The sequence below is a fragment of the Sphingomonas sp. BK036 genome, assembly GCF_004216825.1.
Lineage (GTDB): Bacteria > Pseudomonadota > Alphaproteobacteria > Sphingomonadales > Sphingomonadaceae > Sphingomonas.
Genome location: NZ_SGXR01000006.1, coordinates 55,226 through 112,896 on the forward strand (window position 1 = coordinate 55,226; position 57,671 = coordinate 112,896).

General features: G+C 67.2%; 45 protein-coding genes (1 of these 45 cut by a window edge). 17 read left to right on the top strand and 28 right to left on the bottom strand.

Annotated elements, in window-relative coordinates; genetic code table 11:
* Positions 1-350 precede the first annotated feature (350 nt).
* From phbB to EV283_RS13580, 4 genes are all read right to left on the bottom strand, one after another.
* On the bottom strand, positions 351-1,073 hold the full coding sequence (gene phbB / locus EV283_RS13565; RefSeq protein WP_056066403.1) for an acetoacetyl-CoA reductase: 723 nt from the start codon (positions 1,071-1,073) through the stop codon (positions 351-353).
* Between the two features lie 34 nt (positions 1,074-1,107).
* Positions 1,108-2,115 (bottom strand): ferrochelatase, encoded by a 1,008-nt coding sequence (gene hemH, locus EV283_RS13570; RefSeq protein ID WP_130326269.1) that lies wholly within the window; start codon positions 2,113-2,115, stop codon positions 1,108-1,110.
* On the bottom strand, positions 2,112-4,298 hold the full coding sequence (locus EV283_RS13575; protein WP_130326271.1) for a molybdopterin cofactor-binding domain-containing protein: 2,187 nt from the start codon (positions 4,296-4,298) through the stop codon (positions 2,112-2,114). The genes hemH and EV283_RS13575 overlap by 4 nt, the downstream gene beginning before the upstream one ends.
* 176 nt (positions 4,299-4,474) lie before the next feature.
* Positions 4,475-6,163, bottom strand: coding sequence for a class I adenylate-forming enzyme family protein (locus EV283_RS13580; protein ID WP_207223144.1), 1,689 nt, complete (start codon positions 6,161-6,163; stop codon positions 4,475-4,477).
* A gap of 37 nt (positions 6,164-6,200) precedes the next feature.
* Here EV283_RS13580 and lgt point away from each other — a divergent pair, with 37 nt between their 5' ends.
* The 6 genes from lgt (at position 6,201) to EV283_RS13610 (ending at position 11,767) form a co-directional block, all read left to right on the top strand.
* A complete protein-coding gene (lgt, locus tag EV283_RS13585) occupies positions 6,201-7,115 on the top strand; it encodes a prolipoprotein diacylglyceryl transferase (protein ID WP_130326273.1) in 915 nt (304 codons plus the stop codon).
* Between the two features lie 51 nt (positions 7,116-7,166).
* Positions 7,167-8,267 (top strand): SAM-dependent methyltransferase, encoded by a 1,101-nt coding sequence (locus EV283_RS13590; RefSeq protein WP_130326929.1) that lies wholly within the window; start codon positions 7,167-7,169, stop codon positions 8,265-8,267.
* A complete protein-coding gene (locus EV283_RS13595; protein ID WP_130326275.1) occupies positions 8,264-8,773 on the top strand; it encodes a GNAT family N-acetyltransferase in 510 nt (169 codons plus the stop codon). Before EV283_RS13590 ends, EV283_RS13595 begins: the two co-directional genes overlap by 4 nt.
* A 151-nt stretch (positions 8,774-8,924) precedes the next feature.
* On the top strand, positions 8,925-9,683 hold the full coding sequence (gene pgeF, locus EV283_RS13600; RefSeq protein ID WP_130326277.1) for a peptidoglycan editing factor PgeF: 759 nt from the start codon (positions 8,925-8,927) through the stop codon (positions 9,681-9,683).
* Between the two features lie 78 nt (positions 9,684-9,761).
* Complete coding sequence (locus tag EV283_RS13605) at positions 9,762-11,108, top strand: cystathionine gamma-synthase family protein (protein ID WP_130326279.1); 1,347 nt, start codon at positions 9,762-9,764, stop codon at positions 11,106-11,108.
* A gap of 140 nt (positions 11,109-11,248) precedes the next feature.
* Complete coding sequence (locus EV283_RS13610; protein ID WP_130326281.1) at positions 11,249-11,767, top strand: phosphoribosyltransferase family protein; 519 nt, start codon at positions 11,249-11,251, stop codon at positions 11,765-11,767.
* A gap of 336 nt (positions 11,768-12,103) precedes the next feature.
* Here EV283_RS13610 and EV283_RS13615 read toward each other — a convergent pair whose 3' ends face one another.
* Positions 12,104-12,505 carry a glycine zipper 2TM domain-containing protein gene (locus EV283_RS13615; RefSeq protein ID WP_130326931.1) on the bottom strand — a complete coding sequence of 134 codons (402 nt, stop codon included), beginning with the start codon at positions 12,503-12,505 and terminating at the stop codon, positions 12,104-12,106.
* A 155-nt stretch (positions 12,506-12,660) separates the two neighbouring features.
* Here EV283_RS13615 and EV283_RS13620 point away from each other — a divergent pair, with 155 nt between their 5' ends.
* Positions 12,661-13,686: an esterase-like activity of phytase family protein gene (locus EV283_RS13620; RefSeq protein WP_242615974.1), complete on the top strand. Its 1,026-nt coding sequence runs from the start codon at positions 12,661-12,663 to the stop codon at positions 13,684-13,686.
* A 70-nt stretch (positions 13,687-13,756) separates the two neighbouring features.
* Here the strand turns inward: EV283_RS13620 and rpmB are convergent, their stop codons facing one another.
* On the bottom strand, positions 13,757-14,056 hold the full coding sequence (gene rpmB, locus EV283_RS13625) for a 50S ribosomal protein L28 (protein WP_055874131.1): 300 nt from the start codon (positions 14,054-14,056) through the stop codon (positions 13,757-13,759).
* A 182-nt stretch (positions 14,057-14,238) separates the two neighbouring features.
* Between rpmB and EV283_RS13630 the strand changes: the two genes are divergently transcribed.
* Together EV283_RS13630 and EV283_RS13635 are read left to right on the top strand one after the other, a co-directional pair.
* On the top strand, positions 14,239-14,457 hold the full coding sequence (locus EV283_RS13630; RefSeq protein ID WP_056416086.1) for a hypothetical protein: 219 nt from the start codon (positions 14,239-14,241) through the stop codon (positions 14,455-14,457).
* Between the two features lie 39 nt (positions 14,458-14,496).
* On the top strand, positions 14,497-14,946 hold the full coding sequence (locus EV283_RS13635) for a nucleoside deaminase (protein ID WP_242615975.1): 450 nt from the start codon (positions 14,497-14,499) through the stop codon (positions 14,944-14,946).
* A gap of 228 nt (positions 14,947-15,174) precedes the next feature.
* Here EV283_RS13635 and pepN read toward each other — a convergent pair whose 3' ends face one another.
* Positions 15,175-17,781 carry an aminopeptidase N gene (gene pepN / locus EV283_RS13640; protein WP_130326283.1) on the bottom strand — a complete coding sequence of 869 codons (2,607 nt, stop codon included), beginning with the start codon at positions 17,779-17,781 and terminating at the stop codon, positions 15,175-15,177.
* A gap of 279 nt (positions 17,782-18,060) precedes the next feature.
* On the opposite strand from pepN, the gene EV283_RS13645 reads away from it, so the two are divergent.
* Positions 18,061-19,764, top strand: a complete 1,704-nt coding sequence (locus EV283_RS13645; protein WP_130326285.1) for a M28 family metallopeptidase — start codon at positions 18,061-18,063, stop codon at positions 19,762-19,764.
* A complete protein-coding gene (locus EV283_RS13650; RefSeq protein WP_130326287.1) occupies positions 19,761-20,597 on the top strand; it encodes an NAD(P)-dependent oxidoreductase in 837 nt (278 codons plus the stop codon). The genes EV283_RS13645 and EV283_RS13650 overlap by 4 nt, the downstream gene beginning before the upstream one ends.
* Here EV283_RS13650 and EV283_RS13655 read toward each other — a convergent pair.
* From EV283_RS13655 to EV283_RS13665, 3 genes are all read right to left on the bottom strand, one after another.
* Positions 20,510-21,445, bottom strand: a complete 936-nt coding sequence (locus tag EV283_RS13655) for an EamA family transporter (protein ID WP_130326289.1) — start codon at positions 21,443-21,445, stop codon at positions 20,510-20,512. The two genes, EV283_RS13650 and EV283_RS13655, sit on opposite strands and share 88 nt — an antisense overlap.
* A complete protein-coding gene (locus EV283_RS13660) occupies positions 21,442-22,443 on the bottom strand; it encodes a beta-eliminating lyase-related protein (protein WP_130326291.1) in 1,002 nt (333 codons plus the stop codon). The genes EV283_RS13655 and EV283_RS13660 overlap by 4 nt, the downstream gene beginning before the upstream one ends.
* A 351-nt stretch (positions 22,444-22,794) precedes the next feature.
* The gene (locus tag EV283_RS13665) at positions 22,795-24,963 is read right to left on the bottom strand and encodes a transglycosylase domain-containing protein (protein ID WP_165391804.1); all 2,169 of its coding nucleotides are present in this window, start codon (positions 24,961-24,963) and stop codon (positions 22,795-22,797) included.
* 232 nt (positions 24,964-25,195) lie between these two features.
* On the opposite strand from EV283_RS13665, the gene EV283_RS13670 reads away from it, so the two are divergent.
* The gene (locus EV283_RS13670) at positions 25,196-25,780 is read left to right on the top strand and encodes an NADPH-dependent FMN reductase (RefSeq protein WP_242615976.1); all 585 of its coding nucleotides are present in this window, start codon (positions 25,196-25,198) and stop codon (positions 25,778-25,780) included.
* A gap of 116 nt (positions 25,781-25,896) precedes the next feature.
* Here the strand turns inward: EV283_RS13670 and EV283_RS13675 are convergent, their stop codons facing one another.
* The 8 genes from EV283_RS13675 to EV283_RS13710 form a co-directional block, all read right to left on the bottom strand.
* Entirely contained in the window at positions 25,897-26,928 is a 1,032-nt protein-coding gene (locus EV283_RS13675) for a histidine kinase dimerization/phosphoacceptor domain -containing protein (protein ID WP_130326297.1), read from the bottom strand.
* Entirely contained in the window at positions 26,925-27,365 is a 441-nt protein-coding gene (locus tag EV283_RS13680) for a response regulator (protein WP_056416106.1), read from the bottom strand. Before EV283_RS13680 ends, EV283_RS13675 begins: the two co-directional genes overlap by 4 nt.
* Complete coding sequence (locus tag EV283_RS13685) at positions 27,362-28,870, bottom strand: sensor histidine kinase (protein WP_130326299.1); 1,509 nt, start codon at positions 28,868-28,870, stop codon at positions 27,362-27,364. The genes EV283_RS13680 and EV283_RS13685 overlap by 4 nt, the downstream gene beginning before the upstream one ends.
* A 108-nt stretch (positions 28,871-28,978) precedes the next feature.
* Positions 28,979-29,758: an exonuclease domain-containing protein gene (locus EV283_RS13690; RefSeq protein WP_130326301.1), complete on the bottom strand. Its 780-nt coding sequence runs from the start codon at positions 29,756-29,758 to the stop codon at positions 28,979-28,981.
* A 27-nt stretch (positions 29,759-29,785) separates the two neighbouring features.
* Positions 29,786-30,235: a PH domain-containing protein gene (locus EV283_RS13695; protein WP_056416112.1), complete on the bottom strand. Its 450-nt coding sequence runs from the start codon at positions 30,233-30,235 to the stop codon at positions 29,786-29,788.
* A gap of 262 nt (positions 30,236-30,497) precedes the next feature.
* A complete protein-coding gene (locus EV283_RS13700; protein WP_130326303.1) occupies positions 30,498-31,877 on the bottom strand; it encodes a phosphomannomutase/phosphoglucomutase in 1,380 nt (459 codons plus the stop codon).
* A gap of 91 nt (positions 31,878-31,968) precedes the next feature.
* Positions 31,969-32,235, bottom strand: a complete 267-nt coding sequence (locus tag EV283_RS13705; RefSeq protein ID WP_107957704.1) for a DnaJ domain-containing protein — start codon at positions 32,233-32,235, stop codon at positions 31,969-31,971.
* Entirely contained in the window at positions 32,232-33,056 is an 825-nt protein-coding gene (locus tag EV283_RS13710) for a division plane positioning ATPase MipZ (RefSeq protein ID WP_130326305.1), read from the bottom strand. The genes EV283_RS13705 and EV283_RS13710 overlap by 4 nt, the downstream gene beginning before the upstream one ends.
* Positions 33,057-33,131: 75 nt before the next feature.
* Here EV283_RS13710 and panC point away from each other — a divergent pair, with 75 nt between their 5' ends.
* Positions 33,132-33,968 carry a pantoate--beta-alanine ligase gene (panC, locus tag EV283_RS13715; RefSeq protein WP_130326307.1) on the top strand — a complete coding sequence of 279 codons (837 nt, stop codon included), beginning with the start codon at positions 33,132-33,134 and terminating at the stop codon, positions 33,966-33,968.
* A gap of 92 nt (positions 33,969-34,060) precedes the next feature.
* Complete coding sequence (locus EV283_RS13720; protein ID WP_056416128.1) at positions 34,061-34,357, top strand: sel1 repeat family protein; 297 nt, start codon at positions 34,061-34,063, stop codon at positions 34,355-34,357.
* Between the two features lie 162 nt (positions 34,358-34,519).
* On the opposite strand, the gene topA is transcribed toward EV283_RS13720, so the two are convergent.
* Both topA and EV283_RS13730 read right to left on the bottom strand, forming a co-directional pair.
* Entirely contained in the window at positions 34,520-37,138 is a 2,619-nt protein-coding gene (gene topA / locus EV283_RS13725; protein ID WP_130326309.1) for a type I DNA topoisomerase, read from the bottom strand.
* A 235-nt stretch (positions 37,139-37,373) separates the two neighbouring features.
* A complete protein-coding gene (locus EV283_RS13730; RefSeq protein WP_130326311.1) occupies positions 37,374-39,530 on the bottom strand; it encodes a TonB-dependent siderophore receptor in 2,157 nt (718 codons plus the stop codon).
* A gap of 180 nt (positions 39,531-39,710) precedes the next feature.
* On the opposite strand from EV283_RS13730, the gene EV283_RS13735 reads away from it, so the two are divergent.
* Positions 39,711-40,082 (top strand): hypothetical protein, encoded by a 372-nt coding sequence (locus EV283_RS13735; RefSeq protein WP_130326313.1) that lies wholly within the window; start codon positions 39,711-39,713, stop codon positions 40,080-40,082.
* A gap of 348 nt (positions 40,083-40,430) precedes the next feature.
* Here the strand turns inward: EV283_RS13735 and EV283_RS13740 are convergent, their stop codons facing one another.
* The 5 genes from EV283_RS13740 to bamA form a co-directional block, all read right to left on the bottom strand.
* The gene (locus EV283_RS13740) at positions 40,431-42,077 is read right to left on the bottom strand and encodes a Na+/H+ antiporter (protein ID WP_165391790.1); all 1,647 of its coding nucleotides are present in this window, start codon (positions 42,075-42,077) and stop codon (positions 40,431-40,433) included.
* Between the two features lie 199 nt (positions 42,078-42,276).
* Entirely contained in the window at positions 42,277-43,032 is a 756-nt protein-coding gene (locus tag EV283_RS13745; RefSeq protein ID WP_130326315.1) for a hypothetical protein, read from the bottom strand.
* A 163-nt stretch (positions 43,033-43,195) separates the two neighbouring features.
* Positions 43,196-44,092, bottom strand: a complete 897-nt coding sequence (locus EV283_RS13750) for a Gfo/Idh/MocA family oxidoreductase (protein WP_130326317.1) — start codon at positions 44,090-44,092, stop codon at positions 43,196-43,198.
* A gap of 13 nt (positions 44,093-44,105) precedes the next feature.
* Entirely contained in the window at positions 44,106-44,405 is a 300-nt protein-coding gene (locus EV283_RS13755) for a putative quinol monooxygenase (RefSeq protein WP_056416151.1), read from the bottom strand.
* Positions 44,406-44,469: 64 nt separating this feature from the next.
* Positions 44,470-47,058 carry an outer membrane protein assembly factor BamA gene (gene bamA / locus EV283_RS13760; RefSeq protein ID WP_242615977.1) on the bottom strand — a complete coding sequence of 863 codons (2,589 nt, stop codon included), beginning with the start codon at positions 47,056-47,058 and terminating at the stop codon, positions 44,470-44,472.
* A gap of 292 nt (positions 47,059-47,350) precedes the next feature.
* Here bamA and EV283_RS13765 point away from each other — a divergent pair, with 292 nt between their 5' ends.
* Positions 47,351-47,677 (top strand): hypothetical protein, encoded by a 327-nt coding sequence (locus tag EV283_RS13765; protein WP_056416154.1) that lies wholly within the window; start codon positions 47,351-47,353, stop codon positions 47,675-47,677.
* Between the two features lie 424 nt (positions 47,678-48,101).
* Positions 48,102-50,957: a TonB-dependent receptor gene (locus tag EV283_RS13770; protein ID WP_130326321.1), complete on the top strand. Its 2,856-nt coding sequence runs from the start codon at positions 48,102-48,104 to the stop codon at positions 50,955-50,957.
* A 146-nt stretch (positions 50,958-51,103) separates the two neighbouring features.
* On the opposite strand, the gene EV283_RS13775 is transcribed toward EV283_RS13770, so the two are convergent.
* From EV283_RS13775 to ptsP, 3 genes are all read right to left on the bottom strand, one after another.
* Positions 51,104-53,668, bottom strand: coding sequence for a TonB-dependent receptor (locus tag EV283_RS13775; protein WP_130326323.1), 2,565 nt, complete (start codon positions 53,666-53,668; stop codon positions 51,104-51,106).
* A gap of 223 nt (positions 53,669-53,891) precedes the next feature.
* On the bottom strand, positions 53,892-55,589 hold the full coding sequence (gene nagE / locus EV283_RS13780; protein ID WP_130326325.1) for an N-acetylglucosamine-specific PTS transporter subunit IIBC: 1,698 nt from the start codon (positions 55,587-55,589) through the stop codon (positions 53,892-53,894).
* On the bottom strand, positions 55,586-57,671 hold the 3' portion of the coding sequence (ptsP, locus tag EV283_RS13785; RefSeq protein ID WP_130326327.1) for a phosphoenolpyruvate--protein phosphotransferase. Its footprint extends 494 nt past the window's final position; the window shows 2,086 of its 2,580 coding nt (coding positions 495-2,580); its start codon lies beyond the right edge, outside the window — the gene reads right to left on this strand; it ends in the stop codon at positions 55,586-55,588. The genes nagE and ptsP overlap by 4 nt, the downstream gene beginning before the upstream one ends.

Below are 57,671 nucleotides of genomic sequence, written 5' to 3' on the forward strand. Positions count from 1 at the left end.
GGGAGAGGGTTGGGTGAGGGGCCTTTGGGAAGGGCAGCGCTTGCGGCGCCCCTCACCCCGACCCTCTCCCCGGAGGGGAGAGGGAGCAGGTTGCTTGGCGTTTTGCGGTGGCATTCTTGTGGTTCACGGACGCCGGGGGGCGGTCCAAGCAGCGCTGCCCGGCTAGTTCCCCCGCGAAGGCGGGGCCCAGGATTGGGCAAAGTGCCCTTGGTTAGTCCGGTAGACATCTACGCAGCGCCGCCGGCAAAGCCGCCGTCGGACGGGTTCGGTAAACCGACCCGCCGGCCGTGCCGGGCGCTGCCGCTCGCTTCGCTTGCTGGCATCGGCGCGGTTTCCCGCGCCTGCGCCCGTCAGTACATGTGCTGCCCGCCATTGATGCTCAGCGTCGACCCGGTCACGAACCCGCCCTCCTCCGAGCACAGGAACGCCACGCCGCGCGCGATCTCGGTCGCCTGACCGAGCCGCCCGACGGGGATCTTCGCGACGATCTTCTCCAGCACGTCGGCCGGTACCGCGGCCACCATGTCCGTGTCGATATAGCCCGGCGCGATCGCGTTGACCGTGACGCCGGCGCGCGCGCCCTCCTGCGCCAGCGCCTTGGTGAAGCCGTGGATCCCCGATTTCGCGGCGGCATAGTTGACCTGGCCATACTGCCCGGCCTGGCCGTTGATCGACCCGATGTTGACGATCCGCCCCCATTTGCGCGTCCGCATGCCCGGGAACACCGCCTTGGCCATGTTGAAGCAACCGCCGAGGTTGGTGTCCATCACCTCTTTCCAATCCTGATACGTCATCTTCAGGATGGTGCCGTCGCGGGTGATGCCGGCATTGTTCACGACGATATCGACGTCGCCCAGATCGGCGGCGACCTGCGCGCAGCCTGCCTGGCACGCATCGTAATCGGCGACGTCCCATTTATACGCCTTGATGCCGGTGCGCTCGGTGAACTCCCGCGCGCGGTCGTCGTTGCCGGCATAGGTCGCTGCAACGGTCAGCCCCATGTCCTGAAGCGCGAGACTGATCGCCTCGCCGATGCCGCGCGTACCACCGGTTACAATTGCAACGCGTGCCATCAGTCTCTCCTCAGGTTCGTCCTTTTGCGGGAGGCTAGCCAGCCCGCACCCATCCTTCAAGCTCACGTGCCAAAATGCTGCGCAGCATTTCTACGCCCACCGGACTGTCGTTGAGACACGGGAGGTAGGCGAAATGCGTGCCGCCGGCCTCCTCGAAGCTCTCGCGCCCGCGGATCGACAGCTCCTCGAGCGTCTCCAGACAATCGGCGGAGAAGCCCGGCGCGAAGATCGCGACCTTCGTCTTGCCGGCCTTGGCGAGCGCGACGAGCGTCTCGTCGGTCGCGGGACCGAGCCATTTCTGCGGCCCGAACCGCGACTGGAAGGCGATCGTCAGCTCGCGGCCCATCCGCTCACCGAGCAACCGCGCGGTCTTCTGGCAGTGGCAGTGATACGGATCGCCCTGTTGCAACGTCCGCTTCGGCATCCCGTGGAAGCTCGCGATGATCGCGTCCGGCGTGAAGTCGAGCGCGGCGAGGCCCGCCTCCAGCGAGTCCTTCAGTGCGTCGATATACAGCGCGTCGTCGTAATAGGGCGGCAGCGTGCGGATCGCCGGCTGCCAGCGCAGCCCGGCGAGATGCTTGAACGCCTTGTCGTTCGCGGTCGCAGTCGTTGCTGCGCAATATTGCGGATAGAGCGGCGCGAGCAAAATGCGCTCGCAGCCCGCCGCCTTCATCGCAACAAGCCGGTCCGAAATCGATGGATTGCCATAGCGCATCGCCCAATCGACCAGGACCGTGGGGCCGAACGCATCCTTCAGCGCCGCCGCCTGCAACCGTGTGATCGCGGCGAGCGGCGATCCGTCGTCGCGCCAGACCTGCGCATAGGCGTGCGCGGACTTTTTCGGGCGCGTGTTCAGGATGATCCCGCGCAGGATCGGCTGCCACGCGATCTGCGGGATCTCGACGACGCGCGAATCGGACAGGAATTCGCCGAGATAGCGCTTCACCGATTTCGCATCGGGGCCATCGGGCGTGCCGAGGTTCATCAGCAGCACGCCGATCTTGGGGGCAGGAATCGGCGGATGATCGGGGGGCAGGGTCATGCCGTCGGTCTTAAGGGCAAATTGCGGATGCGAAAGCCCGTTGACGCATGGAGCGCGTTGGCGATCGCGGGCGCGACAGCTGGAACGCCGAGTTCGCCGACGCCGCCGGGGGCCTCTTCGCTGCGGATCAGCTCGACGGTGATGTCGGGCGTGTCGGCCAGCCGGGGCAGCACGATCGTGTCGAACCCGCGCGCGTCGGCGAGCCCGCGGGTTATCCCGGTCGATGCGCCGAGCGCGCCGGCCAGTCCGAAGATCAGCCCGCCCTCGATCTGCTGGCGGACGATGTCGGGGTTGATCTGCGCGCCGCAATCGACCGCGGCGACGAGGCGGTCGACGACCGGGCGCTGGTCGGGCCCCAGATGCGCCTCCGCCATCACCGCGATGTAGCTCCCGCGGAAGGCGTGTGCCGCGATGCCCTGGCCGCTGCCTGCGACACCGCCGTTCCACCCGCCGAGCGCCGCCGCGGTCGATAGGCAGCGCGCGAGGCGCGGCGCGCTGCCGAGCATGCCGATCCGGAACGACATCGGCTCGGACTGCGCGACGTGTGCGAGTTCGTCGAGGAAGCATTCGGTGAAGAACGCGGTGTAGCCATGCGCGCCGCCGCGCAGATGGCCGGTCGGGATGCCGATCTCGGCCGCATGGTGGTCGATCGCATAGGCCGGGATGCGATAGGCGGGCGTTGCGCCGGCCACGGCGTAGCGGTCGCCGTGCACCCCGATCAGCGCGGCCTCGGTCGCCAGGCCCGGCATCATCCGGCGCGCCATCTCGGCCCCGGTCGACGGCGCCGCGATCTTCGCGCTCCAGCCCAGAATCGCGCCATTGGGGGCGAGCCGCGCCGCCATCTTCGCCACCGCCGGCGCGCGATAGGGATCGTGGAGCGACTCTTCGCCGCGCGACCAGACGAGGCTGACGGGGCGCCTGAGCTTTACCGCGAGGATCGCGGCCTGTTCGGCGATGTCGGGTTCGAGTGCGGCGCCGAATGACCCGCCGATCAGCATCGGGTGGACGACGACCGAGTCCTCGCCGAGACCCGCCGCGCGCGCCGCTGCGGTTCGCGCGAGGCCGGGCGCCTGGGTCGCGAGCCAGAGTTCGAGCCGGCCGTTCGAGAAGGACGCGGTGGCGCTGCGTGTCTCGATCCCTGCGTGCAGGCCCAGCCCCGCGCGGTAGGTCGCGGTGACGAGTTTGGCGCCCTGGAAGGTCGCCGCGACATCGCCGACCGACGCCATCTGTGTGCCGGGACGGGCGAGCGCGGCGTCCAGCGACGCATCGATCGAGCGCGTATCGGGGAGGGGGGCGGCATTTCCGAACCGTGGCGCGAGCGCGTCGAGCGCCTTGTGCGCCGCCCACCATGTCGTCGCCACCGCCGCGACCCAGTTCGGGTTTTCGACCACCGACAGCACGCCGCGGATGCGGTCGGCGGCGGCGCGATCGACCTTCGTCAGGCGTCCGCCGACGGGCCCTTGCCGGATCGCGGCATGCACCATGTCGGCGAGCCGGACGTCGCCCGCGAAATTCGCCGAGCCATCGACCTTCGCGGCGGTGTCGATCCGCGGCACCGACGTGCCGGCAAGCTTGCCCGCGCCCTGGATCCCGAGCGGCAGCGGATCGGGCAGCGTGAAGGTCGCCGCGGCTTCGGCGAGTTCGGCGAAGCGGATGCGCTTGCCTGCGTGGGTGCAGAAGCCCGCCTCGACGGCGACCTCGGTCCAGTCGGCATCCCAGCGTTTTGCCGCTGCCATGCACAGCAGCGCGCGCGCGCCCGCGCCTGCCGCGCGACAGGCTTGCTCGAACATCCGGATCGAACTCGATCCGCCGGTGAGCATCGGCGGTTGCGGGGTGCCTTCGGGGAGGCGGTCGAACAGCCCTTCGAACAGGTCGTGCAGGCCGACCGGGTTGGCGTAGAGCGGGTTAAGCGGGGCGGGTTCGACGCCGACGGTGCGCCAGTCCGCGCCGAGCTCGTCCGCGACGATCTGGGGGACGGTAGTGTAGACGCCCTGGCCGTGCTCGACCTGCGGCACCGCGACGGTGACATGGCCGTCGGTCCCGATCTTGAGCCAGGCGCCGAACGCGGTTTCGCCGGGGTTGGCGACGAGGGTGGGCGCGTAGCGGCGCGGCCAGAGGCCCCAGGCGACGACGAGGCCGATTCCTGCGCCGCCGCCGACGATTATGCTGCGCCTGCTGATCATGCCGTGGCCTTAATGCTTCTCCCCGACGGCGAGAAGGTGGCGCAGGCGTGATATCGCGGTCCCGTCATCCTGACGAAAGTCAGGATCCAGAGTAACGGAGCGTGACCCGCTTGGCTCTGGATCCTGACTTTCGTCAGGATGACGGACGTGGGGGCGGAATCGGTGTGGCTGCCCCGCTATGCCAGCGCGCGGTACGTTGCCTTGAGCGAGACCTTGTCGATCTTCTCCGTTCCTAGTCTGGGCAACGGCTGTTCGGAGATCCAGATCCGCTGCGGCACCTTGAACGCGGCGATGTGCTGGTAGAGGAACGCGCAGAGATCGTCGGGGGTCAGCGTCTCACCGTCGCGCAGAACGACAACCGCGCCGGGGACCTCGCCGAACCGCTCGTCCGCCAGCCCGAATACTGCCGCCTCTGCCACCGCGGGGTGCTCGTAGAGCGCGGCCTCGACCTCCTGGCACGAGATATTCTCGCCGCCGCGGATGATGATGTCCTTCTTGCGGTCGACGATGAACAGATAGTCGTCTTCGTCGAGATAGCCGATGTCGCCGGTGCGGAAATAGCCGTCCGCGGTGAACGCCGCGGCGGTCGCGTCCGGGCGGTTCCAATATTCCTTGAAGTTGCAGATCGTGCGGATGCACACTTCGCCGCGCTGACCCTGGTCGACCGGGTGGCCGGCATCGTCGAGGATCGCGAGATCGACCAGCGGCGCGCCCGCGCGGCCGGCGGAATTGGGCTTGGCGAGATAGTTGCTGCGCCAATTGCCCGTGCCGACCGCGTTGGTCTCGGTCAGGCCGTAGCCGATCAGCGGCGCGCCGCCCCCCATCTCCGCGTCGAGCCGGCGGACGTGATCGACCGGGCGCGGCGCACCGCCCGCGGCGAAATCGGTAACGGTTGACAGGTCGTAGTTGGCGCGATCGGGGTGGTTGAGGATCTCGAAGCTCATCAGCGGGACGCCGACGAAATAGGTGACGCCCTCCGCCTCGATCAGCCGCATCGCCTCGCCCGCATCCCATTTCGGCATCAGCACGAGTTTGCGCCCCATCGCGAAGCTCTGGAGGAAGACGGGCACCTCGCCGGTGATGTGGAACAGCGGGATCGTCAGCAGCGTGACCGGCTGGCCGACCGGCGGATTGCCCTGCGCGGTGGCGATGCCGACCATCATCATCGCCTGGGCGAGATAGTTGAAGACGCCCTGCACGATCGCGCGATGCTCGGACAGCGCGCCCTTCGACTGGCCGGTCGACCCGCTCGTGAACAGGATCGTCGCATGATCCTCGGGGCCGAGCGGCGGCAGGTCCGCGGTGTGATCGTCCTTGGCGAGCACGACAGCGAGCGCCTCCGCCAGCGGGCGCGAATCGTCGATCTCGATCGCCGGCGCGGTGAGGCCCGCGATCTGCGCGAGCCTCTTCACGCGCGGCGGGTCGGCGAAGACGAGCGCGCAATCGACGTCGCGGATCGCCGCTTCCAGTTCCTCGGCCTGCCACCAGCCGTTGAGCAACGTCGCGACGCCGCCGGCCATGACGATGCCCATGTAGAGCACGATCCACGACGGCGAATTGCGCATCGCGATGCCGACCCGGTCGCCCTTCGCCACGCCGTGCCCGCCGACCAGCGCGCGCGCGACACGCTCCGCCGCGGCATGGACCTCGCCGAACGTCAGCCGCTCGGGCCCCGAGACGAGGAAGACGGCGTCGCGATGCTCGTTGGCATAATGCGCGAAATAGTAACTGAGCGCGGGCGGCGCGGCGGCGATCGTCGGGAGCGTGACCCCGAACCGCTCGGCCGAACCGAGTGCCAGCATGCCGTCGGGCGCGGTCAGCGCGGCCATCGTGGAATCCATAGCCGCATCGAGCTCGGTCCGCATATCGCTCTCCTACTTGGTCTTATCGTTACTCGTCTTTATGCAGGGGCGAACGCGTGGGGAAAAGCCTTTGATCCTGTCGACCATTTCTGCTGCCGTCGGCAGTCACATCCGCTTCGAGGATCTGGGTTTGCACCCCGATGTCTTCTCGATCGGGTTCTTCACGCTGCGCTGGTACAGCCTGGCCTATATCGGCGGGATCCTGCTGGGCTGGTGGTATCTGCTGAGGCTGCTCGCACAGCCCGGCGCACCGATGGCGCGGCGGCATGCCGACGACCTGGTGTTCTACGCGACGCTCGGCATCATCCTGGGCGGGCGACTCGGCTATGTGATCTTCTATGCGCCCGAGATGTTCCTGCATCCGCTGCGGATCTTCCGGCTGTGGGATGGCGGGATGTCGTTCCACGGCGGGGTCATCGGCACCTCGATCGGGCTGATCCTGTTTGCGCGCAAGCACCAGCTCAACTGGTTGCGCGTGCACGATTATATCGCCTGCGCGGTGCCGTTCGGGCTGTTCTTCGGGCGGCTCGCGAACTTCGTCAACGGCGAGCTCTGGGGCAAGCCGACCGACGTCGCCTGGGGCATCATCTTCGAACGCACCGTGCCGTTCGGCATGATCGAGCCGGCGCGCCACCCGAGCCAGCTGTACGAGGCGGGGCTGGAGGGCATCCTGCTGTTCGCGCTGCTGTGGTTCGCGTTCTGGAAGACCAAGGCGCGCTACGATCCGGGCAAGCTCGTCGGGCTGTTCGTGCTGGGCTACGGGCTCGCGCGCTTCACCGTCGAGTTCTTCCGCGAACCCGATTCGCAGCTACGCGCCTTTGCCGAACATACCGGGCTGCACATGGGCCAGTGGCTGTGCGTGCCGATGATCGTCGGCGGCGCGTACCTGATCGCGACCTCGGCCAAGCGCCGCGTGCGGGTCGAGTCGATCGCGGGGACGCAGAGCGTCGCCTGACTCCCCTCCCGCTTGCGGGAGGGGGCGGGGGAGGGCATGGCCGCAAGCGTCATGGCCAACGATACTCCAGCCCCTCCCCTAACCCCTCCCGCAAGCGGAAGGGGAATAGAAGCAGCCCTTCCCGAGCGCCTCGCGCGCGCGATCGCACTCGCGGGGCCGATCCCCGTCGCGCAGTATATGGCGGCCGCCAACGCGCACTATTACGCGACGCGCGATCCGCTTGGCGCCGCGGGGGATTTCACCACCGCGCCCGAGATCAGCCAGATGTTCGGCGAACTCGTCGGCCTGTGGTGCGCGGACCTGTGGGACCGGGCGGGGCGGCCGGACGTGGCGTGGGTCGAGCTCGGCCCCGGTCGCGGGACGCTCGCCGTCGACGCCGCGCGCGCGATGGCGAAGGCAGGGCTCGAACCCCCGGTCCATTTCGTCGAGACCAGCCCGGCGCTCCGCACTGCGCAGGCCGAGCGAGTCCCCGGCGCGACGTGGCACGACACGATCGACACGCTGCCCACCGATCTGCCGCTGATCGTCGTCGCCAACGAGTTCTTCGACGCGCTGCCGATCCGCCAGCTCGTCAAGCGCGAGCAGTGGCACGAGCGCCTCGTCGCCGCGCAGGATCTGCTGTTCCTGCCGATCGCGGGCAAGCCGCTGCCCGACGCGGTCATTCCCGAGCCGTTCCGCGATGCGCCCGCGGGCTCGATCCTGGAGACCTCGCCCGCCGCGGTGGCGATCGTCCGCGGCCTCGCGCAGCGGATCGCGCGCCAGGGCGGCGCGCTGATCGCGATCGATTATGGCTATGAGGGGCCTGCGCTCGGCGACAGCTTGCAGGCGGTCCGCGGCCATGCGTTTGCCAACCCGTTCGAGGCGCCGGGCGAGCATGATCTGACCGCGCATGTCGACTTCACCACGCTCGCCGCTGCCGCGCAGGCCGAGGGCGCGGTCGCCTGGGGGCCGGTCAGCCAGCGCGACCTGCTCGGCGGCCTTGGCATCGATTCGCGGACCTCGGCGCTCGCCAAGGCGGCGCCCGCGCGCGCCGACTCGCTGGCGGCGGATCGGAGCCGGCTGATGGACGACATGGGGACTTTGTTCAAAGCGATCGCGATCACCGCGCCGTCCTGGCCGACCCCGGCGGTATTCGCGGGGATGGGCGCGTGATCGCCTATCGCGATGCGGTGCCCGCCGACGGCCCGGCACTCGCCGCGATGGCAAAGCAGTCGTTCACCGAGACGTTCGGCACGCTGTACCGCCCGCAGGACCTCGTCGCGTTTCTCGACGAGGCGTTCGGCGAGAACGGGTTGCCGGCGCAGATCGGCGATCCTCGCTACACGATCCGCCTTGCCACCGACGGCACGGCGATCGTCGGGTTCGCCAAGACCGGCCCCGTTGCCTTTCCCGGCGACTGGCCCGGGACGGCGGTCGAACTCTACCAGCTCTATGTTCGCGCCGACCAGCATGGCGCGGGCGTCGGCCCCGCGCTGATGGACTGGGCGATCGATGCCGCGCGGGCCGATGGCCGGACGGAACTGATCCTCAGCGTCTATGTCGACAATGCGCGCGCGATCCGATTCTATCAGCGTTATGGGTTCGTCGAGATCGGGCGCTATGTGTTCATGGTTGGCGAGCAGCCTGATGACGACCGCATCATGCGGTTGGTGCTGTGATGATCGAGATCGCCGCAGATGAGCACCACCCCGGCGGAGGCCGGGGCCCAATTGGAAAGGTCGTAGTAACGATGCGCAGTCCCCTGTCAGCAACGTCCCCCAATTGGGCCCCGGCCTTCGCCGGGGTGGTGCTATGGAAGGGGCGTTCGGCATGACGATCGACGTCATCCGCGCCAAGTCGCTTGGCGACGTCCGCCACGGCTTTCTCGGCCGCCGCGGGGGCGTGTCGACCGGCGCCTATGCGAGCCTCAACGTCGGTATCGGCTCCGACGACGCCCCCGCCGCGATCGCCGAGAACCGCCGTCGTGCCGCCGAGGCGGTGCTGCCGGGCGGCACGCTCGTCGGGCTGTACCAGATCCATTCCGCCGACGTGGTGACCGTGATCGCGTCGTTCGACGACTCGCTTCGCCCCCGCGGCGATGCGCTGGTCACCAACCGCCCCGGGCTGGCGCTCGGCATCCTCACCGCGGACTGCGCGCCGGTGCTGTTCGCCGATGCGGAAGCGGGCGTCGTCGCCGCCGCGCATGCCGGGTGGAAAGGGGCGCTCGGCGGCGTCACCGATGCGACGATCCTTGCGATGGAGGCGATCGGCGCGCGCCGCGACCGCATCGTCGCCGCGGTCGGTCCGTGCATCGCGCGCGCGAGCTACGAGGTCGACGACTCGTTCATCCGCCGGTTCTGCGAATCGGATCCGGAGAATGAGCGCTTCTTCGCCGATGGCCGCGCGGACCATTATCAGTTCGACCTGGAGGCCTATGTCGTCAGCCGTCTCGCGGTCGCCGGGATCGGCCGGATCGAGGCGCTCGGGCTCGACACCTATACCGACCCGGAGCGCTTCTTCAGCTACCGCCGCGCGACCCATCGTGACGAACCCTCTTATGGCCGCCAGATCAGCATCATCGGGCTGTAACGGGTCCCAAATCCTGCATCGCTCGTTTAGGGCTCTGCACATCGGTCCGCGCCAGACGGGCCACGCAGGAGCTTATGAATGTCCGATACCCCCGATAATGCAGGCGCCATCCCCGCCGAGACCGAAGCCGACCTGACCGGCGTCGCCGCGCGAGTCGCGCCCAAGCCAGAGGTCGAGAAGATCGGCGGACGCAAGCTGAAGCCGTCGACGCTGATGATGGGCCATGGCTATGATCCGTCGCTGTCGGAAGGCTCGCTGAAGCCGCCGATCTTCCTCACCTCGACCTTCGTCTTCCCCAACGCCGCGGCGGGCAAGCGGCATTTCGAGGGCGTCACCGGCAAGCGTCCGGGCGGTGCCGAGGGCCTCGTCTATTCGCGCTTCAACGGCCCGAACCAGGAGATTCTCGAGGATCGCCTCGGCGTGTGGGAAGAGGCGGAGGACGCGCTCGCCTTCTCGAGCGGCATGTCGGCGATCGCGACGCTGTTCCTCGCGATGGTCAAGCCGGGCGACACGATCGTCCATTCGGGGCCGCTTTATGCGGCGACCGAGACGCTGATCGGCCGCGTGCTCGGCAAGTTCGGGGTGAAGTGGCTCGACTTCCCCGCGGGTGCGACGCGCGAGGAGATCGACGCGGTGATGACCGAGGCCGCGACCGGCAATGTCGCGCTGATCTATCTCGAAAGCCCGGCGAACCCGACCAACGCGCTGGTCGACGTGGAGGCCGTCGCCGCCAGCCGCGATGTGATCTTCAAGGGTGAAAAGCCACCGATCGCGATCGACAACACGTTCCTTGGGCCGCTCTGGTTCCAGCCGCTCAAGCACGGCGCGGACATCGTCGTCTATTCGCTGACAAAGTATGTCGGCGGGCATTCGGATCTGGTCGCGGGCGGCGTCCTCGGATCGAAGGAGCACATCAACACGATCCGGACGATGCGCAACACGATCGGCACGATCACCGATCCGAACACTGCCTGGATGCTGTTGCGCAGCCTCGAGACGCTTGAGTTGCGGATGAGCCGTGCGGGCGAGAATGCCGCGAAGGTCTGCGGCTTCCTGCGGCATCACCCGAAGGTGGAGCGAGTCGCGTATCTCGGCTTCCTCGAGGACGAGCCCGGCATGGAGCGGCAGGCCGACATTTATCGCCGCCATTGCACCGGTGGTGGTTCGACCTTCTCGCTGTACCTCAAGGGCGGCGAGCGCGAGAGCTTCGCGTTCCTCGACGCGCTGAAGATCGCCAAGCTCGCAGTGTCGCTCGGCGGGACCGAGACGCTGGCGAGCCACCCGGCGGGCATGACGCATCTGTCGGTGCCCGATGCGCGCAAACAGGCGCTGGGGATCACCGACAACCTCGTCCGCATCTCGATCGGCGTGGAGGATCCGGACGACCTGATCGCTGATTTCGAGCAGGCGCTGGAGACGATCTGAGTCTGAAGGGGTATCTGCCGCCTCGTTGTTCTCCCGCGAAGGCGGGAGCCCAGTCTGGGTCCCCGCCTTCGCGGGGAAACACGATGGGATGGGGCAGGTTTTGGGGTGAAGTCGTCCGCCCGACCGGCTAGAATCGGTCGATGCCGATCTTCACCCCTATTCCGCAGGACGACTTCGTCGCTGCGATCCACGTCCTCGCCGCCAAGCTGGCCGAGGATACCGCATGGACCCCCGATTTCATCATCGGCATCGGCCGCGGCGGGCTGGTGCCCGCGGTGTTCCTCAGCCACGCGATCGGCCTGCCGACGCTGTCGGTCGATTATTCGAGCCAGGTGAAGGACTTCGCCGACGCGCCGCTGGTGAAGCTCGCCAAGCGGACTCGCGACGGCGAGCGGCTGCTGTTTCTCGACGACATCAACGATTCGGGGCGGACGATCACGCACCTGCGCGGCGCGCTCGCGGCGGCGGGTGCGGTGGACGGCGCGGTGCGGTTCGCGATGCTGATCGACAATGTCAGCTCGGCGGAGCGGATCGAATATAGCGCGCGGACGATCGACCGGACGGTAACCAAGGACTGGTTCGTGTTCCCGTGGGAGGCCGTCGCGCCGAGCGCGGCGATCGCCGAAGATGCGGCCGAAGTGCCGGATCGGATCGCCTGATCCATCTACCACCGTCATCCTGACGAACGTCGGGACTCAGGGTAACCGAGCACGTCGATCGTGGCTCTGGATCCTGACTTTCGTCAGGATGACGGTGGGATGTATCGTCGGTGCGGTATTGCTCGGCTTTGGACGAACAAAGGGCCGGCTTCCATACGGGAAACCGGCCCTCGCCCTCGATACGCTACGCGAGGGAACTGGGAAACTGGTTGGGCCTGCACGAGCGGGACGTCGGCAAAGCCGTCGTCGGTCGGGTCAGGCGCTGCCTGCCCGCCGTCCGTGCCGGCGGTTGCTCGGCCGCTTTCGCGGCGAGCACCTGCCCGGGCGTTGCCGGGCTTACCGCCGGCAATACCCCGGGTTATCCGACTTATCGATCGCGTTGCCGGCGAGGCCACCACCGGCTGCGCCGAGGACCGCGCCGAGCGTCCGGTCACCACGGCCGGCGATGGTGTGGCCGAGCAGGCCGCCGGCGAGGGCGCCGATGATCGTGCCGCCGGTGTTGTCGCAGCCGCGGCGGTTGCGCGCATTGTAGCGGCGATCGTTGCCGCGATACTCGCGATAGTCGCTCCGGTCGTAACCGCGATCGTATCCGCGATAGCCGCCCTGATAACCCCCCTGATAGCCATCGTAGCCACGCTCGTAGCGCGAGCCGTAGCGCTGCGCATCGGCGGCGGCGGGAACGAGGGCGGTTGCACCCAATGCGAGGGCACTGGCGGCGAGGGTAAAAGTCTTGAACATCGTGCGTCTCCCGTTGGGGATTTCGGCGGCGGCGGTGGCCGTGCTTCCATCCTCGATGAGAGGCTTATGGGTGATTCGCATTGAGCCGAGCCTGAATGCCTCCGTTATCCGCTGTTCATGCTTCCGTGGACCGCGCGGGGCCCTATGAGGGCGCGATGCGACGCCTGATCACCGCCCTGTTCGTCTGCGTCAGCGTCTGCGCGATCGTGCCGAACTGGACGGGCGAATCGCGGCTCGACCTGCTTGGCGAGCGCGCGCAGTTGACCGCAACCCGCGTGATGCTCGATCGCACCAACCCGCGGCACGTGCGCGTCGGCGGGCTCACCTATCTCGGCGGGGTCGCGCTCGACAGCCGCGATCCGGCGTTCGGCGGATTCTCGTCGCTCGACGTCAGCAGCGCCGCGGGCGGCCATCGCTTCACGTTGCTGAGCGACGGCGGCAACATCGTCCAGTTCGACATGGGGGGCGACTGGCGCCCGCATCGAATCGCGTTCAGCAACCTGCCCGCCGGCCCTGGCATCGGCTGGGAGAAGCGCGACCGCGACAGCGAATCGATGGCGATCGATCCGAAAACGGGCCAGATCTGGGTCGGGTTCGAGAACAGCAATTCGATCTGGCGCTATGCTCCGGGGTTCACGCGGTACGAGGCGCGGGTCGCTCCCGAGGCGATGCGCAGATGGCCTGCCAATGGCGGCCCCGAATCGATGGCGCGGCTGCCCGATGGTCGATTCGTCGTCATCAGCGAGGAGGCGCATGTGCGGCGCCCAGACTGGACCGGGTCGGAGACGGACCGGTTGCACACGCGGCAGGCGCTGATCTTCGCGCGCGATCCGACCGCGGGCGGGGCGCCGGCGCGATTCGCCTACACGCCCTATGGCCGGTACGATCCGTCGGACGTCACCGCCTTGCCGAACGGCGACCTGCTGGTGCTCGATCGTGGATTCCGGCTGCCGTTCCGATTCTCCGCGCGGATATCGCGAATCGACCGGCGCGATGTGGCGGCGGGGCGAATCGCCAGGGGACGCCTGATCGCGACGATCGACGCGCCGCTGATCCACGACAATTTCGAGGGGATCGACACTACGACCGAGAATGGCGCGACGATCGTCTGGATCGTGTCCGACGACAACCAGCTGATCCTTCAGCGCACGCTGCTGCTGAAGTTCCGGCTCGATCGCTAGACGCACAAACGCCGACGGCCCGCCCTGCGATGTGCAGGGCGGGCCGCGGTGATCGTCTCAACCGTCGCTGTTAGGCGGCGACTGCCGAAGCTGCGATCTTCTTGACGACTTCGCGCTTGAGGCGACGAACGCGGAGCGACAGCTTGTCGTCCGAGGTCTTCACCAGCCAGTTGTCGAGGCCGCCATTATGCTCGACGGTGCGCAGGCCGTGCGTCGAAACGCGCAGCTTGACGCCCTTCTCGAGCGAATCGGAAAGCAGCGTGACGTTCTGCAGGTTCGGCAGGAACGTGCGCTTGGTCTTGTTGTTGGCGTGGGAGACGTTGTTCCCGACCATCCGGCCCTTGCCGGTCAGTTCGCAAATGCGCGACATGTGATTACCTATTCAAGTGTCGGGAGGAACCCCGGAAAGGCGCGCGGATAGCTGGCACGCCGGCTTTCGTCAACCGATTCACGCAAAACGTGTCTTGCGATCCGCGCAGTACGGGTCTTGCAACCCGCTGCGTTCGCGGACGTTGTTACGCTATCGAACTGTTCAAGAAAAGGGGATGTCTTATGCGTACGCTCTTGTCGCTGCTCGCGATCGTCGTGCTGGTCGTGGTCGGCCTGATGTATTTCGGGATCATCAACATCGACCAGACCCGCCAGGGCGTCGTCCAGGCACCGAAGTTCCAGGCGGACGTGGCGAAGGTCACGCTCGGCACCGAGAACAAGACCGTCGCGGTCCCGACGATCAACGTCGAGAAGCCCGCCAACAGCCAGGCGCCGAACTGATCTTTACCTGACGGGGCGGGGCGGGCAGGGCTTTGTGCCATGTTCCCCGTCCCCGACCCCATGCGCCGCGCGCTCGACGCGGCGCGCGATGCTGCACTGGCCGGTGAAGTCCCGGTCGGCGCGGTCGTCGTGAAGGACGGCGTCATCATCGCCGTGGCGGCCAATGCGCCGCGAACCCTGTCCGATCCGACCGCGCATGCCGAGATCCAGGCGATCCGCGCCGCCGCGCTGGCCCTGGGCAGCGATCGGCTCGAAGGCTGCGACCTGTGGGTGACGCTCGAGCCCTGCGCGATGTGCGCCGGCGCCATCGCGCATGCCCGGATCGCGCGGCTCTATTATGGGGCGCCCGACGCGAAGGGCGGCGCGGTCGAGCACGGGCCGCGATTCTTCGGTCAGCCGACGTGTCACCACCGGCCCGAAATCTATGCCGGCATTGCCGAGACCGAAGCGGCCGGGATCCTGCGCGCGTTCTTCGGCGCGCGGCGGTAGGCCGTCCACCGCCGCCTTCCGTTCGCCCTGAGCGCAGTCGAAGGGCATGCCCCAAGCGAGGGTGCTTCGACTTCGCTCAGCACGAACGGGGGGGTGTGATCCTCCCCCGCCAGGGGGGGGTGGCGCCGGAGGCGACGGAGGGGGAGGACACGGAACAGCGGGAATCGCCTTCCTCCCCCTCCGTCTGGCGAGGGCCAGACACCTCCCCCTGGCGGGGGAGGATTTAGGTTAGCCCTCCAGGCTCTTCGATGCCTGCTCGAACAGATCCTTCGACAACCCCGGCGTGGCGACGATCCGCTCCAGTTCCGCGCGCATCAGCCCGGCGCGTGCCGAATCGAACCGCCGCCAGCGACCGAGCGGCGGCAGGAGCTTCGCCGCGGTCTGCGGGTTGAGCCGGTCGAGCGCGACCAGCTGGTCGGCTAGGAACCGATACCCGCTCCCATCCGCGGTATTAAAGGCGCGCTGGTTGGCGCCGAACGCCCCGATCAGCGACCGCGCGCGATTGGGGTTGCTCAGGCTGAAATCGGCATGCTCGGCAAGGCCTGCGACGATCGCGCCGGTATCGTCGCGCGACGACAGCGCCTGCGCCTGGAACCACTTGTCGAGCACCAGCGCGTTGTCGCAATATTGGCTGTAGAAGATGTCGAGCGCGGTGGTGCGGATCCCCGACTCGCTGCTCACCAGCGTGGTCAGCGCACCCATCCGGTCGGTCATATTGTCCGCCGATTCGAACTGCGCGAACGCCAGGTCGGCCGCATCCTCCGCGCCGCTCGCCGCAATATAGCCGAGCGCGACGGTGCGCAGGCGACGCAGGCCCTTGCCCTCGGGCGTATAGGCGTAGGGCTGGCCCTCGGCGCGCGCATAGGCGGTGCGCCACTGCGCCTCGAGCTGCGTACCGAGATCGCGGCGCAGCGATTCGCGCGCGCGGAAGATCGCCTCGGGATCGACGATGGGCATCTGGTCGCCGATGAAGCTTTCGGACGGCAGCAGCACCGCCTCTGCGACGAAGGCGAGATCGAGCTCGGCATCGTCGAGCGTGTTGGCGACCGCGGCGATCACGTCGGCATGATCGGGCCGCCCCTGCGCCGAGGCGACGAGCGTATCGAGCATCAGCTGCTGCATCGCCTCGTAGCGCGCGAACGGATCGTCGTCATGCGCGCTGAGGAAGGCGAGATCGGCGGCGCTGCGATTGCTCTCGACCACCACGGGGGCCGAGAAGCCGCGGTTGATCGACAGCACCGGGCGTTCGGTGATGCCGTCGAACACGACCGTCTCGAGCGTGTCGTCGAACAGGATGAGACGCTCTTCGGTCAGCGGAAGCCCCGAGTCCGCACCGAACAGCCTGACGCGGAGCGGCAGGACCATCGGCGACTTCACCGGCTGGCCGGGGGTGGAGGGGACCTGCTGAGCGAGGCGCAGCATCGCGCGATCGCCGTCCGGCGACACGCCCGTCTCGTACGTCAGATTGGCGGAGACGCGCGGGGTGCCCGCCTGCGAATACCAGAGGCGGAACTGGGTCAGGTCGACCTTGCCCCCTTCCTCCATCGACGTGACGAAATCCTCGCAGGTCGCCGCGGTGCCGTCATAGCGATCGAAATACAGGTCGGTGCCCGCGCGGAAGCCCTGCGGGCCGAGGATCGCGGCCATCATCCGGATCAGCTCGGCGCCCTTGTTGTAGATCGTGGCGGTGTAGAAGTTGGAGATCTCCTGATAGGATTCAGGCCGGACGGGATGCGCCAGCGGCCCGGAATCCTCGGGGAACTGCGACGCGCGCAGGCCGCGGACGTCCTCGATCCGCTTGACGGCGCGCGACCCCTGGTCGGCGGAGAAGCCCTGGTCGCGATAGACGGTGAAGCCTTCCTTCAGCGACAGCTGGAACCAGTCGCGACAGGTGATCCGGTTGCCCGACCAGTTGTGGAAATATTCGTGCGCGACGACTGCGGCGATCGCGTCATAGTCGTAATCGGTCGCGGTATCCGGGTCTGCCAGGATGTAGCGCGAGTTGAAGATGTTGAGGCCCTTGTTCTCCATCGCGCCGAAATTGAAGTCGTCGACCGCGACGATGTTGAACACGTCGAGATCATATTCGCGGCCATAGGTCGTCTCGTCCCACGCCATCGCGAGCTCGAGTGCCTTGAGCGCATGGTCGGTCTTGGGCAGGTCGGCCTCGCGCACCCAGATGCCGAGCGACACCTCGCGGCCCGACATCGTCGTGAAGCGGCCGCGGTTGACCGCGAGATCGCCCGCGACGAGCGCGAACAGGTAGGAGGGCTTGGGGAAGGGATCGTGCCACGTCGCCCAATGGCGGCCGTCGTCGAGCTGCCCTTGCGCGACCGGATCGCCGTTCGCGAGCAGCACGGGGAAGTGCGTCCTGTCCGCGGTCATCCTGACCGAATAGACGCTGAGCACGTCGGGGCGATCGGGGAAATAAGTGATGCGGCGAAAGCCCTCCGCCTCGCACTGCGTGCAGAGATTGCCGCCCGACGCATAGAGCCCCATCAGCTGCGTGTTGCGATCGGGCGCGATCTCGACCTGCGTCTCGATGACATGCGCCGCGCCGGTCAGCGGAATGACGAGCTGTTCGCCGTCGAGCCGCCAGTCGTTGACCGCGACGCCGTCGACCGTGACCGACAGCGGCTTCTGCCCCGCGCCGTCAAGCCGCAACGGGCTATCATGATCGCCGTTGCGAGTCACCGACAGCGTTGCCGTCACGCGCGTGGTCGACGGGTCGAGGACGAAATCCAGGCTCGTCTCGGGGACCAGCCACTTGGGCGGGGTGTAATCCTCGCGGCGAATGACGAGCGGGTGGGCGAGACTGTTCTGGATGTCGAGCATATCTTTGCGAATATAGGGCCGCGCCCGTCTATCGCCAGCCAAAGCTTGGCGCGCATTCATTCGAACATTGCACCTCCCCGGCGGAGGCCGGGGTCCAGTTGGAGAGGTTGCGGTGACGAAGCGCAGCCTGTGTTCAGCACTGTCTCCTAACTGGACCCCGGCCTCCGCCGGGGAGCTGTTTCTCGGTATGGAACGTCTTTGATCCCGCGACCCAAAGCTTGCGTGGGAGTCGGTGCATGCTACGCCGCTGCAACACGTTCCCTTTGCAAGGATTTCCGGATGTATCGTCCTTTTGGCGCGCTCGCGGTGCTCGCGCTTTCTACGTCGGCCCTTGCCCAGACGGCGCCTCAGACGCCGCCCCAGACTGCGCCGGTCGCGGCGCCGAACGCCGAGTTGAACGCAAAGCTCGCAGCCCCGCTGCCCGCGGACCAGGCGGCGATGAAGGCGCATGTGCTGTTCCTCGCCTCCGATGCGATGAAGGGGCGCGAGGCGGGCAGCCCCGAATTCGACATCGCCGCGCAATATGTCGCCGCGCAATTCTATGCCGCGGGGCTGCGTCCCGGTGGCGATGCGGGCGGCTATCTCCAGACGGTGCCGCTGGTCAGCTACAAGGCGGCGAGCAAGGGCGATTTCGTGTGGACCGGTCGCGGCGCCGCGCAGCCGCTCGTGTTCGGTGAGGACTACGTTCCCGCCGCGAACGGCGCGAAGGCGGAGACGAGCGTGTCGGCTCCGGTCGTGTTCGTCGGCTATGGCATCGACGCGCCGCAATATGGCCAGGACGATTACAAGGGCGTCGACGTGCGCGGCAAGATCGTCGCCTATTTCGGCGGATCGCCCGCGCGGTTCGGTGGCGAGGAGCGTGCGTTCTTCGGCTCGGGCGGCACCAAGGCGGCGATCGCGCAGGCCAAGGGCGCGGTCGGCGTGATCACGCTGGAGAGCCCGCGATCGGCCAAGGTGCGGACGTTCGCCAAGCTGGCGGAATCCTATGCGACGCCGCGGATGACCTGGGCGAACCCCGACGGCACCGGCAAGGTCGATGCGCCCGCCGCGCCGTCGCTCGGCACCGTCAGCATGGCCGGCGCGGCCAAGCTGTTCGCTGGTGCACGCACGCCTTGGAGCAAGGTCATGAAGCAGGCGGACAGCGACAACGCCAAGTTCAAGGCGATGCCGCTGCCCGGCACGCTGACCGTCGCGACCAAGACGAGCTTCGTACCCGCCGCCAGCAGCAACGTCGTCGGCATGATCCCCGGCAGCGATCCGGTGGTCGGCAAGGAAGTCGTCGTGCTCTCGGCGCATCTCGATCACATCGGCATCACGAAGCCTGTGAAGGGCGACGCGCTCAACAACGGCGCGCTCGACAATGCGATCGGCATCGCCAGCCTGATCGAGGAAGCCAAGCGTTTCACCGCCAGCGGTCAGTCGCCCAAGCGCACGATCATGTTCCTGGCCGTCACCGGCGAGGAGAAGGGGCTGGTCGGCAGCGACTATTTTACCAACCACCCGACCGTGCCGCTGAGCTCGATCGTCGCGGACGTCAATCTCGACATGCCGATCCTCACCTACAAGTTCGAAGACATGGTGGTGTTCGGTGCAGAGCGCTCGACGATCGGCCCGATCGTGCAAAAGGCGGTCGCCGCGATCGGCGTCGGCCTGTCGCCCGATCCGATGCCGGAAGAGGGCATCTTCGTCCGCTCCGACCATTTCCGCTTCGTCCAGAAGGGCATTCCGGCGGTGTTCCTGTGGCCGGGCCAGAAGGGGCCGGGCAAGGCCGCGGTCGCCTATTTCATGGCGAACAATTACCACAAGCCGTCGGACGACCTGTCGCAGCCGGTCCTGTGGGATCAGGGCGTGCGGTTCGTCGATGCTAACTACCGGATCGCGCGCGAGATCGCCGACGGCGCACAGCGGCCGGTGTGGAATGCGGGCGATTATTTCGGGACGTTGTATAAGGGGCCGATGGCACCGACTGGGACGACGAAATGAGCAGGCTGCTGATCTTCGGGCTGGGTTACACTGCCGGGCGGCTTGGCGATCGATTGGCGGCGGACGGCTGGCATGTCGTCGGCACCACGCGCGACGGTCGCGGCGAATCGATCCGGTTCGACGATAGCGACGCGGTGACCGCGGAGATCGCCGCGGCGACGCATATCCTGTCGTCGGTGCCGCCCGAGCATGAGGCGGACCCCGTGCTGGGGCGCTATGGCGCGCTCCTGCTGCGGACTCGGGCATGGGTCGGTTATCTGTCGTCGACGGGGGTATACGGCGATGCGCGCGGCGCGTGGGTGGACGAGACCGCGCCGATCGGCGGTGGCCGGCGCAGCGCCCGCGCGGCGGCGGATGCGGACTGGCTGGCGCTTGGCGCGCGCACGTTCCGGTTGCCCGGCATCTATGGGCCGGGTCGCTCGCCGCTCGACCGCGTGCGCGCGGGCAAGGCGCACCGGATCGAACAGCCGGGGCAGGTGTTCAGCCGCGCGCATGTCGACGATATCGTCTCGGGCGTGATCGCCGGGTTCGATGCGCCGGCGGGGGCGTATAATCTGGCGGACGACGTGCCCGCGTCGCAGAACGACGTCGTGGCGTTCGCGGCGATGCTGCTCGGCATGCCCGCGCCGCCGTTCGTGACGCTCGAGGAACTGACCGCGATGGGGCGCGGCTTCTACGCGGAGAACCGGCGGGTCGCGAACGGCAAGGCGAAGCGCGTGCTCGGCTGGGCGCCCGCCTGGCGCGATTACCGCGCGGGCCTGCGCGCGCTGAGTGCGATGACCAGCCCGATGCCCGACAGCACCGCGCCGGCGACCGCCAGCGTCGACCAGTGATAGTGCTCGAACAGCGTCGATAGCAGCATCGCGATCACCGGCACGATGACGCCCGAATACGCCGCCTTTGCCGGGCCGATCGCGCGGATGACGTTGAAATAGAGCGGGAAGGCGAGCGCGGAGGCGAACACGCCGAGATAGAGGATGCCGGCGATATAGCCGAAGCGGGCCTCGAACACCGGCGGGCCGGTGGTGATCCAGGCGAACGCCGCGTCGAGGCACGCGCCGATCAGCATCGCGATCGCGAGCACGGGCGCCATCGGATAGCGCTTGGCGAATGCGCTGCCCTGGATGACGTTGGCGACCGAGGCGGCCATCACGCCGCACAGCGTCAGCACGATGCCGATCGTCGCCGAGCGCGGGCCGTGCGGATCGACGCGTGCCTCGTTGACGAACAGCAGCGCGACTCCCGCCATCGCCACCGCACAGCCGAGCATCAGCTGCCGCCCGAGGCGTTGCTTGAGGAAGATGCGGCCGAAGATCGCGTTGGGGACGAGCAGGAGGGCGAACACCACCGCGACCAGCCCCGAGGTGACGTAATGCTCGGCGCGGTAGACGAAGTTGAAGTTGAACGTGAACAGCGCGACGCCGATGACGGCCGCGAACGCGTAGCCGCGTGCGTCGAACCGGAAGCTCTCGCGCTTGATGCTCGCATAGATCGCCATCGCGATGCCGGCGACGAGGAAGCGGTAGCTGATCGACCAGCTCGGCGGCACCACCGCGATCTGGTCGCGGATGACGAGCCAGGTCGAGCCCCAGATCAGCGTGACGATGGCGAACGGGATCAGCACCGCCGCGCGGGTCGACTGGATCGGCGGCAGGGGAGGGGCGGCCGGGGCGGGGGTCATAACTCCCGGATCGCGTCGGCGAGCAGGCCGACCGCGTCCGCCGGGCTGTCCCACGCGGTGACGAGGCGGATCTCGCCCGCCGCCCAGTCGTAGAAGTCGAAGCCGCGCGCGCGCAGGGCTGCCGCCTCTTCGGGGGTTGCGCGCAAGAAGACTTCGTTCGCCTCGACCGGGTGGACGAGGCGGTCGCCGGCTGCGGCGGCGAGCGTGGCGGCGGCGTCGTTGGCGGCCTTGGCGGTGGCGAGCCAGAGATCGTCGTCGAGCATCGCCAGGATCTGCGCGGCGAGGTAGCGCCCCTTCGACAGCAGCAGGCCTGCGCGCTTGCGGCGATAGTGCGTGACCGCGGCGAGGTCGGGCTTGAAGAAGACCAGCGCCTCCGCGCTCATCGCGCCGTTCTTGACGAAGCCGAAGCTGAGCGCGTCGACGCCGGCGCGCCACGTCATGTCGGCGGGCGAGCAGCCGACCCGCGCCATCGCATTGGCGAACCGCGCGCCGTCCATGTGGAACCCGAGCCCGCGCCCCTTTGCCAGCGCGCCGATCGCGGCGACCTCGTGCGGCTGGTAGACGCGGCCATATTCGGTGGCGTTGGTGATCGAGATTGCGTGCGGCTGGACGCGGTGGACGTCGTCGGGGATCGCATCGAGAACGGTCCGGATCGTCTCGGGCGTCAGCTTCGCGCCGATGCCGTCGGCGAGGAAGAGCTTGGCGCCGTGGGTGTAGAATTCGGGCGCGCCGCCCTCGTCGTTCTGGATGTGCGCGTCGCGGTGGCAGACGATCCCGCCATGCGGGGGGCAGAGCGCTGCGAGCGCGAGGCAGTTGGCGGCGGTGCCGGTGGGGACCCAGAGGACGGCGACCTCGGTCTCGAACAGCGCCGACAGGCGGCCATCGAGCTGTTGGCTCCACGCATCGCCCGCATAGGCGGTGTCGAGCGTGTCGGCGGCGGCGATCGCGGCCATGACGTGCGGGTGGACCTGGGCGGCGTTGTCGGAGAAAAAGCGCATGGGGAGGACATGCTGCGATGCGGTGATGGCGTCAACGGGGGCTTCGACCGAGCCGTCCCGTTCTACTTCGTCATCCTGGGCTCGACCCAGGATCCAGAGCCACGGGCGGGGGCATTCGTGGCTCTGGATCCTGACTTTCGCCAGGATGACGGTGGGGTGGAGGGATCGCGGCCCCTCGCTTGAACGGGGGCTTCGATCGCGACGCACCCTTCTACTTCGTCATCCTGGGCTCGACCCAGGATCCAGAGCCATGGGCGGGGTCATTCGTGGCTCTGGGTCCTGACTTTCGTCAGGATGACGGTGGGAGGGAGGGGATCGCGGCCCCTTGTCAGGAGGACGGTGGGGGGAGGGTCACTGCTCCCCGTCATACCCAGGCTCGTCCTCGGGCGGGCGGCGATCGTCGCGGGGCGGCGGGCCTTCCTCGCGGTCGCGGCGCGAGGGGCCGACGGAGATCGTGCCGTCCTCGCCCATCTTCAGGTTGAAGCCCATCCCCTCGATCTCGCCGCCCAACGGCAGCACGGCATTGCCCTCCTCGTCCGCGGGCAGCGCGTCGGGATCGACCTCCTCGACCGCGGGTGGCGGCGCGGCGACGGGCGCGATGCCGAGCGCGGACTGCATGAAGTCGCGCCAGATCCGCGCCGGAATCCCGCCGCCCGACAGCCCGGGGTTCGAGCTGTTATCGTCGTTGCCGACCCACACGCCGACCACGAGGTCACGCGCGAAGCCGACGAACAGCGCATCCTTGTTGTCCGATGTCGTGCCGGTCTTGCCGAACGCGTCGACCGTCAGGTTCGCCTGCCGCCCGGTGCCGTTCCGGATCGACGCCGCGAGCAGATCGAGCATCTCGTCATGGATCTTCGACGGGATCTCGGTCGCGCCGCCGGTCAGCGACTGGTACCAGCCCTTCTCGCGAACGTCGGCGAGGCCGCGCGGCTGCACCGGATATTGCTCGCGTGCGATCGCGGCATAGGCGGCGGTCAGTTCGAGCAGCGACACGGTCGAGGTGCCGAGGCCGATCGTCGCCTCGCTTGGGATCGGCGTCGAGATTCCGAGATCGCGCGCCGCCTTGATCACCGCCTTGACGCCGACCTGCTGCGTCAGCCGCGCCGCCGCGACGTTGGACGATCGCGCAAACGCCTGGCGCAGCGTGATCGTCCCCTGATAGCGGCCGTCGCTGTTCTTGGGTGTCCAGTCGCCGATCGTCACCGGCCGGTCCTCGATCGTCGAATCGGGCGTCAGGCCCGAACGCATCGCCGCCAGATAGACGAACAGCTTGAAGGTCGAGCCGGGCTGGCGCCGTGCCTGCGTCGCGCGGTTGAACGGGCTCTTGCGATAATCCTTGCCGCCGATCATCGCGACGACCCGGCCATCCGGGCGCATCGCCACCAGCGCGACCTGCGCCTGCCGTAGCCCGGCGCGCGCGACGGTACGCTCCGCTGCACGCTGCAACCTCGGATCGAGCGTGGTCTGGACGGTGGTCTCGGTCTTGACCTCGCCCGCCTGGTCGCGCGCCTCGGGGAGGATCCAGTCGGCGAAATAGGTGCCGTTGGGCAGTTGCGACGGGCGGCTGCCGAGCACGCGCTGCGGGCGGACCGCGTCGCCCTCCGCCTTGGTGAGGAAGCCCGCATCGACCATCGCGCCGACCACGACCGCCTCGCGCTTGCGCGCGCCTTCGAGGTTCGAGGTGGGGGCGAGACGCGACGGCGCCTTGACGAGGCCTGCGAGCATCGCCGCCTGGCCGACGTTGAGCTTGTCGGGCGTGCGGCCGAAATAATGCTTGGCCGCCGCGCTGATCCCGTAGGTGTTGTCGCCGAAATACACGTTCGACAAATAGCGAGAGAGGATCTCGTCCTTCGACAGCCATGCCTCAAGCCAAAAGGCGATCATCGCCTCGCGGATCTTGCGCGTCGCTGTGCGGTCCGAATCGAGGAACGCGTTCTTCGCGAGCTGTTGCGTGATCGTCGAGCCGCCCTGACGCACGCCGCCCGAGCCCATGTTCGCCCACGCCGCGCGCGCGATGCCGCGCGGATCGACGCCCCAGTGCGAGTAGAAGCGCCGATCCTCGATCGCGAGGAAGGCCTGGGTGACGTGCGGCGGCAGCGTGGCCGCGTCGACCGGCTTGCCGATGATCGCCCCGCGCCGCGCGATCGGCGTGCCGTCGTCCGCGGTGAGCGTGATCGAGGGCGGCGTCGGCGGCTGGAGCGATTTCGACAGCGGTGCGGTGATCGCCAGCCAGATGATCGCGATCACCAGCAGGACGATGCCGATGCCCAGCCCGCGCAGGATCCACCGGCCGATCGGACGCTGGCGGCGCGGTGCGGCATAGGGCGGCGCCGCGTCGCGATCGTCATACGGCTCGAACGCGTCACCATCGCGCTCGCGCTCGTATTTCTGGCGGAGGCGTTCGCGTTCGGTGCTCAGCCGTTCGCGTTCATAGGCATAGGGCTCGCGGTCATCCTGCGAGTTGGCGCTGGAACGGCCGGCGCTGGAACGGTTGGTATCGAAGGGATCGGGGCGCATCGGTCGTTCCAGCGGGTCGGCCAAGCGGCGGACATCAGGTGTATTATCGTTCTACGACAGTTCGGGCAAGTCGGTGCCTGCGTCCGGCGTATGCGCATGCTTAACGTGTACGGAGGCTTAGCGACAGCGTCCGCGAGCGGGAACCGCGCGAAGGCCTGGTGTCCAAGACCGGTTGTCATCGCGCGACGAAACGGGGAAGAGCATGTCGATGACGTTCGAACAGGATGAAACCGTGGCCGCTTCCGAAACTCTCCCGCTGGTCGTTGGCATCGGCGGCACGATCGGCGGCGTTTCGTCGACCGAGCGCGCGCTGCGGATCACGCTCGATGCGGTCGAAAAGCAGGGCTATCGCACGCAGATGTTCGGTGGTGCCGACATGGCGCGGCTGCCGCTCTACGATCCCAAGGCGACGACGCGGACCGCGGACGAGCGAGCATTCGTCGAGGCGGTGCGCGGGGCATCCGCGGTGATCATCGCGAGCCCGGGCTATCACGGCAGCATCTCGGGCGTGGTGAAGAACGCGCTCGACCTGCTCGAGGAAACCGCGCGCGACGAGCGACCGTATCTGGCCGACATGCCGGTCGGGCTGATCGCGACGGCCTATGGCTGGCAGGCGACGGGCAGCACGATCGCGGCGCTCCGCTCGATCGTCCACGCGCTGCGCGGCTGGCCGACCCCGTTTGCGGCGGCGATCAACACGCAGGTCACGAAGTTCGACGACGAGGGCGGCGCGAACGACCCTGCGGTGATCGAGCAGTTGCGGCTGGTCGGCCACCAGGTCGCCCGGTTCGCGCCACTGTCCGAGCCGGCGAACTAACGGGTCTGCACTCTTCCCCGTTCGTCCTGAGCGAAGTCGAAGGATGTGCCCCAAGCGCGGGTGCTTCGACTTCGCTCAGCACGAACGGAGGATGGGGCAGTCCGGCGCGAAGACCTTTAGCGGACAGCGGCGCGCAGCGTGGCGCGGACGCCGGTGTGGGTCGGGTCATATTCGACGATCGTCTGCAGGCTTTGCGCCATTGCGCGGATCAGTTTCGTGCCGAGCCCCGTCCCGCGCGGCACCGCATCTTCGGGAATCCCGCAACCATCGTCCTCGACCGCGAGCAGGACGATATCGTCGTCGATCCGGCGCAGCACCACGCGGACTTCACCGCCGCTGGTGGGATAGGCATATTTGCACGCGTTGGTGACGAGTTCGGTGACGATCACGCCGAGCGACACCGCGCGGTCGGTCGGCAGGCGGATCGGCTCGGCGACCAGCGTCAGCGCGCGCGGGAGCGCGTCGGTCGACCAGGTCTCGGCGAGTTCGTCGACCAGCGCGCCGAGATATTCCTGCATGTCGACATTCTCGACGTCGTTGCTCGTGTAGAGCCGCCGGTGGACCTGCGCGATCGCCTGGATGCGGCGCTGCGTATCCTCGAGCGCCTCGCGCGCGGAGGGGTCGGTGAGCGCGGTCGCCTGCAGGCGGACCATCGCCGAGACGAGCTGGAGCGAGTTGGCGACTCGGTGGTTCACCTCGCCGAGCAGCGCCTCGAGCCGCGCATTGCTGGCGCGCAGGTCGGCTTCGGCGGACGCCTTGTCGCGTTCGAGCAGCGCGCGAGCGCGCACCTGATCGAACGAGGCGTCGAGCAGGTCGAAGAAATCCTCGCCCACGGTCTTCACGACATAGTCCGCCGCGCCCGCCTTGAGCGCGGCGACCGCGATGCGGCCTTCCTCCGAGCCGGTGACGTACACGACCGGCGGCGGATCGGGCAAACGGCGCAGCGCTTCGAGCGTTTCGAGCCCGTCCATGCCGGGCATGTAGTGATCGACCGCGATCAGGTCGAACCGCTCGGCCGCCGCCTTCACGACGCCTTCCGCCCCCGTCTCGGCGACGGTCATCCGGTAGCCGCGGCGTTCGAGCGCACGCGCCGCCAGCCGCCGGATCCCGGCGTCGTCGTCGATGTAGAGGACGCTTGGCCCGCTCACTCGGCGTCGGGAACCTGGATCACCGACAGGAACAACCCGAGCTGGCGGATCGCCTGCGCGAAGCTCTCATAGTTCACCGGCTTGGTGATGTAGACGTTGCAGCCCAGATCGTAGCAGCGCTCGATCTCGATCTTGTCGTCGGTGGTGGTCAGCACGACGACGGGCGTGCGGCGCAGCGGGCTGCCCTCCGCCTTGATTCGCGTGAGGATGTCCGTCCCGCTCATGTCGGGCAGGTTGAGATCGAGCAGGATCATCGCCGGGCCGCTCTTGGCGGGCCCGTCGACCGCGTTGAACAGGAAATCGAGCGCGCTGGTGCCGTCGGTGAAGTGCTTGATGTCGTTCAGGATCCCTGCGCGACGGATGTTCTTCTCGATCAGCCGGGCATGGCCTTCGTCGTCCTCGATCATGACGATCCCGACGGTCTGGTGCTGGTTCATGGCGTGCTATCCTGAATCGTCATTGCGCTGGGAAGGTTGAGGCGGAAGGTGGCACCGTCGCCGAGCGTCGACTGCACGTCGATCGTGCCGCCGAGACGATAGGCCAGCGCGCGGACATGCGCGAGGCCGATCCCTTCGCCGGGCTGATCCTGCGGCCCCGAGCGACGGAACAGGTCGAACACGCGCTGATGATCGCGCACATCGATACCGCGGCCATTGTCGATCACCGACAGGATGACCCGGCTGCGCTCCTTGTGCCCGCGCACGACGATCTCGCCGGGACGGCCGGGCTTGAGATACTTGGTCGCGTTCTCGATCAGGTTCGACAGGATCTGTTCGAGCGCGAGGCGATCGGTGACGATCGCGGGCATCGGCCGTTCGACGCGGACGACCGCACCGCGATCGTCGACGATGTGCTGCATCGAACCGATGATCGTGTCGACCAGCTGCGCGGGGTCGATATGCTCGGGCGCGATCGTCCGGCGCCCCTCGCGCGACAATTTGAGGATCGCGTTGATCAGCCGGTCCATCTTCTGCGTCGAGGTGCGGATGAAGCCGATCGCCTCGGGCAGGTCCTCGCGCGCGGCCAGCTTTGCGTCCTGCGTCAGGATGTGCGGCGCTTCGGCCTCGGCACGGTCGATCAGCTCGGCGAGCGGCCCGGCGGCGGTGGCGAGTTCGGCGGTGAAGCCCATGACGTTCACCAGCGGCGAGCGCAGGTCGTGGCTGACGATATAGGCGAAGCGCTGGATTTCCTCGTTCGCGCGGCTGAGATCCGCGGTGCGAGTCGCGACCTGATCCTCGAGCGTCTCGTTCAGATCGCGCAGGCTGTCGCGCGAGCCGGCCAGATCGGTGGTGTAGCGGCGGATCACGAGGATCGCGAGGATCGCGACGACCAGGAGCAGCGCGGCGGCTAACCCTGCGACCGAGAGGAACAGCGCGCTGCTGCGTTGCTGGTGCCCGGTGCGGATCGCGAGCAGGCGAACCTCGTCGGCGGCCATCGCCTGGAGGCGGTAGCGGATGCCGCGCATCAGCGGCACGCTGGCATCGACCGCGAACCGGCGTCTTGCCTCGGCGATCCGGCCGCTCGCGACCAGCGTCATCGACTGCGTACGCAGCGCGCGCAACCGGACGAACCTTGCCTCGATCCGGTCGATCCGGGTGGTCTGCGCGGGGTTGTCGCTCGTCAATTGGCGGATCGTGCGGATCGAGGGGACGATGTTGCCCGCGGTCCGCGCATAGGCGGTGGCGAACAGCGGCGTGCCGACCAGAATATAGCCGCGCCGCGCGGTCTCGGACTGCTCCATCTCGACCTGGAGCGTCGCGATCGCCTGGCGGACGTCCTGCGTGTGGAGGATCTCGGCGGTATAGCTCTGGTTGCGGACCGTGATCCAGCCGATCGCGACCGCGGCGGCGGCGAGCGCGATGAAACCGAGCGTCATGAACGCGACCAGCCACCGGGCGACACGCCCCTCGGACGAAGGCAATTTCAAGCGTACGCTTACCATGGGTTATTGATCTACGGTACCGCCGGTCGTTACGCCAGCGATACTGTCATGACGCAAAGCAATGGCGTTTGCCGCATGATCCTCCCCCTTGCAGGGGAGGACAGGCAGCTACAGCAACAGGTCCTGCGCGCTGGCCTTGCCGACGCGGCCTCCGCCGCTGCGGCGGTCCATCTCGTGGTTGGCGGTGAAGCGGATATCGGGATCGCGATCGGTCATGAATGCCATCAGCGTCTCGTGATCGAGCTCGGACCATTCCTTGCCGCGATCGGGGCCATAGCGGACGCGCGGGATCAGGCCCGGATCGCGCGACCATTCGACAAGCTGCGCAAAGCTCGCCTCGTTGAGCATGTCGCGCAGGTGGAACGCGGTGACATAGGCGTCGGGGAAGGCGCGGTGTGCGGGCAGGCCGCGCTCATGCTCCATGCCCTGCGGCTTGCGCCAGTAGCGCAGCACTTGGTTCGAGAAGCTCGGGCTGTCGGGCCAGAGCCGCAGCGCGCATTTCCAGGTGCAGATCCACTCGGCGTCGCGAGTCAGCGCAGGGGTGCAGAATTTCTGCTCGAAATCGGCGCGGTGCGCGGCGAGTGCGAGGCGGCGCGGCCACGGATCGAGCACCTGCCGCGCGCAGTCATGCCACCACGGCGCGTCGGCGACATGCTCGTCGAGGATATGGTGGATCGCCTGCGTGACCGGCGGGATCAGCCGGCCGGGATTGACGAGCAGGCTGCCGCCTTCGCCGTAAATCTCCCAGCGGCCATTCTCGGCGAGCGCGACGTCCTGCCAGCCGATCTCGCAGACTCCGTGCGCGGGCGGCGCGGAGCCGGTGGTCTCCAGGTCGACGACCCGGATCATCTGCGGTTGCTGCTTGGGCTTGGGATAGGGGGGCGCCATGCCCGTCATGTGGGGATAAAAGCGCGCTTAATCCAGCGCGTATGCGTCATCGACATCGAGTTCGCGGACGCCGCGGCGCTGGCGGGCGCGGTCGACGAGCTTGCGCAGGCCTTCGCGACGCTCGCGCGCCATCGGAATATCGCGGAGGCTGAACTCGCCCCCCGCCGTCGTGCGATCGCTCGAGGTGAGCGTGATCGTGCCGATATCGGTCATCTGGTTGAGCAGCGAATAGCCGAGCCGGACGTCCTTGATCCGGTAGAGCTCGACCTCGTCGATCGTCTTGAACAGGATGCCGCGCTTGATGATCAGCCGCTGGTCGGTAATCTCGTACGTGGCGCTGCGGTTCCTGAGCCAGCGGACGCCGATCAGGACGAAGCCTATGCCGACCAGGCAGGTGAGCAGCGTTCCCCAGCCGGCAAAGCTGCCGAGCAGCCAGCGGCGCGTGCTGGACCGGAATTCATCGACTGGGCGCTCCACGGGGGGACTCCTTGGGGTGGTGGCGGGACGGTAGGCGAGGGGGATGGCGTGTCAATCGGGTCTGGCCGCCGCCCTGTCGCTCCCGCGGATCCCCCATAGTGTCGTCATCCCCGCGAAGGCGGTACTCAATTATGGGGCACGCTCTCAACCTGCACCACCCCGGCGAAGGCCGGGGTCCAATTGGGTAACGGTGCTAACCGATGCCGGCGCTTCGTTATTTCCACCTTTCCACTTGGGCCCCGGCCTTCGCCGGGGTGGTGGTCTATTTGGGCTGTCCGGCGCGGATCACACCACTCGCCGCCAACTGCGCATCGACCTCCGCCAGCAACGCATCGAGCGCCGCCTGGTCCTTCGCTTCCGCGCGGACGGTCAGCATCGCCTGCGTGTTCGACGCGCGCAGCAGCCACCAGCCGTCGGCGGTCGTCACGCGTGCGCCGTCGGTGAGATTCATCTCGACGCCATCCGCCTGCAACCGCGCGATCACCTCGTCCACCACCGCGAACTTTCGCGCGTCGTCGACCGGGAAGCGCAGGTCGGGCGTCGCCACCAGCGCGGGCATCGCGTCGCAGAGTTCGGTCAGCGACTGCCCCGACAGGTGCACCGCGCGGATCAGCCGTACCGCGGCATAATGCGCATCGTCGAAGCCGTAATATTCGCCCGCGAAAAACAGGTGCCCGCTCAGTTCGCCGCCGATCGGCGCCCCCGTGCGAGTCATCGCGGTCTTCATCAGGCTGTGGCCGGTGGGCGCCATCACCGGCTCGCCGCCCAACGCCGCGATTCGATCGAACAGCGCTTGCGAGGACTTCACGTCGGCGACGATCGGCGCGCCGGGATGCTCGCGCAGCGCAGGTTCGACCAATATGGCGAGGATCTGATCGCCCCAGATCACGCGTCCCAGCGCGTCGACCGCACCGATCCGGTCGCCGTCCCCGTCGAAAGCCAGTCCGAAATCAAGGTTCTTCTCCACCACAAGCTGCTTCAGATCGGCAAGATTGGATTCCACGGTAGGATCGGGATGATGGTTGGGAAAATTGCCGTCTACATCGGCGAACAGTACATGATGCTCACCGGGGAGGAGCTTGACGAGCTTCTCGATCGCCGGGCCGGAGGCACCGTTGCCGGTGTCCCAGCCCATCCGGTACGCCCCCCCGGCATAGCCCGCCACGAGCCGCGCGACATAGGCATCGAGGACGTCGGCGTTCGTCACAATGCCCGCGCCTTCGCTCCAGGCACCCGTCGCGGCAAGCGTGGCGAGCCCCTGGATGGCGTCACCGAAAAATGGCGCACGCGCCTGTACTATCTTGAAGCCATTATACTCGGGGGGATTATGGCTGCCGGTTACCTGGATGCCGCCATCCACTTCTAACGTCGCCTCGGCGTAATAGAGCATCGGCGAGGTGCTCAGCCCGATCCGGACGACGTCGACGCCGCCCGCGGTCAGGCCGGTGACGAGCGCGGCCTCGAGCGCGGGGGAGGACAGGCGGCCGTCATAGCCGACGACGACTCGGCGACCGCCGGCCTCGCGGATGCGGGTGGCGAAGCCGCGGCCGATCGCGACCGCGTCGGCGGGGCCGAGCGCTTTGCCGACGATCCCGCGGATGTCGTATTCGCGGAGCGAGGTCGGATCGAACTGGTGGGTCATTATCTAGATTTCCGTTCGTCCTGAGCGAAGTCGAAGGACGGGTTCCAGCCAATGTCCTTCGACTTCGCTCAGGACGAACGGCGGTTTGGGGTTATCGCGCGCGCTTCAGCAGTAGATCGCGCGCGGCGTTCACCCGGCGGGTCAGGTCGGTCGAGCCGCCGCGGTCGGGGTGGACCGAGGCGATCAGGCGGCGGTGCGCGCTGCGGATCGCGTCGGCGTCCGCGGTGCGATCGATGCCGAGGATCGAGCGCGCCTCCGCTTCGTCCGTCACCACCGCGCGTTCAGGCTTGGCCTTCGGCTTGGGGCGAAGATAATGCCAGGCCAGCCAGATGAAGACGGCGGCGACGATCCACTTCACGCAGCGACGCCGGGCACCGGGGGCTGCTCCGCGACGATATCGGGCAGCTGCAGCGCCGCCATCATCTCGCGCAGTTCCTGGCGCGCGGCGACATGGCCAAGGCCCATGCTGCCGAATTCCTTCGAATCGATCATCGTCAGCCCGGCGGGAAACATCTCGCGGTAGATGACGCGCTCGCCGAGGCCCGGGATGATCCGGAAGCCGACCCGCTTGGCCAGTTGCGCCAGCGCATCGGACACGCGGCGCATGTTGCGCGCCTCGATATGCTGGAGGCGGTTGCGCAGCACGACCCAGTCGATCGTCGTGCCATCGGCGCGCGCACGCTGCTTGCGCGCATCCCAGATGAGTTCGGAATAGAAGCTCGGCCGCGTGACCTGATAGGTTTCGGGATCGACCTGCCCGATCAGGTCGAAGTCGACGAAGCTGTCGTTCATCGGCGTGACGAGCGTGTTCGACAGCGCGGCGGCGGTGCGCGCGAACGGATCGTCGCGGCCCGGCGTATCGACGACGAGGAAATCCGATCCCTCGCACAGCGAGTGCCACAGGTCCTCGAACTGGTCCTCGCTCTGCGCCGACAGCGTCGCGTGGCGCGGCATCGGCAGCACCGATCCGTTGCGCCGCATCGTCTCCGCGCGGTTGTCGAGATAGCGGCCCACGGTGCGCTGGCGGTGATCCAGATCGAGACACGCGACGCGCGCGCCCTTGGCGGCGAGCGCGATCGCGACGTGCACCGCGGTCGTCGACTTGCCCGTGCCGCCCTTCTCGTTGGCGAACACGATCACGTGCGTCGAAGCTTGGGGTGAGTCAGGGCCCGTGGCCAACGCGCGTTTCCTTATTGATCGTAACTGTCACCCTTCATAGAAGCCGCGACCGCACTTATCGAGTAGGAGTTTCGCGTGGACATCGTCCGGGACCTGAATGCGTTGCGCGACAGCGTCGCCGCCTTCCGTGCGGCGGGGCAGCGCGTGGCGCTCGTCCCGACGATGGGGGCGCTCCACGCCGGCCATGTCGCGCTGATCGAGGCGGCGAAACGGCCGGGGACCAAGGTCGTCGCGTCGATCTTCGTGAACCCCAAGCAGTTCGGGCCGAACGAGGATCTGTCGCGCTATCCGCGGCGCGAGATGGCCGATATCCGGATGCTCACCGAGGCCGGGTGCGACCTGCTCTGGCTGCCTTCGGTCGAGGCGATGTATCCCGACGGGTTCGCGACGACGGTGCGAGTCTCGGGCGTCAGCGACGGATTCGACGGTGCGGCGCGGCCCGGCCATTTCGACGGCGTCGCGACCGTAGTGTCCAAGCTGTTCAACCAGGTCGGCCCCGATACGGCCTATTTCGGCGAGAAGGATTACCAGCAGCTCGCGGTCGTGCGGCGGTTCGTCGCCGATCTCGACTTCGCGATCGACATCGTCGGCGTGCCGACGCAGCGCGACGATGACGGGCTCGCGATGTCGTCGCGCAACATCTATCTCGACGACGAGCAGCGCAAGCAGGCGGTCGCGCTGCCACGCGCGCTGGGCGTGGCCGCGCGGGCGATCGCGAAGGGCGAGGATGTCGATTCGGTGCTCGACGATGCGCGCACGACCTTGGTCGGCGCGGGGTTCGCGATCGATTACGTCGCGCTCGCGGATGCGGAGACGCTCGCCGAGAACCCCGCGGCGGACCGTCCGCGGCGGTTGCTGGCGGCGGCCCGGATGGGCGCGACCCGGCTGATCGACAACATCGCGATCGAATAGCGCAACGCGTTGTAAAATTGAGACGTTAACCCATTAACCATTCCGTAGTGGGAATCGTCGCAGTCTGCCCCAACGAACATTGGGGGCAGACCATGGGCAGCAGTCTCAAGAGCGCGAATTTCCTGATCGAACGCCGTCTGAAGGACGCCGCGCGCGGCGACGACCGGGCGTGTTACGAACTCGGCATGGTCTATTCGACCGGCGCGTCGGGCGTCGTCCTCGACCTGATTGAGGCGCACAAGTGGTTCAACCTCGCGGCGGTGTCGGGCAACATCGCGGCACAGGAATGCCGTGCGCAGATCGCCGAGGACATGACGGCGCGCGAGATCTCGGTGGCGCAACGCGCCGCGCGCGACTGGATGCAACTGACCCAGCGCCGCGCGGCGTGATCCTCCCCGGAACGGGGAGGGGGACCGTTCGCCGCTTGGCGAAGGGTGGAGGGGGCTCGCCGCGGACGTAGCGTTCTTGGGTCTCTCTCTTCGCCGCGTGACGGTTGGGGAAGCCCCCCTCCACCATCCTTTGGATGGTCCCCCTCCCCTTGCAGGGGAGGATTAGGCTTCCGCTTTCTTCTTTGGCGCGGCTTTCTTGGCGGGGGCCTTTTTCGCCGGCGCCTTCTTTGCAGGCGCCGCTTTCGTCTCCCCGTCCTTCGCGGCCGCAGCCTTAGCCGGTGCCTTCTTCGCCGCGGGCTTCTTGGCGGGGGCCTTTTTCTTCTTCGTCGCAGGCGCTGCCGCCGCCCGCGCGTCGATCAGCGAGGCGGCTTCCTCCAGCGTCAGCTGGTCCTTCTCGATCGACTTGGGCAGGGTCGCATTCGTCGTGCCGTCGGTGACATAGGGACCGTAGCGCCCCTCCATCAGCTTGATCTCCGCCTCGGTGCGCGGATGGTTGCCCAGTATCTTGAGCGGCGCCTGCGCCCCGCGCGCGGTGCGACCGCCGCCGGCCGCCGCCTCGGCGAGCTTCACGACCGCCGCGTTCATGCCCGTCTCGAACACGTCCGCGGTCGTCGTGAGACGCGCATACTTGCCCTCATGCTTCAGATACGGCCCGAACTTGCCGATCGTCGCGATGATCGGCTCGCCGGTCTCGGGGTGATTGCCGACCGTCCGCGGGAGCGACAACAGCTTGACCGCCCATTCGAGGTTGAGCTCGCCGATATCCTTCGGGATCGACGCCATCTTGCGGTCCTCGCCCTCGCCGATTTGCAGATACGGGCCGAAGCGTCCCGACTTGCGCTCGATCGGCTGGCCGGTGTCGGGATGCGTGCCGAGCGTCGAGGGACCCGCATCCGCCTCCGCGTCACCGCCAGGCTGTGCGAAACGACGCGTGTATTTGCACTCGGGATAGTTCGAACACGCGATGAACGCACCGAACTTGCCGCCGCGCAGCGCGAGCTGCCCCTCGCCGCAGTTCGGGCAGAGCCGCGGATCGCCGCCATCCGCCTTGGCGGGGAAGAGGTAGGGCGCGAGAAAGGTGTCGAGCTCGGCGGTGATCGCGCTGGGCTGCTGCTCCATCACCTCGTTGGTGCGCGGCTTGAAATCGCGCCAGAACGCGTCGAGCACCGACTGCCACTGCGCGCGGCCGCCCGAGACGTCGTCGAGCTCCTCCTCGAGCTCGGCGGTGTAATCATAGCCGACATATTTCTCGAAGAAGCGCTCGAGGAACGCGGTCACGAGGCGTCCGCTCTCCTCGGCGAAGAAGCGGTTCTTCTCGATCCGGACGTAGGCGCGGTCCTTCAGCGTCTTGATGATCGACGCGTAGGTGGACGGACGGCCGATGCCGAGCTCCTCCATCCGCTTGACCAGCGAGGCCTCCGAGAAGCGCGGCGGCGGCTGCGTGAAGTGCTGCTCGGCGTCGACCTTCTTCTTGGCGGGGGCATCGCCCTCCTTCATCCGCGGCAGGCGGCGTGCGTCCTCGTCCTGCGTGTCGTCCGCGCCTTCCTCGTACAGCGCGAGATAGCCGGGGAAGAGCACGACCTGACCGGTGGCGCGCAGGATGTTGCGCCCCGTCCCGTCGGCCATCTCGACCGTGGTGCGCTCCATCCGGGCCGATGCCATCTGGCTGGCGAGCGCGCGCTTGAAGATCAGGTCGTAGAGGCGCGCGTGATCGCCGCCGCCGGCCTTGTCCTTGCCGAAATCGGTCGGGCGGATCGCCTCATGCGCTTCCTGCGCGTTCTTCGCCTTCGACTGGTACTGGCGCGGCTTGTCGGGGACGTAGCTCGCGTCGAAGCGGTTCGCGACCGCGAGGCGCGCGGCGCTGATCGCGCTGCCGTCCATCTGGACACCGTCGGTACGCATATAGGTGATCGCGCCGTCCTCGTAGAGGCCCTGCGCGATCCGCATGGTGTGATCGGCGGAGAAGCCGAGTTTGCGCGACGCCTCCTGCTGGAGCGTCGAGGTGGTGAAGGGCGGCGGCGGGTTGCGCGTGGCGGGCTTGGTCTCGACCGTCTGGACCGAGAAATTGCCGTCGAGCACCGCCTGCTTCGCGCGCAGCGCATCGCCCTCGTTACCGATCGACAGGCGATCGAGCTTGTTGCCCTCGAACTGCGTCAGGCGCGACTGGAACGCGGTGCCGTCATGCTCCATCTCGGCGGTGACGGACCAATATTCCTGCGGCTTGAAGACATCGATCTCGCGCTCGCGCTGGACGATCAGGCGCAGCGAGACGGACTGGACGCGGCCCGCGGACTTGGCGCCGGGCAGCTTGCGCCACAGCACCGGCGAGAGCGTGAAGCCGACGAGGTAATCGAGCGCACGGCGGGCGCGGTACGCGTCGATCAGATCGTCGTCGAGCTCGCGCGGGTTCTTCATCGCCTCGGTGACGGTGGCCTTGGTGATCGCGTTGAAGGTGACGCGCTCCACCTCTTTCGGCAGCGCTTTGCGCGCGCGCAGGACCTCGCGGACGTGCCACGAGATCGCCTCGCCCTCGCGATCCGGATCGGTCGCGAGGATCAGGCGGTCGGCGAGCTTGGCGAGATCGGTGATCGCTTTGAGCTGCTTCGACTTGTCGGCGTAATTCTCCCACGTCATCGCGAACTGATCGTCGGGATCCACCGAGCCGTCCTTGGGCGGCAGGTCGCGGACATGGCCGTAGCTGGCCAGCACGCGATAGTCGCTGCCGAGATACTTCTCGATGGTTTTGGCCTTGGCAGGCGATTCGACGATGACAAGCTGCATGGGGAAACCGGGATCCTTACGTGTACGCGTACGAGGGTGGCGGCGTCGGGGTAGCCGCGTCAACCCGGCGTGAGCCCGGAGTGACGAGCCCCAAGTGCCGTCGCGGCAGCCGATTTTCCAGAGGGTGGCAGCTTCGCGCCCCCCGAATTTCCCTCACGCATCAGGAAACGCGGTACATTTTTGCAGCGATCCTCCCTTGGCCGGGGAGGATCGCGAACGGACGGTGTAAGGAACGCTAGAAGCGATAGCCGATCGTCGCCTGGACGGTGCGGCGGTTGCCGTACCAGCACCAGTTATAGTTGGCGAAGCACGACGTCAGATACTTCTTGTCGAAGATGTTGGCGCCGTTGACCGCCAGGCTGAGCCCACGCAGCGACGGCGCGAGCTTCTCCAGGTCGTAGCGGACCAGCGCGTCATAGACCGTGTAGGACGGGCTGTTGCGGCCCTGCGTCTCGCCCGGCGTGACGCCGGCATAGACCTGGTCGACATGCCGCACCGCGCCGCCGATCGTCAGCCCCGCGAGCGCGCCCTCGGGCGCGGCCCAGTCCAGCCCGAGCGACGCGCCGCCACGGCCGACGGTCTCCAGACCCCGGCCGACGCGCTGCGGAGCGTCGGCGTCACTTGTGACCTTCACGCGCTGCCGGCTGAACGCGACGCGCGCGTTAAATCCGTAGGGCAGGGGCGCGCTTCCTTCGAACTCGACGCCCGTCGAGCGAACGCCGCCGGTCTGACGGGACACGCTGAAATCGGGCGTGTTCGTCAAGACGTTGGTCTGGTCGATCCGGAACCAGGCGCCCGACAGCAGGATCTGCGTGCCCGGAACGGTGAATTTCGCACCGGCTTCGAGCTGCTTGCCGAGCGATGGGTCAGCTAGCCCAGGTGTTCCGTCGCTCTGCGTGATCGGGCTGGCCTGCTGTTCGAACGACGTCGAATAGCTGACATACGGTGCAAGACCGAACGGCAGCGTGTAGAGCGCGGCGGCGCGATAGGTGAACTTTTCGTCGTGCTTCACGTCGCGCCCGTCCTGATGCGCGCGCGCCCAATCCTGCCGTCCGCTGAGGACCACGCGGAGGTCGCCGAGCGACATCTGATCCTGCGCGTAGACGCCTTGCTGGCGCTGCTGGATGTTGGTCGGATTTTGACCGCCGATCTGCTCCGGCGTGGTGGGGACCGTCGTCGTACCATAGACCGGGGAAAAGCCGTTGAGCGACGGCGCCGAGCCGAACGCTACGACTTGGGTCGAGTGCGCGACCTGGCGGTCGACGCCGAAGAGAAGCGTGTGCTTGATCGGCCCGGTCTGGACCGTGCCGCTCAGCTGGTTGTCGAACGTCCAGTTGTTAAGCTTTTCGCGCGACGCATAGGAGGCGCGCGAGAATGTCTGGCCGCTCGGATCGCTCGGATCGAGCCCGCCCGCGGTGTAGATCAGCCCCAGATTCGCCTTCACATATTGATAGCGGCCCGAGGAGCGGAACGCCCAGCCGCCGCCGAAATCATGGCGGAAAATGTAGGTGAGCGCGGCCTGGTCGCGGCTGAACCGGTTGCCCGCCTCGCCCCCGTCGAAGCTGGTCGGCAGCGTGCCATTGGGGTTCGCGAGCAGCGTGCCGCTGGCCGGGAACACGCCGTAATCGCCGTTATACGGATCGTGCGAATAGGCGCCGAGCAGCGTGAAGCTGGTCGAGCTGCCCGCGCCCGCGGTCACCGCGGCCGAGATCGTCTGGCGTTCGCGCTTGCCGAATTTCTGCTGCGTGTCCGCGCCGTTGGCGCTGCCGTTGATCCGCCACAGCACGCCCTCGCCCGCGCGACCGCCAAGATCGGCATCGACTCGGTAGAGATCGTAATTGCCATAGGTCCCGCTGATCGCGCCGTACAACGCCTGGTCGAGCGGCAGCTTGCTCGATTCGGCGACGAGGCCGCCCGGGCTCGACTGGCCGTACAGCACCGAGGCTGGCCCCTTGATGACCTCGATCCGGTCGAGGCGCGAGACGTCGACCTGCGGCACCGCATAGCCCGACGCGCTGCCGAACTGCTTCAGGCCGTCGAGATATACCGGCGCATCGAACCCGCGCAGCTTGAACTGGTCGTACACTTCCGCGCTCGCGCCGCGTGTCTCGGGCGTGACGCCGGCCACGAAACGCAGCGCCTGGTTGAGGTTCTGGAGGCTGCGGCCCGCGATATCGTCGCTGGTGATGACGGTGATCGACTGCGGCGTCTCGGCCAGCGGGGTGTCCGTCTTGGTGCCCGACGACGCTTGGTTGCGCGCATGCTGGCCGGTGACGACGACGATCCCGGTGTCGAGGCTGGCGGCGGGCGCCTCCGGGGCGGTCTGCGCCTGTCCGGGGGCGGCGGTCGTCGCCGAGGCCAGCAGGACGGCTATGCCGAAACGTCGTGTCATGGGATCCCTTTCGTAATGCGCGCCGGCTACCGTTCTTGATAACTATTATCAATAGCGAATATCGTGATGTGTGGTCGAGGGTGGCGGCTGTGATATCCGGGCATCAGTTTGCGCCGCTTTGCCGACCGCGGGTTGCATCGCGGGCGCTTCCGCAGCACCGCGCGGCATCAAGGACAGGATATGAGGCAGGCCATGAACGGACGGGATTTGGCGGTGGAGATCGCGACGGCAGGCGACGCGGCGTGGTTCGTTAAGGCGTCGACGCGGCGCTTGCGGATCCGCAACATGGTGCCGGGCGAGTTTGCCGACGTCGCGGGTCCCGCGCCGGTCGGCATGGCGTGGCGGACGATCGTGCTGGAGGCGCAGCCGGGTGCACGCAGCCGTCAGGCGATCGCGCTGCCGATCGCCACGGCGCTCGAGACGTTCGACGACGAGGCGCTGTTCGCGCTGTTCCTGCAGGTCGCCCCGGCGGGCGCGCGCGACGTGATCGCGCGGCTGCGGAAACTGAAGATGCCCGCTTCCGCCGATGCGCAGACGCCGACGAAGGACTGACGGTTCGGCGCTCCGCGACGTCCTTGCGGCGCGAAACGCGGTGCGGCGGACATGTTTTGGACACATATCGGACCAAGCGAGCCGCACGCGTGACGGACCGTGCTTCCGCTCCGGCGATCTGATGCTAGCTTATCACCAGTGATGCGCGCTTCATGGCGCTGCGTCCTTGGCGCCCCGCCCGGATACGAGAGTGTCGCACGGACGGGCGGGGCGCCACCGTTCACCAGAAATTCACCAAGTCCTTGCAAAGCGGTCCGCAGAGGATTCGCTTAGTAATGCGTACCTTCTGCGCTCCGCCGGTTTCAGTCACACGGACAGGCGGAGCGCAAAACCTCAGTCTCTTCCGTGCTACGCAAGCCCCTGGCGCGAGAGACGCGCGTCGATCAGGTCGAGCTCGCGGCCGAGCTGCTCCGCCAGCGTCACGCCGATTTCCCGCCGCCGCGCCAGATCGAAGATCGCGTTGCGCTCGGCACGGACCGCGGCCAGCCGCATGTCGCGCTCGATCGGCGCATCCGCCTGGCCGGTGCGGTCCTCGGGCAGCGTCGCGAGGCTGTCGATCCGCTCGCGATACTGATCCATCAGCCGCGCGGCGATATCGGTGAAGCGATCCGGATCGTCGCGCCCGTCCGCCATCTGGTGCTGGACACGATCGAGTTCGGCGATCGCCGCCTTGGCCGACACCAGCCGGGCCCGGTCGCGCGCCGCCGCAATGCCTTCGTCGGGCGGCAGGTTCAATCCGCGCAGCAGCAGCGGCAGCGCGACCGCGGCGATCACGAGCGACGACAGGATCACGCCCGACGCGAGGAAGATCACCAGATCGCGCGCCGGGAAGGGCGTTCCGTCGTTCAGCGTGAGCGGCAGGGTCAGCGCACCCGCCAGCGTGATCGCACCACGTGCGCCCGCCGCCGACATCGCCGCGATGATCCGGCGCGGCGGGCTGACCGCGTCGTCGTTGCGCCGCCGCGCGCGCAGCAGCGTCAACTGCATCGACACCCACACCCAGCCATAGCGCAGCACCGCGAGGCCGAGCACGACTGCGAAGACATAGATCGCCAGCCACCACGGGCTGACATGCCCGGTCGCGGTGACGGTATCGCGCGCACGCACGAAAACCTCGGGCAGTTGCTCGCCGAGCAGCACGAAGATCACGCCGTTGAGCGTGAATTGCAGCATGTCCCACACCGCGCGGCGGCGAATCCTCGTGCCGGCGGCGACTCCGCTGGTCGCACCGGTGAAGGTCATCGCGATCCCTGCGGCGGCGGCGGCCAGGACGCCCGAGGCATGGACATGCTCGGCCGCGAGATAGGCGGCGAACGGGATCAGCAGGCTGACCAGGATGTTCGAGCCGGTCTCGTCGCCGAACCGCCGCGCGAACGCCGCCTTGCTCGCGACGATCGCCCAGGTGACGCCGACGCCGATCGCGACGCCGGCGAGCGCCATCCACGCAAAGGTCAGCGTCGCTTCGCCGAGCGAGAAGCTGCCCGTCAGCACCGCGGCGATCGCGAAGCGTACGCAGACCAGCCCCGACGCGTCGTTCAGCAGCGCCTCGCCCTCCAGGATGTGCATCATCCGCTTCGGGATCGGCGCCTTCTGCGCGACCGCGGAGACCGCGATCGGATCGGTCGGGGAGACGACCGCCGCCAGCGCGAACGCGACGCCCAGCGGCATCGTCGGGATCAACCAGTGGATGAACACGCCCATGCCCAGCACGGTCAGGAACACCAGCCCCAGCGCGAGCCCGAGCACTGCGCCGCGATCGCGGACCAGCTCGTCCTTCGGGATCCGCCAGCCGTCTAGGAACAGCAATGGGGGAACGAGCAGCAGGAAGAACAGTTCGGGGTCGAGCTCGACGCGGATATGCGCGACCATGCCGATCAGGGCCCCCAGCGCGATCTGAACGAGCGGCCGCGGCAAGGCGGACGGCAACATGCGCGACGCCATCCCGCTGATGACGACGGCGAGCAACAGGAACAGGCACAGGGTAACGATCTGCAAAACGGAAGGCCCTCGGTTGATGTAGAGGCGCCCCTATACACGGATTGTCGCCTTTTGGGGGATCGTCCGGTCGGTGCTTCGGTTCGTATTTCGCCCAGAGTCGGCCCTTTGGACCGGTGACGCATGGTTCCAATTGGCAACGTTAGACTATTGAAAGGCGCGTGTTCGGTGCTCCGAAACGATTACAAATACCTGGCAATCATCTCTCTGCGTTAGCCGACCGGGCTTCCCGGTAGAGAGCTTCCGCTAATATGCCCGACAGTACGGTTTTATCGAACTGTACATTTTGTCCTTGAGGGATGCAGGGCCCCAGAAAAGGCAGCAATTTCGACAGTGCGAGGTCCTCGTCCTTGCTCGCGGGAGTCGTTAGCACAAGTCTGCGGCTCTCTTCGGCCGCACGTCGGACAACACAGTCGGCGAACAGCATTCTGGAAACATAGACTTTGGTGTTTGGCGTACTTGCGTCAGTCATTTGCAGGCCAAAATTGATCGGAGCCTTACTAACAGAGGCAGGTGAATCTTTATAATCTATTTTGTATAGGCCGACATAGAGCGCTCCGCGTAGGAATGACGATGTCATTCTCAAATCGCCGCTAGCAATGCAATTGTTCGACGCAACTCGTCTGACCATGGAATTATAATTTGGACTATCAGGCCATGTTTCCAAGAAGGACTCGACCTGTCTTCTATTATCTTTGATAAGACAAGTTCCATACGCTTGGAGCGTAATACGTACCTTATCGGACGGCTTCATGTAGGCGTTATCTGGAGTTTTTGCGCGAACTCCCCCGGATAGCTCCCGACTCAAGTCTTGCGCAGGGCAGGCCGCTGCCAGTGAAATAATAGCAGCCACCGAGAGTGGCGCGAATTTTCGGATGCCCATGATTTTTCCAGCTAGATCGGAAGCGGGTAAGTGCTGTTCGTGTTCAAGCAGACTCCAGAGTGCAACGCTCAACGCCTGTTTACAAGTCCGCCTCGATAACCGGCCATATGACCAGATGTTCGTTGTTCGCGCTTGGCGGGCGCGTAGCTCACTTTCGTGAATTGATCCGCGTAAGCGAACGGTCTGCTTTCCTCTCCAAACCGGACGGTGCGGGGGCGACCGGTTGCGCCTACCGCTAGCCCGCCTCCGCATGGCGGACGATGTCTTCGCAGAGGCGGTGGGTGGCGAGGATGTCTTCGGCCGCCGTCGGGCGGGCTTCGCGGACGCCTGCGAGGAAGTCGGCGCACATCGCTTCGAAGCCGCGTTGGCGGGTGACCGGGGTCCAGTCGCCGCGACGGGTGCGCGCGTCGGTGCCGGCCTGGTCGCGCGTTTCGGAGAGGTTGAGGACGGAGCGGCGACGGTCCGCGGCGATGACGTCGAGCCGCTCCTCGTCGAGCCCGGAGTTGCGCTGCATCGTGCCGATCGCGTGATGGCCATCGCCCGCGAGCGTCAGCGTGATCCCGCTGAGCAGGCCGTCGCGGACGATCGTCTCGATCTGGGTCCGGGCGATCGGTCCGGGGGCGAGGAACCGGAGCGTGTCGACGACGTGGATGAAGTCGTCGAACACCACGCGGCGCGGGGTGTCGGGCTGCGCGTGGCGGTGCTTCTGCATCAGCATGAACGCGCGGGGTTCGCTGCGCAGCGCGGCATAATCGGGGGCAAAGCGGCGGTTGAAGCCGATGGCGAGCAGGCGGCGCTGGCGCTGCGCGAGATCGACCAGCCGTGCGGCCGCGTCGAACGTGTCCGCGAGCGGCTTGTCGACCAGCACCGCGGCACCATGGCCAAGCAGCGTCTCGACCATCTCGGGGTGCGCGGGCGTCGCCGAATGGACGAACGCGGCATCGAAGCGCGCCGCGGACAGCGCCGAGTCGAGACTGTCGTGGAGATGCGTGATCCGGTACGTCGCGCCCAGCGTGGCGAGCACGGCGCGATCGCGCGTGACCAGATGGAGCTCGATCCCCGGCGTCGCGGCTAGCACCGGGAGATAGGCCTTGCGCGCAATGTCGCCGAGCCCTGCCATGATCACGCGCATCGCGCCGTCCCGCTTATTCGGCGACGTCGATCGCGTGGTTCTGGATGATCACCGGGCGCGCGGCGGCGAGATCGCGCGCGGCCAGCCCGAACGCCTTGAAATGGTCCGATGCCATGTGCTGCTGGACCGCGGCGTCATCGGCATAGAGTTCGTTGAACACGTAGCGGCGCTCGCCATCGGCTTCGCGCCACAGGTCGTAGTGCAGCACGCCGGGCTCGGCGCGCGATGCGGCGACGCAGATGCGCGCGGCGTCGACAAACGCGTCCTCGCTGCCGGGCTTGACGGTGACGAAGGCGATGATCTTGACGGACATGGGGCATCCTTCCTCTTGAGGTTGCCGCGTTCTGACGCGGGACGCCACGCGCGACAAGCCTCGTCTAGAACTGGCCGCCGATGTTGAACGTGATCAGCTTGTCGTCGTCGCCCGGCGCCTTGAGCAATGCCTTGGCCAGATCGATCCGCAAGGGCCCGAACGGCGAGGTCCAGTTGACGCCGACGCCGACCGACAGCCGCGGGCTGGCGGTGTTGCCCGAATAGGTCTCCTTATAGGTGCCCAGCGAATAGGTGTAGGGCGTGCCGGTGTTGGTGGTCGTGCTGGAGCCGGCGGAATCGAGATACAGCAGCTCGCCCGACGTGTTGGTATATTGGCGCGTGCCCGCGACGCACGCGATCGAGGCGGTGTTGGCGGCGGCGCAGCTATCGGTCAGCGCGGGTTTCTTGCCGCCGAAGACCGCGCCGACATCCATGTAGATCGACGGACGAAGACCCAGTTCGCGCGCACCCGCGCCGAGCGGCAGTTCGAGCTCGAGCCGCGCCTGGTAATAGGTCGTGCCGCCCAGCGCGGTCTGGGTGTTCGAGCTGTTCGTGCTCGACAGGGTCGCAGGGACGGTCGACGTGTCGTAATAGGTCCGCGTCACGCGCGGGCCGACGCCGCGAATGTCGAAGCCGCGCATCTGCGGGTCGCCCAGATAGAAGCGGTCGGTCAGCCGGACGTCCTGCCCCAGCCCCTTGATATAGCCGCCCTCGGCATGCGCCGACAGGATGAAGCTCGACCCGAGGTTCATGTATCTGGTGTAGTTGGCGGTGCTGCGGATGTATTTCGTGTCGCCGCCCAGGCCGGCGAAATCCTGGCTGATGCTCAGCTTGCTGCCCTTGGTCGGGCGCATCCGGCTGTTGGTGTTGTCGAACACCAGCGAATAGCCGATCGACGAGGTCCAGCGATTGCCCACCGCGTCGCACAGATACGCGCCGGCGATCGCCGGGTCGCACGCGCCGTTGGTGTAATAGGTGTCCTCGTCGAGCGTGACCTGGTCATAGGACAGCCCGTAGCGCGCGGTGGCGGACCAATATTCGGTGAGCGGCACCGCGGCGCGAATCTGGAAGCCGGTGGAGACCTGTTCGTAGGTGGTGTCGTTGCTGTCGCCGGTCGTGCTGTACGAGCTATAGTCGCGGCGGAAGATGTCGCCGCCGAGCGCGACGTTGGTGTCGAACATATACGGCTCGGTAAAGCCCAGGCTGACCGATTTGGAATAGCTCGACAAGCTGGCATTGGCGCGCAGTTCCTGGCCCATGCCGCGGAAATTGCGCTGCGTGATGCTGGCCGAGGCAATGAAGCTTTCGAGGCTCGAATAGCCCGCCGACAGCTGCAGCTCGCCGCTCGATTTCTCCTCCAGGTTGGTCTCCAGGATCACGCGGTCGGGCGCCGAGCCCGGCAGCTGCTTGATCGTCATCTTGTCCTGGAAATAGCCGAGCGAGTTGATCCGGTCCTCCGATCGCTTGACCTGGAAGCTGTTGAAGGCGTCGCCCTCGGCCAGGCGGATCTCGCGACGGACGACCTTGTCCTTGGTCTGCGTGTTGCCGTTGATCTCGACGCGCTCGACATAGGTGCGCTTGGCCTCGGCGATGTTGAAGTTGATCCCCATCGTCAGCGTGTCGGCGTCCTTCTGGAACTCCGGGTTCACTTCGGAAAAGGCATAGCCGAACAGGCCCGCGGTCTGGCTGAGAGTGTCGACCGAATCCTCGACGAGCTTGGCGTTGTACCAGTCGCCCTTCTTGAGCGGCAGCGTGGCGGCCAGCTTCTTGCTGTCGAAGTCGCGGATCTGGCTGTCGACGCTGACGTCGCCGAATTTGTAGCGTTTCCCCTCTTCCACCACATAAGTGATGATGAAGTCCTTCTTGTCGGGCGTCAGTTCGGCGACGGCGGAGGTTACGCGGAAATCGGCATAGCCTTGCGTCAGATAGAATTGCCGCAGCTTCTGCTGATCGTAGGACAGGCGATCCTGGTCGTAGCTGGTCGCCGACGACAGCAGGCGGCTCAGGCGCGCCTGCTTGGTCGCCATCTGCGCGCGGATCTGACTTTCCGAAAACACGGTGTTGCCGAGGATGTTGATCTGGCGGACCTTGGACTTGGGCCCCTCGCTGACGACGAACACGACATCGACCCGGTTCTGGTCGAGCGTCACCATCTTCGGGTCGATGACCGCGGCGAACCGGCCCTGGCGGCGATAGAGTTCGAGGATCCGCGCGATATCCTGGCGGACCGCGGTGCGCGTGAAGATCTGGCGTGGGGCGAGCTTGATCTCTTTCGTGATCTTGTCGCTCTTCAGCGCCTTGTTGCCCTCGATCAGGATGCGGTTGATGATCGGGTTCTCGCGCACGCGCAGCACGATGTTGCCGTCCGCGACGCCCGCGATCGAATAATCGGCGAACAGGTCGCTGGCCTGCAGGTCTTTCAGCGCCTGGTCGAGCGTCTCGGTAGTATAGGGCTTGCCGACGCGCAGCTTGGTGTAGCTCAGCACGGTTTCCGCCTCGATCCGCTGCGCGCCCTCGACACGGAGAGTCTTGATCGTGCGGCCGACGGGCAGGGGGACCGGGGCGGTCGGCCCGGGCGGCGGCGCGGGGGTCGGCGCGTTGGTATGCCCGGGGGTCTGGGCGGCAGCGACCGGCGTCGCCAGTGTTCCAGCCATGGCCAAGGCCAGGGAGCCGGCGCCTAAATCGAACATCATGCCTGCGTCTCCGGGAGTGAGCCGCGGCGCTATGGGGAGCATGTTTCCCCGGGATGTTCCCGTGTTTCGCCAGATCGCAGGCGTGCAACATATCGCCTCGGCCACGCCGCGGCCGCCGCCCGTCCGGCCCGCCGGAACGCGCATATGTCGCCGTCGTGTCACGGATCGCCCGCGGGGACATTTCCAGGACATTCCCGCGGCCTAGCTACTGCCCCGCAGGCCGCTGCCGCGCCTGCTTCAGGAAAGGCCGATCATGCGCGTTGCCATCAAGGGTGTATCCGCACCCGACCCCATCCGTCCCGCCGCCTCGCCGCCGATCGTCGACAATCCCTTCGCGCCCGAAATCTTCGCGACCGGGTTCGCCGGGCTGGCGAATTTGAGCGGCGTGATCGTGCTGACGCTGGAGAGCGCGCGCTGCGACCATACCCGCCAGCCGCCGGGCATCGACCGTGTCGTCGTCGGCCGGATCGCGCTCACCAGCAGCGCCGCGCAGGATCTGGTCGCGGGGCTCAACCAGTTCCTCGAACAGCAGGGGTTGAGCCCGTCCAAGGCGATCGCCGGCGGGGCGACGTTCCAGTGAGCGGGGGGCCAGTGAGCGGGGCGCCAGTGAGCGACGGTTCAATGAGCGGGGCCGACTATCCCTCGATCTGCCGGACGGTCCGGTTCTACGCCGTCGCCCGGCCCGGCCAGGCGATCGCCAAACGCGCGCGCTGGACCGCACAGCCATTGTCGGATGTCCGGCCCCGGCGTCTGGTCGTCGCGAAGACTGTGGGCTGGTCCACCATCCGTTACAATCTTGTAACAACTGTAACGGTATGACAGTTTGATGAAAGGGCATGAATAGAACCGTGTTCGCAAGACGACACCCGGCGGCCTAATCGGGCGAACACTGGAACACCGCTTGTCGCGCGGGACATCGCATCGCAAACCTGAGTGGCGGACCTTATCCGTACCCCACAACATCTGCCGCGGCGGTCAAGGATCGCGGTTCAGGGAGTATATTCATGCGTCTCGATTTCCGCGCACGCCTTTTGGCGTCCTCTCTACTGTTGGGTATCGCCGGTCCGGCCTGGGCCCAGACGGCCGACACGACGCCGGCCGAGCCCGCTGCACCCGCGTCTACCGCTGCGCCCGACGCCACGGGTCAGGCGGAGCCCGCCGACGGCGACACGATCGTCGTGACCGGTTCGCGGCTTGGCGGCGAAAGCCTCAGGCAGGCGTCGCCGATCTCGGTCGTCAGCGCCAAGGAGATCGCGCTGTCGGGCCAGGTGAACGTCGAGAGCGTCCTGAAGGACCTGCCGCAGCTGATCCCGAGCACCACGGGTGCCTCGAACAACCCCGGCGGCGGCGTCGCGACCGCGGATCTGCGCGGGCTCGGTTCGACGCGCACGCTCGTGCTCGTCAACAACCGCCGGTACGTCGCGTATGATTCGAACCAGGTCGTCGATCTGAACACCATCCCCGCCGCGCTGATCGAGCGCGTCGACATCGTCACCGGCGGCCGCTCGGCGGTCTATGGTTCGGATGCGATCTCGGGCGTCGTCAACTTCGTGATGAAGAAGGACTTCAGCGGCGTTGCGGCGGGCGCGAACTACCGCATCAACGAGGCGGGCGACGGCGGCACCTTCAACGGCAACCTGCTGATTGGCGGCAATTTCGAAGACGGCCGCGGCAATGCGACGATCTATTTCGATTATACCAAGCGCAACGGCATCCTTCAGTCTGCCCGCGATTATTCGAAGCAGGCGCTGGTCGACGATGGTGCGGGCGGCCTGATCGCCGGCGGTTCGGGCTCGATCGAGGGCACACGGTTCGCGCTCGGCGGCGTCAACCGCAAGTTCGAGACCGACGGCAGCTACACGCCGTACAATGCGTCGACCGACGCGTATAACTACGCGCCGTCCAACTATCTGCAGGTCCCGCAGGAGCGCTTCCTGATGAGCGCGCAGACGCATTACGAGGTCAGCCCCGCGCTGAACGTGTATGCCGAGGGCCAGCTCATCAACAACCGCGTGAAGAACCAGCTCGCGCCGACGCCATTTACCGGATCGGTCGCGCTCGACGTCGATTCGTCGTTCCTGTCGGCCAGCTCGCAGGCGCTGCTCCGCGGCCGCGATACCGACGGCGACGGCTATGTCACCTCGACGATCTACCGCCGCCTGACCGAAGTCGGCGCGCGCGTGTCGAGCGTCGACAACACCGCCTATCGCGCGGTGCTCGGTGCCAATGGCGATATTGGCGGCGGCTGGAACTACGACGCCTATTACAGCTATGCGCGCACCCGATCGACCGAGACCCAGTCGGGCAACGTCTCGCGCAGCCGCGTGCTGCAGGCGCTGCGCACGACCTATGATGCGAGCGGCAACCTGGTCTGTTCGGATACCAGCAACGGTTGCGTGCCGCTCAACATCTTCGGCGCGGGCAACATCAGCGCGGCAGCGGCCGATTTCATCACCATCCCCGCGCAGAACACCAGCACGATCAGCGAGCAGGTCGCCAGCGCGTCGATCTCGAACCGCAACCTGTTCGATCTGGGTGCAGGCCCGGTCGGCATCGTGTTCGGTACCGAATATCGCCGCGAACATGGCAGCTACAATCCCGACTTCGCGCTGTCGTCGGGCGACGTCGTCGGCTTCAACGCGGGCGAGGGGCTCAGCGGCGGCTATGACGTCAAGGAAGCCTATACCGAGCTCGCGGTACCGCTGCTGGCGAACATCCCGCTGATCAAGAAGCTCGAAGTGAATGGCGCCTATCGCTATTCCTATTATTCGACCGCGGCGAAGTCGGTGAACACCTATTCGGGTGGCGTGGTCTGGTCGCTGATCGACGACCTGTCGCTGCGCGGCCAGTATTCGCGGGCCGTCCGCGCACCGACCGTGTCCGATCTCTACAGCGGCTCGTCGCAGGATTTCCCGGCGGCAACCGATCCGTGCACGACCGCGGTCGCGGTGACGAACACCAACCTCAACGCAAGCTGCGTGTCGACGGGCGTCCCGGCCGCGTTGATCGGTACCGCCTATGACGGCGGCAGCACGCAGATCCAGACGGTCAACGGCGGCAACCCTGCGCTGCGCGAGGAAACCTCCGATACCTATACGGGCGGCATCGTCCTGCAGCCGCGCTTCCTGCCGCGCTTCTCGCTGACGGTGGATTATTACAAGATCAAGATCGCCAACTACATCTCGACGGTCGGCACCACCAACCTGATCCGCGCCTGCTACGGCGATGCGGACAACGGGTATACGCCGTACAACGCCAGCTATTGCTCGTCGCTGCCGCGCGATTCCAACAGCTATGCGATCACCGATGCGGTCAACACGCTGGCCAATACCGGCGGCGTGACCACCCGCGGCGTCGATTTCGAGGCGCGCTACGGCCTGCCACTCGGCTTCGGTGCGTTCGGTGCGGAGAGCAGCAAGCTCGATTTCCGAGTCAGCGGAACCCGGTTGATCGCGTTCAACTACAACCCGCTTGCCGCGATTCCCGATCTGACGATCAACTGCGCGGGCAAGTTCGGCCAGACCTGCGGCAACCCCTATGCGAAGTGGCGGCTGTCGTCGCGGACGACCTATTCGACCGGTCCGGTGACCGTGTCGGTGCTCTATCGCTATCTGTCGCCGGTGAAGGACGACGACAGCGGTACGGTCTACGCGGTCGAGCGGATCAAGGCGTATCACTATTTCGACCTGACCGCGGCGTTCGACATCAAGCCGGGCTTCACCTGGTCGGTCGGCGTGAATAACATGTTCAACAAGAAGCCGCCGATCATGGGCGACAACCAGGAGCAGGCGAACACCTATCCGTCGACCTACGACCCGTATGGCCGGGCGTTCTTCGTCAGCACGAACGTCAAGTTCTAGGCGACCCGTCCCCTCCCCACGCAAGGGGAGGGGGCAGCGCCGGCCGGCATGAAAAAGGGCGGGGTGGTCACCACCCCGCCCTTTTTCATGCGCCGCCTTTTCGAAGGCCGCCCCGTCATCCCGCAGGACGACGGGGCGGTTTCTGGTCAGAACTCGAAGTGGACCGAGCCGATCACGGTGCGCGGGGCACCGAACGTGTAGCGCGTCGTGCTCGCCGACGAGGTGCCCGTGCTCAGATTGCCGAAATAGCGTTCGTTGAACAGGTTCGAGACGTTCAGCTGGAAGAACGTCTTGTCGAGCCCGGCAAATGCCAGGTCGAACCGCGCGTCGAGATCGACCGTGGTATAGCCCGCCGCGATCAGGTCGTTGACGTCGGTGACGTAACGCTTGCCGACATGCTTGACCTGTGCGCCGATCGAAACCGGATCGAACGATGCCTGGACGCGGCCGCCATATTGCCATTTCGGCGTTTCGACGACGAACTTGCCCGCGGTCGCCGCGGTGATCGCGCCGGTGGTCGGGTCGACCGCATCGTCCTGCAGCTTGGCGTCGATGTACGAGGCGAACCCGTAGAGCGAGACGTTGCGGATCGGGGTGATGCCCAGGCTCGCGTCGACGCCCTTGCTCTTGACCGTGCCGACGTTGCGATCGGTGGTCAGCGTGCCGCCGCCCTCGAGCGTGGTCAGCGTCGAGATGATGCGGTTGTCGTAATGGATGTACCAGCCCGCAAGCTGTGCCTGAATCAGCCGCGACGAATAGCGCAGGCCGAGATCGAACGAGTCGGTCTTCTCGGGCTTCACCTCGTTCACCGGCGCGATCTTCACGTCGTCGAACGCATAGAGATTGTCGGTGCGCGGTGCCGAGAAGCCCTTGGCGTAGCTGGCGAAGATGCTCGCGTTCGGGGTGAAGGCATAGGTCAGCCCGACGTTCGGCAGCACCGCGTTGTACGACTTGATGCGGTTCTTGTACGGCGCGCCATAGGTGGCGGTGGTCGGGTTGGCGGCAACCTGCGCGGCGGTCTGCGAGGTGCAATAGCCGTCGCTCGAATTGCCGGGGATCGTGTAGCAATAGTTGGTCAGGTTGCGGCGGAAGAACGGCGCGCGCAGGCCGAGCGTCAGTTTGAGCGCATCCCCGAAATACGACCCGCGATACTCGCCCGAGACCTGGTGGAGGATCGCATAGGACAGGCGGTTGCGCTTGTTGACCACGTTGCCCGCGGCGTCGAGGATCGCCGAGCTGCCCTCGCCGTCGAGCGCGCTGAACACATCGTACGGATTGCCGGTCGAGTCGAGCTGGCTTGCCTCGCCGGTCTGGCGGTGGCGCGCGCGGTCCCAGGTGTAGGCGAAGCGGACCGCATTGTCGGCGTCGATGTCATAGCGCAGCCCGGCGATCGCGGTGAAACGCTGCGTGCGCGTGTTCGACGGGAAATAGGCGCGGACGTAGTCGAGCGTGTCGCCATCGCCGTTGATGTCGACGCCCGCCGCGGTGCCTGCGCCCAATCGCTGGAGCTGATAGGTGTAGACGCTGGTCGCCGCCGCCGTGCCCGCGCTGTTGGTCGCGTTGGCGTTGCTCTCGGCGAAGACCGCGGAGCCGCCGCCATTGGCGCGCGTGAAGCTGTACGCACCGTCGAACGTGAAGACGAGCTTCTCGCTCGGCGTGTAGCGCGAATTGATCCGGAAATTGCCGGTGTTCGACGGGTTGATCGCCGTGCCCGCCGCATTCCCGCACGACGACCGGTCGTTCTGGCTGGTGCCGTTGACGCCGCTCGCCGAGGGCAGCGAACAGCTCTGGTCGTACAGATAGGCGTTCGACGTGTCGTCGAAGACCGCGTCATACTGGGCCTTGTTCAGGTCGAGCGTGTACGGCGTGTCGGCACTCACCCCGGTCGACGGCACGACCGACGCGCCCAGCTTGGTGCGGATATTGGCCAGGGTCGGGTTACTGTACGAGCTGTTGCGGTTCTGGTTGTAGTTCGCGCCGAACGCGATGAAATCGCCCTTGCTGCCGATCGGCTGGTAGAGCTTGGCGTTATATTGCTGGCGGTTGATCTCGCCCGATCCGCGGAACTGGTCGTAGCGCTGCTCGCTGGCGGAGACCCAGGCCTTGGTGCCGAACGAGGTGAACACGCCGGTATCGATCTTGGCGAAGACGCGGTTCATGTCGTTGGTGCCGTGCGAATAGGCGACGGTCGCGCCCAGCTTGTCCTTCGGCATCACCGACCGGTAGTTCACCGTGCCGCCCGACGCGCTCGCGGTCGGCGAATCGACATCGGTCGCGCCGAAGTTCACGTTGACCTGCTCGATCAGCTCGGGGTCGAGCTGCTGGTTCGAATAGATCGCGTAATTGCCCGAATCGTTGAGCGGAATGCCGTCGAACGTCAGCGAGATGCGATTGCCGTCGAACCCGCGGATGCGCAGCTGGCCACCCGAGCCACCATAGGGATCGCTGTTGGTGAAGTTGACGCCGGGCACCAGGTTGATCGTGTCGAGGATCGTCTGGCCGGGCGTGCGACGCTCGATCAGTTCCTGAGTCAGCACCGCCTTGGCCTTGGGCGTGTCGGGCGTCTGGATCCCGTTGACGTCGGGCTTGGCCCGCGAGCCGCTGACGATGATATCCGATTCCGCGTCCACCGTGCCGGTCGACTGCGCCTGTGCCATCGCGGGCAGGACCAGCGCCGCGAGCGCCGCGCCGCAGAATAAAGTCTTACGCATCTAAACCCCTTTGAAGATCGATCGACCTGCGATCCGCTGATTACGGTCGCAGTCCGATCGATCCGATATGGAGCGAAGATGACAGTATAGGGTCTAAGATTATCCAGCGATGTTTTGCTGGATCGTTGTTGTAGAGATGTCCCGGTATATGTCCGATCGTGTCAGATATGTCAGGCCGTATTGCCGACTTACATGAAAAATCTCGTATGTGTCCGGCTTTGTGTCACGCGACGACTGTTGCGCCCGATGTCATCAGCAGATGCAGCAGGCCGGGGGCGGGGCGCGCGATCGCGTGGACGCCAAGCGCTTCGAGCGCGGTCGGCGACGCGCGGTCGGTGTCCTTGAGGCGGATACGCAGGCGCGTGCCATGCTGCGTCGCCGCCTCGACATTGTCCGCGCCGCCCAGCGCGGCGAGCGTCGCCGGCGTGAGGCGGATGTCGGCAACCTCGGGCAGGGGAGCGACCGCCGCCGGCGCGACGCCACCCGCGGCGATCGCATCGCGGATCTCGACCGCGACCGAATCGGCGATCGGGCCGAGCACGATCTGGAGCGCGTTGTCCGACGGCCGGATCAGGCCGCGCGCGCCGAGCGCCTTCAGCCGTGCCTCGTCGACCGCCCCCTGGTCCGCGACGATCAGCCGCAGCCGAGTCGTGCAGGCGCCGACGCTGGTCAGGTTGGCGGCCCCGCCGAGCGCTTCGGCAAACGCAGCGCCGCGTTCGCTCTTGGCGACCGCCACCGCCGTTACCGGCGCATCGCGCTCGCGTCCCGGGGTCGGGAGGTCGAGGCGTTTGATCACGGTGCGGAACAGCACATAGTAGATCGCGGCATAGGCCAGGCCGACCGGGATCAGCAGCAGCGGCTTGGTCGCCTTGCCGTAGTTCAGCACGTAATCGAACAGCCCGGCGGAGAAGCCGAAGCCGAGTTTCACGCCCAGCGCGTTCATCAACGCCATCGAGATGCCCGTCAGCACCGCGTGGATCGCGTAGAGCACGGGCGCGAGGAACATGAAGCTGAACTCGATCGGCTCGGTCACGCCGGTCAGTGCGGAGGTGAGCGCGAGGCTGAGCAGCATGCCGCCGACCGCTTTGCGCCGCTCGGGGAGGGCCGCATGGTACATGGCGAGGCACGCGGCGGGCAGGCCGAACATCATCACCGGGAAGAACCCGGCCATGAACGCGCCGGCCTCCGGATCGCCCGCGAAGAAGCGACGGAGATCGCCGGTGGTGCCGTGATAATCGCCCGCGACGAACCAGACGATGTTGTTGAGCAGATGATGCAGCCCGGTGACGAGCAGCAGCCGGTTGAGCAGCCCGAACGCGAACAGGCCGAACCCGCCCGCACCGCTGATCCCGTAGCTCAGGCCGTCGATACCCGTGCTGAGTGCGCCGAAGCCGAGGCCGACGACGATTCCGAGCGCGAGCCCTGCGACGCCGCTGACGATCGGCACGAACCGACGCCCGCCGAAGAAGGCGAGATATTCGGGGAGCGCGATCGCCGAAAAACGATTGTAGAAACTCCCGCCGATCAGCCCGGACAGGATGCCGATCGGCACGTCGAGCCGCGCGATCGCCTTGGCCTTCCAGGCTGCGGTGGCCAGCGCGATCGTGTCGCCGGTCAGGCCCTTCAGCGCGTCGGCGGGGACGGTCATCAGCGCCTGCGCGCCCTGCGTGGTGACGAGGTAGCAGACCACGCCCGCGAGACACGCCGCACCGTTGCCGTCGCGCGCGAAGCCGGTCGCGACGCCGATCGCGAACAACAGGCCGAGATGCGAGAAGATCGCGTCGCCCGCCGCGCTGAGCACCGCGATGTCGAGCAGGTCGGGCTGGCCGAGACGCAGCAAGAGCCCTGCGACGGGGAGCACCGCGATCGGCAGCATGAGCGCGCGGCCGAGCGGCTGGAGGGCTTCGAGCAGCGACTTCATGGGCGGAAACTCCGGGCGAGCGTTCGCACGTCCGCGGCTGAGATACAGGACATCGCCGCCGCGGCATGCGCGCGGCAGGCGTCGATCGTGAGCGTCGCGACCAGCGCCTTGATCTCGGGCACGAGTGCGGGCGCGGACGAGAGTTCGGTGACGCCGAGGCCGATCAGGATCGGTACCGCGAGCGGATCGGAGGCGAGGCCGCCGCACACGCCGGTCCATTTGCCGTGGACCGCACCGCCTTCGCAGGTGCGCGCGATCAGGCGGAGGACCGCGGGGTGGAGCCCGTCGAGGTCGCTGGCGACCGCCGGATTGCCGCGGTCCATCGCCAGCGCATATTGCGTCAGGTCGTTGGTGCCGATCGAGAGGAAGTCGGCTTCCTGTGCGAGCAGGTCGGCGGTGATCGCGGCGGCGGGCGTCTCGATCATGATGCCGAGCGCGACATGCTCGGTATGGCCGGTCGCGGCGGCGGCGGCGTCGAGCGCGGTGCGGACCGCGCGGAGCTCGGCGAGGCTCGCGATCATCGGCACCATGATGCGGCACTGCCCCGCGGGGCGGACCGCGAGGATCGCGCGAAGCTGCGCGTCGAGCATATCGGGGTGGGCAAGGCCGACGCGGATGCCGCGCAGGCCGAGTGCGGGGTTTTCCTCGGCGGCGATCGGCAGATAGGGCGCGGGTTTGTCGCCGCCGATGTCGAGCAGGCGCACGATCAGCGGGCGACCGTCGAGCGTGTCGGCGATGCGCTGATAATCGGCAGTCTGTTCCTCGACGCTCGGCGCGCTGTCGCGTTCGAGGAACAGGAATTCGGTGCGCAGCAGTCCGCAGCCCTCGGCGCCGTTGCGGACCGCGACATCGGCATCGTCGGCCGAGCCGAGATTGGCGAACGCTTCGATGCGGACGCCGTCCTGCGTGCGGCATTCGCGCGCGGCGTTGGCGAGCGCGGCGCGGCGGCGTTCGGTCTGTGCGTCGAACGCGGCCTGCGCGGTGGCGCGCGTCGCGGCGTCGGGTGCGACGTGGAGCAGGCCCGCGCCGGCATCGAGGATCAGCGGCGTGCCGGCGGCGATCTCGGCGAGCGCGGGGCCCATCGCGACCAGCGCGGGGAGGCCCATCGTCGCGGCGAGGATCGCGACGTGCGAGGTCGGCCCGCCGCGCTCGACGCAGAAGCCGACGATCGACGCGGTGTCGAGCCCGAGCAGATGCGAGGGGAGCAGGTCGTCGGCCAGCAGGATCGTGCCGGGGGGAAAGCTGAGGCGTTCGTCGAGGTCTTCGCCGGCGAGTGCGCGCAGCACCTGGCGTTCGAGATCGAGCATGTCGTCGGCGCGCTCGGCGAGACGTGGGTCGCCGGTGGCGTGGAGCGCATCGGCCTGTGCGCGGATCGCGGTGCGCCAGGCATAGGCGGCGCTGTCGCCGCGGGCGATCGCCGCGTGTGCGTCGTCGGTCAGCGTGGGGTCGTCGAGCAGCGCGCTATGCGCGGTCAGGATCGCGCGTTCGGCGCCGATTGCGGTCGCCGATTTGGTGGCGAGGCGGTCTGCGACGGTGGCGAGCGCGGCGTCGAGCGCGGCGCGTTCGGTGGCGGCGTCGGCGCCTTCACGGACGACGGCGATCTCGGCGAGGCGGAAGAGTCCGGCCTGGCCGATCGCTATGCCGGGGGAGGCGGTGACACCGGGGAGGCGGCCGTCGGCGGGTAGTGTTGTGGCCTGCTTTCCGGCTCCTTGTTCCCCCGCGGAGGCGGGGGGCCAGGACCCTGCAGCGTTATCGTTCGTGGCTCCTGGGCCCCCGCCTCCGCGGGGGAACACGGGGGCGGTTGGGGCGGATCCAGCCTTCTCGCCCATGCCGCCGAGGATCAGGTCGCCGATCGCGGCGAGCGCGTCGGCGGCGTCCGGGCCGGTGGCCGCGATCGTGATCTCGTCGCCGAGCTTTACGCCCAGCGCCATCAGCGCGACCGGGCTGCGGACGTTGCCGTCGCGCTCGTCTTTGGTGATCTTTACCTCGGACACGAATTTCCGCGCGATCTCGCCGATCCGCGCGGCTGGCCGTGCATGGATCCCGTGGACCAAAGGCACGACGATCGTGCGGCGGACGGTA

Coding starts and splice junctions, on each gene's coding strand:
- EV283_RS13630 (WP_056416086.1), top strand. CDS start 14,239: ATGCGTACGCTCTTGTCGCTGCTCGCGATCGTCGTGCTGGTCGTGGTC.
- EV283_RS13685 (WP_130326299.1), bottom strand. CDS start 28,870: ATGGTAAGCGTACGCTTGAAATTGCCTTCGTCCGAGGGGCGTGTCGCC.
- EV283_RS13665 (WP_165391804.1), bottom strand. CDS start 24,963: ATGCGCCCCGATCCCTTCGATACCAACCGTTCCAGCGCCGGCCGTTCC.
- EV283_RS13610 (WP_130326281.1), top strand. CDS start 11,249: ATGCCGATCTTCACCCCTATTCCGCAGGACGACTTCGTCGCTGCGATC.
- EV283_RS13575 (WP_130326271.1), bottom strand. CDS start 4,298: ATGATCAGCAGGCGCAGCATAATCGTCGGCGGCGGCGCAGGAATCGGC.
- EV283_RS13590 (WP_130326929.1), top strand. CDS start 7,167: ATGGCCAACGATACTCCAGCCCCTCCCCTAACCCCTCCCGCAAGCGGA.
- EV283_RS13650 (WP_130326287.1), top strand. CDS start 19,761: ATGAGCAGGCTGCTGATCTTCGGGCTGGGTTACACTGCCGGGCGGCTT.
- lgt (WP_130326273.1), top strand. CDS start 6,201: ATGCAGGGGCGAACGCGTGGGGAAAAGCCTTTGATCCTGTCGACCATT.
- EV283_RS13735 (WP_130326313.1), top strand. CDS start 39,711: ATGAGGCAGGCCATGAACGGACGGGATTTGGCGGTGGAGATCGCGACG.
- EV283_RS13660 (WP_130326291.1), bottom strand. CDS start 22,443: ATGCGCTTTTTCTCCGACAACGCCGCCCAGGTCCACCCGCACGTCATG.
- EV283_RS13750 (WP_130326317.1), bottom strand. CDS start 44,092: ATGCGCGTGATCATGGCAGGGCTCGGCGACATTGCGCGCAAGGCCTAT.
- EV283_RS13755 (WP_056416151.1), bottom strand. CDS start 44,405: ATGTCCGTCAAGATCATCGCCTTCGTCACCGTCAAGCCCGGCAGCGAG.
- EV283_RS13775 (WP_130326323.1), bottom strand. CDS start 53,668: ATGCGTAAGACTTTATTCTGCGGCGCGGCGCTCGCGGCGCTGGTCCTG.
- EV283_RS13700 (WP_130326303.1), bottom strand. CDS start 31,877: ATGACCCACCAGTTCGATCCGACCTCGCTCCGCGAATACGACATCCGC.
- hemH (WP_130326269.1), bottom strand. CDS start 2,115: ATGACCCTGCCCCCCGATCATCCGCCGATTCCTGCCCCCAAGATCGGC.
- EV283_RS13770 (WP_130326321.1), top strand. CDS start 48,102: ATGCGTCTCGATTTCCGCGCACGCCTTTTGGCGTCCTCTCTACTGTTG.
- EV283_RS13615 (WP_130326931.1), bottom strand. CDS start 12,505: ATGTTCAAGACTTTTACCCTCGCCGCCAGTGCCCTCGCATTGGGTGCA.
- EV283_RS13720 (WP_056416128.1), top strand. CDS start 34,061: ATGGGCAGCAGTCTCAAGAGCGCGAATTTCCTGATCGAACGCCGTCTG.
- EV283_RS13620 (WP_242615974.1), top strand. CDS start 12,661: ATGCGACGCCTGATCACCGCCCTGTTCGTCTGCGTCAGCGTCTGCGCG.
- EV283_RS13645 (WP_130326285.1), top strand. CDS start 18,061: ATGTATCGTCCTTTTGGCGCGCTCGCGGTGCTCGCGCTTTCTACGTCG.
- EV283_RS13765 (WP_056416154.1), top strand. CDS start 47,351: ATGCGCGTTGCCATCAAGGGTGTATCCGCACCCGACCCCATCCGTCCC.
- rpmB (WP_055874131.1), bottom strand. CDS start 14,056: ATGTCGCGCATTTGCGAACTGACCGGCAAGGGCCGGATGGTCGGGAAC.
- pgeF (WP_130326277.1), top strand. CDS start 8,925: ATGACGATCGACGTCATCCGCGCCAAGTCGCTTGGCGACGTCCGCCAC.
- phbB (WP_056066403.1), bottom strand. CDS start 1,073: ATGGCACGCGTTGCAATTGTAACCGGTGGTACGCGCGGCATCGGCGAG.
- topA (WP_130326309.1), bottom strand. CDS start 37,138: ATGCAGCTTGTCATCGTCGAATCGCCTGCCAAGGCCAAAACCATCGAG.
- EV283_RS13655 (WP_130326289.1), bottom strand. CDS start 21,445: ATGACCCCCGCCCCGGCCGCCCCTCCCCTGCCGCCGATCCAGTCGACC.
- EV283_RS13680 (WP_056416106.1), bottom strand. CDS start 27,365: ATGAACCAGCACCAGACCGTCGGGATCGTCATGATCGAGGACGACGAA.
- bamA (WP_242615977.1), bottom strand. CDS start 47,058: ATGGCTGGAACACTGGCGACGCCGGTCGCTGCCGCCCAGACCCCCGGG.
- EV283_RS13635 (WP_242615975.1), top strand. CDS start 14,497: ATGTTCCCCGTCCCCGACCCCATGCGCCGCGCGCTCGACGCGGCGCGC.
- EV283_RS13690 (WP_130326301.1), bottom strand. CDS start 29,758: ATGGCGCCCCCCTATCCCAAGCCCAAGCAGCAACCGCAGATGATCCGG.
- EV283_RS13730 (WP_130326311.1), bottom strand. CDS start 39,530: ATGACACGACGTTTCGGCATAGCCGTCCTGCTGGCCTCGGCGACGACC.
- nagE (WP_130326325.1), bottom strand. CDS start 55,589: ATGAAGTCGCTGCTCGAAGCCCTCCAGCCGCTCGGCCGCGCGCTCATG.
- EV283_RS13580 (WP_207223144.1), bottom strand. CDS start 6,163: ATGCGGACCGAGCTCGATGCGGCTATGGATTCCACGATGGCCGCGCTG.
- EV283_RS13605 (WP_130326279.1), top strand. CDS start 9,762: ATGTCCGATACCCCCGATAATGCAGGCGCCATCCCCGCCGAGACCGAA.
- pepN (WP_130326283.1), bottom strand. CDS start 17,781: ATGCTCGACATCCAGAACAGTCTCGCCCACCCGCTCGTCATTCGCCGC.